The following is a 57671-nucleotide window of genomic DNA, read 5'->3' on the forward strand; positions in this document are numbered from 1 at the left end:
GACCTGGAACGTCGGCTTCCTGGACGACGACCGGCTGGTCTGGCCGCAGGGCCCCAGCCTGCCCGGCGTCACCGAGGCCCTGCTGTCCGGGGCGTACCAGGGCCCGCAGTCCCGCGAACCACTGCCCGCCGACGGGCTCGACCGCTTCACCGCCGCCTTCGCCGTCAACGCGGGCGTCGGCGTCCGGCCGCTGGCAGCCGTCGACGGCACCACCCTCGACCCCGCCCACCCGGCGCTCGCCGAGCTGCGCGCGACCTACCTGGGGATCGCCGCCGAAGCCGTGTAGGGATAACCCCACCCCGGACCCGCCGGTGACCTCCATGGTCCGGCGGGCCCCGCCTCCCTAGCGTTGAGCACGTTGACGACGAGCGACGCAGAACCACAGGAAGGCCCCTCCATGGCACGCCGCCACGACCGCCGCAGGACCGACCAGTTCGGGACCGACGAACGCCGGACTGACCCGTACGCCGCACCGACGGCGCCCCCTGCGATCGAACTGCGCGGAGTGCGCCGCACCTACGGCCGCGGTGAGGGAACGGTTCAGGCGCTGCGCGGGATCGACCTGACGCTCGCCCGCGGCAGCTTCACCGCCGTGATGGGCCCGTCCGGCTCCGGCAAGTCCACGTTCCTGCAGTGCGCGGCGGGCTTGGACCGCCCGGACGCCGGGGAGATCCGGCTCGGCGGCGAGGAGATCACCACGCTGAGCGAGAACCGGCTCACCAAGCTGCGCCGCAGCAGGATCGGCTTCGTCTTCCAGTCCTTCAACCTGCTGCCCTCACTGAGCGTCGAACAGAACGTACTGCTCCCGCAGCGGCTCGCCGGCGAACGCCAGGACCACGGCCGGGCCCGGGACCTGCTGGAGCGGGTCGGCCTCGGGCAGCACGCCCGGCGTCGCCCCGGCCAGCTCTCCGGCGGCCAGCAGCAGCGGGTCGCGATCGCCCGCGCGCTGATCACCCGCCCGGATGTGCTGTTCGCCGACGAACCGACTGGGGCGCTGGACACCCGCACCGCGCACGAGGTGCTGGGCCTGCTGCGCCAGGCCGTGGACTCCCTGGGGGCGACCGTCGTCATGGTGACCCACGACCCGGTGGCCGCCTCCTTCGCCGACCGGGTGCTGTTCCTGGCCGGCGGCGCGATCGTGGACGACCTGCCGCACCCGAGCCCGCAGTCCGTCGCGGACCGGATGGTCGCGCTCACCTCCCGCCCGGTGGGGGCCGCGGCATGACGAACGGACTCGCGCGCTCCTCGGTGCGCTTTCGCCCCGCCTCCTTCGCGGGCACCCTCGTCGCCCTGCTGCTGGGCGCCGCCGTCGTCGTGGCCTGCGGCGTCCTGCTGCAGACCGGCCTGACCGCGAGCCTCAAACCGGCGCGGTACGCCGACGCGCCCGTCGTGGTGGCGGCCGAGCAGACGGTGAAGGTCGACAAGAAGGTCGGAGAGGACACCGAGACCCAGGAGCAGGCCACCCCGGAACGCGCCCGGACGGACGCCGCGCTGGTGGGTCGGCTGGCCGCCCTGCCCGGGGTCGCCGCCGCCCGGCCGGACACCGGCTTCCCGCTGCCCGCCTCAGCGTCGGCCCCGGCACTGACCGGCAGGGGATACGCCGCGCTCGGCATCGCAGGACCGGCCGACAAGCTGGTCGAGGGCCGTGCCCCCGGCACGAACGAGGTGGTGCTCGACGCCGACACCGCGCGTGCAGCCCACCTCGCGCCCGGCGCGAACCTCACCCTCACCGCGCCCGGCGGTACCGCCAACTACCGGGTCTCCGGCCTCGCCGCCGCCCAGTCCGCAGGCCCGACCGCCTGGTTCGCCGACGCCACCGCCGACCGCATCTCCGGCCACCCCGGCCGGGTCGACGCCATCGCCGTCCAACCGCGGGAGGGCGTGAGCACCGCCGAGCTCGCCACCCAGGTCCGCCGGGCCGTCGCCGACGCCGCCACGGCCCAGGGCGGCGACGCAAAAGCCCGGACCGGAGGATCCGAGGCCCGCGCCGGAACCATCGAGGTCTACACCGGTGACGGCCGCGGCACCGTCGAACACCCCGCCCTCGGCGAGGCCCGGACCATGCTGATGGCCATCGGCGGCACCTTCGGCGGCTACGCCACCATGACCGCGATCTTCGTGGTCATGAGCACCGTCGCCCTCGCCACCGGTCAGCGCGCCCGCGAGTTCGCCCTCCTGCGCGCCATCGGGGCCACCCCCCGCCAGATCCGCCGCACCATCGCCGCCGAGGCGATGCTCGTCGCACCCCTCGCCGCCGCGCTCGGCATCCTGCCCGGACTCGCCCTCGCCCGCTGGTGGTTCCACCAACTGGTCACACGCGGCGCCGTCCCCGAGGGCATCCGCCTCGACGTCGGCCCGCTCCCGATGCTCGCGGCCGTCCTCACCTGCACCCTCGCCGCGCTGACCGCCGGCTTCCTGGCCGCCCGCCGGCCGTCCAGGCTCCGCGCCGGCCAGGCACTCGGCGAGGCCGCCGTCGAGGCGCCCCGCCCGGGCAAGGGGCGCACCGTCTTCGGTCTGGTCTTCGCCGCCGGCGGCATCGTGGTCGCCGCCGTAGCCGCCGCCCTGGACGGCGCCAAGGCCGCCCAGACCGCGCTCGGCGTCGTCATGTGCTTCATGATGGCCGTCGCCCTGCTCGGCCCCTGGGTGGCCCGGATCGCCGCCGCCGTGCTCGGCGCCCCGCTGAGGGCCGGCGGCGCACCCGGTTCACTCGCCGCCGACAACACCCGCGCCAACGCCCGTCGCCTCGCCTCCGCGATCACCCCGATCGTCCTGGTCACCGCTTTCTGCGGCACCCTGCTGATCCTCCAGAGCACCCTGAGCCACACCGCCGGCGAGAACGTCCGGGCAGGCGTCACCGCCGACCACGTCATCGGCGCCACCGGCCCCGGCCTGGCCGCCGGGACCGCCGAGCGGGCGGCCAAGGTGCCGGGCGTGGACACCGCCGTCGGCCTGCTGCGCACCGGCCTCGTCTACCGGACCGGCAGCGACCTGGGCTCCGCCCCCGCGCTCGGCGTCGACGGGGACCCGGCCCGGCTGCCCAAGGTGCTGGACCTCGACGTGCGCAGTGGCGCGCTCGCCGACCTCGGCCGCGCCACCGACACCGTCGCACTGAGCACCAGCCTCGCCGACGCCCTGGACGCGAAAGTCGGCCGGCGGGTCTCGCTGCGGCTCGGCGACGGCACCGCCGTCCAGCCCACCGTGGTCGCCGTGTACGACCGTGGACTCGGCGTCGGCCAGGCGCTGCTGCCCCGGGCGGCCGTGGCCGAGCACGTCACCACCGGGTACGACAGCCAGGTGCTGGTCGCCGACGCGCCGGGCGCCGACCGTGCGGCGGTGGCCGCCGGGCTCGGCGCGCTGGGCGGGGCGAGCGTGACCGACCGGGCCGGGTTCGTCGCCGAGTCCGACAAGGCCATGGAGCTCAGCGGCTGGGCCAACACCGTGATGGCCGGCGTGCTCGGCGGGTTCGCCGCCGTCAGCGCCGCCAACACCCTGGTGATGACGGTGCTGGACCGCCGCCGCGAGGTCGCGCTGCTGCGACTGGCCGGCACCACCCGGCGCCAGGTGCGCGGCATGATGCGCTGGGAGGCGCTGCTGGTCGCGGCGACCGGGCTCGGGGTCGGCGCGGTGATCGCCTGGATCACGCTGGTGCCGGTCGCCCGGGGCGTCGCCAACGCCTCACCGTACGTCCCGCCGCTGCTCGCTCTCCCGCTGGCCGCCGGAGCCGTGCTGCTCTGCCTCGGTGCGACCGGGCTCCCGGTCCGCTCGCTGCTGCGCACCCGGCCGGTGGCACTGGGGGCGGCGCGACAGTAGCCGGGCAGGATATGTGAGCGGATCATGACGTGGCCCCCTGAGTGGAACTCACGGGGCCACGTCATGAGTCGGGCTGATGGGATTGCTGTCCGATGAACCGGGCTCATGGTGTTCGGCGCCATGAGCCCGGTTCATGTGTGGCTCGATGAGTGGGGCTCATGGCCCTTCCCATGAGGTGCTCGCATGAGGCGCACCGGGACAGCACCTCATGAGGCCCACCGGAACAGGACCTCCCGAGGCCCACCAGCACAGCACCTCCGGTGGTGCCATGGGGATGCCGGGCGAGAAGCTCATGAGCCGCACTGCGGAGAAGCTCATGAGGGTCGCCCTCGAAGCCCGCTCAAGGGCATCCCTCGTCCGGGTGACAAAGCCGGGCCCAGCAGGCGCAATGGAGGAACGGGTCCACCCAAATGCCTTTACTGGAGCTGATCGTGATGTCCGATCAGCTACGCTCTCGCCCGCCCCCGACCGCCGAAGCAGAGAGTAGCCCGACATGAGCAGTCCCCCTGCCGCCCCTGCGCCCCGCTGGCCGCTGATCCTGCTGCGCACCACCGCCACCGCGCTCGCCCTGCTGGCGATGGTCCAGGTCATGCTGGCCGGCAGCTTCCTCAACGGCACCTACGACTCCCTGAAGGACCACGAGGGCAACGCGATGACGCTGGCCACCGTGGTGGTGCTCCAGCTCGCGGTGGCTGTGGCGGTCCGGCGGCCCGGCCGGGGACCGCTCTGGCCGCTGTGGACCACCGCCCTGCTCACCGTCGCGGTCATCGGCCAGATCGCCGCCGGCTACGCCCGGTCGCTCGGCGTCCACGTCACCCTCGGCGTGCTGCTGGTCAGCGGCATCCTGTACGGCCTGGTCGGCGCCTGGCGGCTGCCGCTGCCCGCCCGCTCGGCGCAGTACGAGGCGGGCCCGGAAGGCAGCGGTCGACTTCCGCGCCCCGGTGGGCCGGTGGAGGTGTCCAAGTGAACCGACGCCGGTTCCTGGGCCTCGGGGCCTCCGTCCTCGGTGCGGGCGCGGTGGTCGCCGTCGCCGCCCCCTCGGCCGCCCGGTTGTTCGCCGAGGGCCGCCCCGGCCGCATGCTGGCCAGCGAACTCGACCTGCCCGAGGCCTTCCGGGTGCCGCTGCCGGTGCCGCCCGTGCTGCAGCCCGTGCGCACCGACGGGGCCACCGACTACTTCGAGATCACCCAGCAGGTCGCCAAGCTGGAGATCCTTCCCGGTGTGAAGACCGAGGCCTGGACGTACGGCGGCAGCTTCCCGGGCCCGACGGTGGTCACCCGGTCCGGGCGGACGGCCGTGGTCAAGCACCGCAACGAACTGCCGGTAGCCTCCGTGACCCACCTCCACGGCGGGCACACCCCGGCGGACAGCGACGGCTACCCGGTCGACCTCCTGCTGCCGGTGGGGGCCTCGGCGGGCGCCGCCCCCGGTGCGGCCGGCACGCAGGGCGCGGCAGGCATGGAGGGAATGCCGGGAATGCAGGGAATGCCGGGGATGCGGCCCGCCGCCGGCCGGGACGTCGTCGGCGAGCGCAGCTACACCTATCCGGGCAAGCAGCGCGCCGCCACCCTCTGGTACCACGACCACCGGATGGGCTTCACCGGCCCCGGTGTCTGGCACGGGCTGGCCGGCTTCCACCTCGTCCAGGACGACGCGGAGGCCGCCCTGCCGCTGCCGCGCGGCGAGCGCGACCTGCCGCTCATGATCGCCGACCGGTCCTTCGCCGCCGACGGCTCCTTCCGGTACCCCGCCGCCGACCCCACGCTCGCCCGGCCCGGCGTCACCGACGCCTACGCCAACGGTGTGCTCGGCGACGTCATCCTGGTCAACGGCGCCCCCTGGCCCCGGCTGGACGTCGACCGGGCCCGCTACCGGCTGCGCCTGCTCAACGCCTCCAACGCCCGCCTCTACCGGCTCGAACTCGACCCGCAGCCCTCCGGCGGCGACGCCCTGGTGCAGATCGGCTCCGACGGCGGACTGCTCGCCGCGCCGGTCGCCCACGACGGGATCGAGATCGCCCCCGCGGAACGCTTCGACGTCGTCGTCGACTTCTCCCGCTACGAGCCCGGCACCCAGGTGCGCCTGGTCAACCGCTTCGGAAGTGGCCGGACGGCGGAGGTGATGCGCTTCGACGTGTCCTCCAAGCAGGTGCAGGACGACACGTCGGTGCCCGACAAGCTCGTCACCGTCGAGGCCCTCGACCCGTCCGCCGTCGTCGCCACCCGCGACTTCTCGTTCCGCCGCAGCCGCAGCGACGGCTGGACCGTCAACGGCAACCCCTACCAGCCCGGCCAGAGCATCGCCACGGCCGCCCTCGGAACCGTCGAGCGCTGGCGCTTCTCGACCGACCTGCACCACCCCGTGCACGTCCACCTGGACCACTTCCAGGTGGCCAGCCGCAACGGCGCGGCCCCGGGCCCGTACGACGCGGGCTGGAAGGACACCGTGGACCTGCGCCCGGCCGAGGCGGTGGAGGTGCTGGTGCGCTTCACCGACTACGCGGGGACGTACATGCTGCACTGCCACAACCTGGAGCACGAGGACATGGCGATGATGGCGGACTTCACCGTGCAGTGACCCCGGTGCTTCCGGGTGGGTTCCACCCGGGGCCGGGTGGTCCCCCGGTGGTTCATCCGAAAGGCCGAATGCCGGAGGGCGCGCGCTGCGCCCTCCGGCACTCGTGTCCTAGCGTCGCGGGAGAGGTACCTGCGCCTCCTGGCGCCGCGGGGAGGGGTACCCGGCCGAGGGACGGAGCCGCCGCATGACCACCCCCGCCGAACGCCGCCGACGCGGCCGCGCCGCCCGGGACCGCGTCTCCCGCGCCGACCACGGCCGGTGGATCCCCGCCGCCGACCGGCCCGAACCGCTCGGCGTGCTGGAACGGCAGGGCGAGGACCGGGTCGCCCGACTGCTGCCGATCCGCTACGGACGGATGGCCGACAGCCCGTTCGCCTACCTGCGCGGCGCCGCCGCCGTGATGGCGGCCGACCTCGGGTCCGCCCCCGACACCGGCCTCATCGTCCAACTCTGCGGCGACGCACACCTGTTGAACTTCGGCGTGTACGCCTCGCCGGAGCGCGCACTGCTCTTCGACGTGAACGACTTCGACGAGACCTACCCCGGCCCGTTCGAGTGGGACGTCAAGCGCCTCGCCGCCAGCGTCGCCGTCGCCGCCCGCGACAACGGCCAGGACGAGCAGCACGCGCGCCGTGCCGCCCGGTCGGCCGTCGAGGGGTACGCCGCGGCGATGCGCCGACTGGCGGGGATGGGCGAACTCGAAGCCTGGTACACCCGGGTGGACACCGCCGACCTGCTGCCACTGCTGCGCAAGCCCCGCCAGCGCAAGCGCGCCGCCGCCGAGTTCGCGCGCGCCCGGCGCCGCACCAGCCTGCAGGCGTTCGGCAAGCTCACCGAGGAACGGGACGGGCGTCGGCGGATCATCAGCGCGCCACCGCTGATCGAGCCGGCCAAGCCGTCCGAACTACGAGCCCTCGGCAAGGTGTTCAGCGACTACCGGGCCACCCTGGCCGAGGACCGCCGGGTGCTGCTCGACCGCTACCGCTTCGTCGACGCCTCGACCAAGGTGGTCGGCGTCGGCAGCGTCGGCACCCGCTGCTACATCCTCCTGCTGGAGGGCCGGGACCCCGGCGACCCGCTGTTCCTCCAACTCAAGGAAGCCGGACGGTCGGTGCTCGAGGACCACCTGCCGCCCCTCCGGGTGGACGCCGAGATCGCCGGCCACCACGGCGGCCGCCGGGTGGTCACCGGCCAGCACCTCATGCAGGCCGCCAGCGACATCTTCCTCGGCTGGACCACCGGCCCCGCCGGGCGCCACTTCTACGGCCGCCAGCTGCGCGACATGAAGGGCTCGGTGGAGATCGCCGAGATGAAGCCCGCCGGCCTGCGCGCCTACGCCGACATCTGCGGCCGCACCCTCGCCCGCGCCCACGCCCGCACCGGCGACCGCCTCGCCATCGCGGGCTACCTCGGGAACGCGGACACCTTCGCCGAGGCGGTCGCGGAGTTCGCCGTCCGGTACGCGGATCGGACGGTCGCGGACCATGCGGAGCTGGTGGCGGCGGTCGCGGACGGGCGGGTGGCGGCGACCCGGGGTGTCTGAGGGCGCGGCGCGGCTCCACCACCGCCCCGCCCGCCCGCCCGGATGCTCGTCGACGAGGCCTTCACGCTCGTCGACTCCCCGGTCTTCCGTTCCGGATGCGCCGGGGACACCGCCGCACCGGCTGCCGCCCCTGGCGCGCAAGCCGGCCGTGCTCGGGCACTTCGCGGTCCACCTCCTGCGCCTGGCCGGGGCGCAGGAGGGGATCGCGGCAGAAGCACATCCAGGGGCCCGGCCGGCCGTGGGCGGGCTCGCGAGCCGGTTCGCGGACCAGCCCACGTCTCGGGTCCGTGGGCCGGTCCCACGGGTCGGATTGGCGGGTCGGTCCACGGGTCAGTTCGCGGGCCGGTTCCTGTGCCGGGTCGCGGCGATCGGCAGGGCGAGCGCGACGAGGAGTCCGCTGGCGTGGAACGGACCCAGGCTCCCGGCCGCCGTGCCGAGCGTGGCCGCGGCGAACAGCGGGCCCGCGGCGGCACCGAGGTTGAGGGCGGTGGTCGCGTAGGCCCCCGCCATGGTGGGCGCTCCGGCCGCCTCATGCAGCACCCGGGTGATCAGAGTGCTGCCGACGGCGAACGACAGCGCGCCCAACAGGAACACCAGGGGGAGCAGGGCGCCCGGTTCGCCCGCGAGGACGGCCAGCACCGGCCAGCCCGCCGCCAACAGCGGGCCGCCGACGGCGAGGACCACGCCGGGCCGCCGGTCCGCCAGCCGCCCCGCGGCGGTCACACCGGCGAACGACCCGGCCCCGAACAGCACCAGGACGACGGGCACCCAGAGCGCGCCGAGCCCGGCGGTACCGGTCACCACGGGCGCGAGGAAGGTGAAGCCGCCGAAGGTCGCCGCGTTCACCAGCGCGGCCAGCAGCACCACCCGGAGCAACGACGGGCGGCGCAGCTGCCGCAGTTCGGCACGCAGGTCCGGGCCGCGCGGCTCGTCCGCCGCCTGGCCGGAGGCGGTGGGGGCGGCAGGGCCGGCCGGGGCGGCGGCAAGGCCACGGGCGAGGCCGACGGCGGCGGCCAGGCAGAGTGCCGCGACGGCCCAGAACGCGGCCCGCCACCCGAACAGCGCGCCGAGGACCGAGCCGCCTGGCACCCCGGCGACCGTCGCCGCCGTCGTCCCGGACAACAGCACGGCGAGCGCCCGTCCCATGCGGTCCGCCGGGACCAGCGCGGCGGCCATGGTCAGCGCCACGGCGAGGAACCCGGCATTGGCGAGCGCGGCGACCACCCGGGTCGCCAGCAGCAGTGGGAAGCTCGCGGACACGGCTCCCACGGCATGCGCCACCGCGAACACCAGGAGGAACCCGAGCAGCGTGCTGCGCCCCGGGCGGCGACGGGCCGAGGCAGCCGTCAGCGGAGCGCCCACGGCCATGCCGATCGCGAAGGCCGAGGTGAGGGCCCCCGCCGTACCGACGGTGACGCCGAGACCGGCGGCGAGGTCCGGCAGGAGGCCGGCGAGCATGAACTCCGAGGCGCCCATGGCGAACACGGCCAGGGCGAGCAGATAGAGCGGAAGGGGCATCGAAAGCTCCGGGAGCGAGGAGAAGCAACGAGGAACGGCGTCTCGTCACCGCATTCAGCCCCCGAGGGCGCACGCGGGAGTGGCGCACGCACGCAGAGCGGCGCACGCACGCGCAGCGGCCGCTCACGCGCGGCGGCGCTCACGCGGCTGTGCGCGCGAGCGCGGACGCGAGCGGAGCTCAGCGCCTCAACGGGTGCAGGGGTGCAGGGGGCTGACGGGGTGACCGAAAGCCCCCACCCTGGATGCCTCAGGGCTCGACATGGTCCGTACGCTACCCGACGGGCGGTCACTGCGGCACCGGGATTTTCCGGCAACGGCATGGTCGGCAACAGGACTTCCGGTTGCCCGCCAGGCCGCGGGTGCCATTGGGCCTGAGCCACGCCTCGGTGGCCCGCTTCGAGACGGCGATCGAGCGGCGCGGGTACGGCCGGCCGGCCGTCGAGGTACGGCAGAGCGGGGAGTTCGTCGGCTTCGTCGGCCTGGCCGACGTCGAGGAGGCGGCCTCGGCCTCCCCGAGACCCTGGCCGTCACCACGGCTGCCGACCTGCGCTCCCAGCCGGTGATGCGCCGCCTCGGCACGACCCGCGATCCCGCGGAGGACTTCGACGACCCCGCCGCCCCGCCGCCCCGTCGGCCCTGCCCCGTCGCAACGTCGTCTTGCGGCTGCACCGGGAGGACCGCCAGCCGTAGCGTTCCCACCCGTTCCGGGGGGTGGCCGGCCATGTCCGCGGCACCACCGGCAGCACCGGCACCACCGACACCACCACCGACACCACCGACACCACCGGTACCACCGGCACCACCGGCGTCGCCCGAGAGCCCGCGCTTCCACGGCAGGACAGCCGAAGCGCCGGTCAGTAGCCGGGCCACGACCGCCGAGGCCCGGCCGGAACCTCTCGGTGTGTCAGTGGCGTGTGCAAGGGTGGCCCCATGCTGGCGATCACGGTGCAGACGAACGACGGGGTGCGGCGATCCCGGCCGGGCGCGGACGAGTTGGCGGGGCTGGTCCGGCGCATCGGCGCGGACGACGACCGCTTCCTCGTGGTGGAGCGGATACCTGACCTGCCGGACGTGTACATCCAGGTGTGGCACGCCGACGGCGGGGACTACACGCTGGAGCACCGCGACGGTTCCGCCGAGCGGCACTTCGAGGTGCGGCTGGGCGGCCCGGAGCCGGTGGCCGAGGCGATGACGGCGTGGGCGCGCGGCGCGTCGGGGTGGGGTGACGGCCTGGACTGGAAGCGCCTCGACATGGGCCAGGCTCCGGAGCCGGTGCCGCCGCTGGAGCTGGACGCGGCCGAGCGGCGGGAGTTGGAGGACCGGCTGCGGCTGACCCTGGCCTGCGGCTACGTCGACCGGGCCGGGCTCGCCGAGCAGGCCGAGGAGTTCCTGGTGTCGGACGGCCGCCGTCCGCTCTCGCGTCCCCAGGCCGAGCAACTCGCCGACCAGCTCTGGCTGGAGCGCGTCGGTGAGCAGACCGGATGGATCGGCGAGACGGACCCGGAGCGCCTCGCCCGGGCCTTCGCAGAACTGGAGGCGAGCGGCATCACGGCCCGGGAGGACTTCACCTGCTGCCGTTCCTGCGGCGAGTCCGAGATCGGGGCCGCCGGCGCCCCGGACGCCCGCGGCTTCGTCTACTTCCACTCCCAGTGCACGGAGTCCGCGGCTGCCGGCCGCGGCCTCTCCCTCCTCTACGGCGGTTTCGACGGCTCCCCGTCGACCACCACCGCCATCGGCCAGGAGGTGGTCACCGCCCTCGCCGCCGCCGGTCTGCCGACGGTCTGGAACGGCGATCCGTCGCACGTGATCGAGATACGTCCCCTGCTCTGGCGTCGTCGTCTGAGCGGGTGAGCGGCGCCCCCGACCGCCTTACAGTGCAGTCCGATGAGGGGCACACGGCGGACGCCGCCCCACGGAACGGGGGAGCAGCATGCTGCAGCGGGGGCAGGTGCCGCGGAGCAACGCACGCGAGTTGTGGGGGGCGTTGCCGAGGACCGTACGGCGGGAGCTGATCGCGGCGGCCCGGCGGGGCCGTGGCTGGGACGACCGCCGGGTGGCGGCGGTGGCGGTCGGCTGGGCCTGGCAGGTGTTGGGCACCCCGGAGGGGCGCCGACGACCGGGCCTCGGCGAGCGGCTGCGCTACGTGCTCGCCGCTGTCCTGAGCACCGGCCCGGGCGCGACCGCGGGCGTCGACGTCCTCGACGGATCTCCGGACCACGACGCCAACCCGCTGGTCCGGCACTGGGCCCGGCAGGTCGAGGCGGCGAACCCGGTACGACGGTGAGGAGGATCGGGCGCGAGGAACAAGCAAGAGATGCCCGGCGGTGGGCGGAGGACGTCCGGGCAGAGCAGGCAGCCGGAGCAGGCAGCCGGAGCCGGTGGCTGGAGCCGATCGTGGGGGTGGGGCGCCGGGCACGGAGCCGGTGGCGGTCGGTGGGTGCGGAGCCGGGTGCGGCGGCGGGTCGAGTGGATGAGCGGTGCTCATCGGACGGCGACGGCGATGAGCGCGGTTCATGCCGACGGTTTCGCCGTCGGCCGCCCCTGGCGTCCGACGGCGGGGGTCCGGAGCCACCGCACGCTTCGGCGGCCCGGACCGTGGCGCCGGTGTTTCAGGGCACCAGGAGGTGGAGGGCGTGCCGTTCCACGGAGACTTCCACCGGCAGGGGGGTGATGAACTCGCCGTCGGCGTAGGCGGTGATGCCCGGGGACTCGATGCGCAGGGACTCGGTGCGCAGGGTGGTGACTTCCGGGCGGGTGGTGTGGGTGCCCTTGAAGAGGGTGGGGAAGAACCGGGCGACGCGCAGCCGGGGCATGGCGTCGACGAGGGTGACGTCGAGCAGGCCGTCGTCCGGGAGCGCGTCCGGGCACATGAGCATGCCGCCGCCGTAGCTGCGGGTGTTGCCGATGGCGGCGAGGGTGAGGTCGCGGTCGATGACGGTGCCGTCGGCGAGGGTGATCCGGAACGGCAGCGGGCGCAGGTTGGCGAACTCGATGAGGATGGCGAGGTTGTAGCGCGTCCGGCCGCGCGGCCAGCGCAGGCGGTTGGTGCGGTCGCTGACCAGGGAGTCGAAGCCGGTGGCGAGGATGGAGCCGTACCGTCGGACGGCGCCGTCCGGGCCGGTGACGCGCCCGAGGTCGACGGTCCGCACCCGGCCGGCGGCGATGACGTCGGCGGCGGCCTCGGGGGCGCCGAGCGGGAGGCCGTACTCGCGGGCGTGGTCGTTGCCGGTGCCGGCCGGTACGACGCCGAGCGGGACGGGGGTGCCGGCGAGGGCCTGCAGGGCGAGGTTGACCATGCCGTCGCCGCCGACCACGGCCACCGCGTCCACGCCGTCCGCCGCCGCCTCCCGGGCGAGGCGGACGGTGTCCTCGGCGGAGCGTCCGGCGTGCGGTCGGGCGTCGACGCCTAGGGAGCGCAGGCGGGCGACGGCCCGCTGCGCGGCGGGGCCGGAGTGGCCGGCGCCGGCCGCCGGGTTGGTGAGAACGGCGACCCGGCGCACCGTTCTCGGACCGGCCGCCCCATGAGCGCGGCTCATGGGATCAGCTTGCCGGGGTTGAGGATCCCCGCCGGATCGAGTTCGGCCTTGACGGCGCGCAGGATCCGGACGCCCAGGTCGCCGACCTCGTCGGTCATCCAGGGGCGGTGGTCGGCTCCGACGGCGTGGTGGTGGGTGATGGTGCCGCCCGCGCCGACGATGGCCTCTCCGGCGGCGTGCTTGGCGGCGCCCCAGCGGGTGAGCGGGTCCTCGCCGAGGGCGGCGACGACGGTGAAGTAGAGCGAGGCGCCGGTCGGGTAGACGTGCGAGATGTGGCAGAGCACGAGCGCGCCGGGCAGGGCGGCGGTCAGCGCCTCGGTGACGGCGGTGCGCAGGGCCGGCAGTCGCTTCCAACTCGCCGCCGTCTCCAGGGTCTCGCACAGCGCGCCGGCGCTGAGCAGCGAGTCGCGCAGGTAGGGGGCGTTGAACCGGCCGTGTTCCCAGGCCCGGGCGGGGGCTTCGCCGAGCGAGGTGGCGCCGGCTGCGAGCAGCACCTCGCGGGTCGCGCGGTGCCGGTCGGCGACCTGTCGGGCGTCGCCCTCGAAGACGGTGACGGCCAGGCACCCGCTGACCGTCGGGGTGCCGCCGATCTGCTCGGTCATGGCGAGGTTGACCATGGTCTCGGCCTCGTCGGAGAGCCGGATGACGGTCGGACCGGTGCCCCGCTGCTCGACGGCGCGCAGCGCCGCCGTCCCGGTGGCGAAGTCGGGGAAGCTCCACGCCTCGTACGCCTTGGCGGCGGGCAGCGGGTGGACGCGCAGCCGGACGGCGGTGATCACGCCGAGGGTGCCCTCGGAGCCGAGGAAGAGCTGGCGCAGGTCGGGGCCGGCGGCGGAGGCGGGGGCGCGGCCGAGGTCGAGCACCCCGGCGGGAGTGACCACCCGCAGGCCGCGCACCATGTCGTCGAAGCGCCCGTATCCGGCGGAGTCCTGGCCGGAGGAGCGGGTGGCCGCGAAGCCGCCGATGGTGGCGTAGCGGAAGCTCTGCGGGTAGTGGCCGAGTTCCCAGCCGCGTTCGGCGAGCAGGCTCTCGGCGGCGGGGCCGGTGAGGCCGGCGCCGAGGACGGCTTCGCCGGAGGTCTCGTCCAGGTCGAGGAGGCCGTCGAGGCGGCGCAGGTCGAGGGAGACGACGGCGTCGAGGCCGCCGCGGTCGGGGTCGAGGCCGCCGACGACGCTGGTGCCGCCGCCGAACGGGACGACGGCGATGCGGCGTTCGGCGCACACCGCGAGGACGGCGGCGATGTCCTGCTCGCTGCCGGGCAGGACGACGGCGTCGGGTGCGTCCTGCGGTTCGCGGCTGCGGCGGCGCAGCAGGTCGGGGGTGGACTTGCCGCCGGCGCGGGGCAGGCGGTCGGCGTCGGCGGCGCTGACGTGGGCGGCGCCGACGGCGTCGGCGAGCGCGTCGAGGTCCTCGGGGGAGAGCCGGGACGGCCGCAGGACGACTTCGTCGGCGGCGGGCCCGGGGGCGGCGTCGCCGGTGACGCCGAGGGCGGCTGCGAGCAGTCCCTTGATGTCGGCGGACAGTTCCTTGGCGAGGGCCGGGTCGCCCCAGGCGTCCCACTTCATCGGGGGGAGCGGAAGCGCGGCGCCGGCCGGTCCCGCTTGCGTCTCAGGTGCCATGCGTTACAGTTTCACACATCATGTCAAGTAGTAACGCCGAGCCGGCGGCAGCAACCGGGCAGCCCCGCAGCACCGACGACGCGATCCTCGACGCCGCCGCCGACCTGATCGTCCATCTCGGCGTGCGCCGCACGCAGCTGGCCGAGATCGCGCGCCGCGCCGGCGTCAGCCGGCCGACCGTCTACCGGCGCTGGCCGGACGTCCGGGCGGTGATCGGCGCGCTGCTCACCCGGGAGATCCTCGCCACCCTGGAGGACGCCTCCCTGCACGGCGACTCCTCGGGCAGCGTCACCCCGCACGGCGCCCCCCTCGGCGTCCAGGACCGGGAGACCTTCGTGGAACGGGTCGTCGAGGTCGCCGTCCGGCTGCGCGACCACCCGGTACTCGGGGCGCTGCTGCACTCCGACGACTCCGACCTGCTGCTGGAGTACGTGGTCGAACGGCTCGGCGCCAGCCAGCGCGGCCTGCTGGAGGCGCTGCGCACCGGCATCGAGCAGGGCCAGGCGCACGGCTCGATCCGGGCCGGGGAGCCGATCGAGCTGGCCGCCATGGTCCTGCTGATCGCCCAGTCCACCGTCCAGTCGCACCGCATGGTGGCCTCCCTGCTGCCCGAGGCGGCCTGGCGGCGCGAACTGGCCAGAGCGCTGAACGGATACCTCGCACCATGACGACGCGCCCCGTCGGCCCCTTCGCCGGAACGAGCCGCCTCAACGCCCTCCGCCGCACGCTGGAACTCGAAGCGCTCGGCGACGACCCGCACGTCGACCTGCTGGTCGTCGGTGGCGGCGTCACCGGCGCCGGGGTGGCCCTGGACGCCGCCTCGCGCGGCCTGCGCACCGTCCTCGTCGAGTCCCGCGACCTGGCCTTCGGCACCAGCCGGTGGAGCTCCAAGCTGGTGCACGGCGGCCTGCGCTACCTCGCCTCCGGCCGGATCAAGGTGGCCCGGGAGAGCGCGATCGAACGCGGCGTGCTGATGACCCGCACCGCCCCGCACCTGATCCGCGCACTGCCGCAACTGGTGCCGTTGCTCCCGGAGTTGCTGCGCCCCGGACAGGGTGCGCTGATCCGGGCGGGCTTCCACGCCGGCGACGCGCTGCGGATCGGCGCCGGGACGCCGGGCGCGCTGCTGCCCCGGATGCGCCGGATCGGCGCCGCCCGCACCCGGCAACTGGTGCCGGGCGTACGGACCGCCGGTCTGCGGGGCGCCCTGGTCGCGCACGACGGCCAACTCGTCGACGACGCCCGGCTGGTGGTCGCCCTGGCCCGCACGGCCGCGCAGTACGGGGCGAGCGTGCTGACCAGGGTCCGGGCCGAGGCCGTGACCGGCACCTCCGCCCGGCTGGTCGACACCCTGACCGGGCAGGAGATGACCGTACGGGCGGGCGCGGTGGTCAACGCCACCGGCGTCTGGGCGGGCGACGTGGACACCTCGATCACGCTGCGACCCAGCCGGGGCACCCACCTCCTGGTGGACGCCGAGTCCCTGGGAAACCCGACAGCCGCCCTCACCGTGCCGGTGCCCGGCTCGACCAGCCGCTTCGTCTTCGCCCTGCCGCAACAGCTCGGCCGGGTCGCGATCGGGCTGACCGACGAGGACGCCCCGGGCCCCATCCCGGACGAGCCGCAGCCCACCGAGGCCGAGCTGACCTTCCTCCTCGACACCGTCAACGCCGCCCTCGACACCGCGCTGACCAGGGCGGACGTCCGCGGCGCCCACGCCGGGCTGCGCCCGCTGCTCGACACCGGCGGCGGCAGCACCGCGGACATCTCGCGCGAGCACGCGGTGCTGGAGTCCCCGTCCGGCGTGGTCACCGTGGTCGGCGGCAAGCTCACCACCTACCGCCGGATGGCCGAGGACGCGGTGGACGCCGCCGTCCGGCTGCGCGGCCTGCCCGCCCGGACCTGCTGGACCGCCCGGCTGCCGCTGGTCGGCGCCCCCGGACACCGCGACAGCCGGCCCCTGCCCGGCGCCGGCGCACCCGCCTCGCTGCTCGCCCGACACGGCGGGGCAGCCCACGAAGTGCTGGCCGCGGGGGAGACGGCGCCGGTGGCCGAGGGCCTGGACGTGACGCGCGCCGAGATCGCCTACGCCGTCACCCACGAGGGCGCGCTGGACGCCGCCGACGTGCTCGACCGGCGCACCCGGATCGGGCTGGTCGCGCAGGACGCGGAGCGCGCCAGGGCGGCGGTCGAGGCGATCCTGGCGGAGTGCCAGGAAGGCTGACGGCCCGCGAAGTCGGGCGCGCCGTCCGCTGCGGGTCGGTGGGGTCGGCAGGGGCGGTGGGATCCGCCCGGTTGGTGGGGTCGGCGACCGGCCGGAACCGGTGAGACCGGCCCGACCGCCCGGCGCCCAACCGGCCTGAATCGGCCCGTGGATCGTCTGGCTGCGCCGTCTACCGGCGGCCGAACCGCCCGCACGGTCGGTTTCAGCGGGCCGTCTTCTCCGGCATGACGTGTTCGGCGCCGGCGAGTTCCAGGACGCAGGAGAGCGGGTGCTCGGCCGTGCCGGTGCGGTCCAGGGTGACCGCGAGGGGCCGGGGCGGCACCTCGGCGAGCTGGGCGGCGAGGGACAGCGGGTAGCTGCCGTGCCCGTGGACGCGGTGGAAGGCCAACTCCTTGCCGTCCACCAGCAGCTCGGTCTCGGTGATCCAGCCGGAGCGGACGTTGACGGTCACGGAGTGCCCGGCCTGGTCGACGTGGAAGCTGTACCGCTGGCGCATGGGAACCTCCCGCGAGGGCGCCGCGCCCGGGGGACCGGGAATCGGGGAAGCCACCGCCAGTCTAGGTCCGCCGTCCCGGCCCGGCTCTCCGGCCGGTACGGTGATCGGCAACCGGCGGCCGGGGCGCCGGGCGATCGCCGCCACGGCCGTGCCGCAGGGCTCGACCGACGGGCCGGTGCGATCGGTTCCCGCCGGGGCCTCGGAACCGACCCGGAGAAATTCCAGGGGTGGAGCCCGCCTGCAGACGGATTCTCGTGATCTCTACAGTGTTGTAGATTCCTGTGCAGGGAGAGATCCGAGGAGGGCATTGTGGGAGTTTCGCTGGCCAAGGGCGGCAACGTCTCGCTGAGCAAGGAGGCGCCCGGTCTGAGCGCCGTGATCGTCGGTCTCGGCTGGGACGTGCGCACCACCACCGGGGCCGACTACGACCTGGACGCCAGTGCGCTGCTGTGCAACGCGCTCGGCAAGGTGATCTCGGACCAGCACTTCGTCTTCTTCAACAACCTTCGCAGCCCGGACGGTTCGGTCGAGCACAGCGGCGACAACCTGACCGGTGGCGGCGACGGCGACGACGAGCAGATCAAGGTCGACCTGGACCGGGTGCCAGCCGACGTGGCCAAGGTCGTGTTCCCGGTGTCGATCTACGACGCCGACGCCCGGCTGCAGAACTTCGGCCAGGTCCGCAACGCGTTCATCCGGATCGTCAACCAGGCCAACGGCCAGGAGATCGCGCGCTACGACCTGACCGAGGACGCCTCGACCGAGACGGCGATGGTCTTCGGCGAGCTGTACCGCAACGGTGCCGAATGGAAGTTCCGCGCCATCGGCCAGGGCTACGCCTCGGGCCTGCGCGGCATCGCGACGGACTACGGCGTCAACGTCTGATCACCGACGGCGGCCACTGACGCCTGCCCGGGCTGAATGCCGACGCCTGTGCGTGCCGTCCGCTGAGCGCGCGCGTCCGAGTGCGGCGTCCGGGCGCGGGCGTTCGACGGGTGGATGCCGGATCGCCGAGAGCGGTCCGGCAGGGGGTCCGGCGGTCACGGGGACGGCTCCGTCCGGCCGAGCGCGTGGCCGCCGAACCCCCCGCTGCCGGTGAGCTGGTGCTGCCACCAGGCGGTCATCGCCGGCCCGTCCATGGCGGACCAGTCCGGCGCGTCGGTCACCTGTGCCCGGCCGAGTGTCCGGCCCAGGTCCACCAACTCCCGCCCGACCGCGCTCCGTTCGCGGTCGTACGAGGCCAGTAGCGCCGGCCAGGACCCGCCTGCGCGCCCCGCCTGCTCGAAGGCGTGGGCGTCCTGCAGGGCCTTCACCGCGCCGCTCGTGTTGTGCGGGCGTACGACCGTGGCCGCGTCGCCGCCGAGGAGGAGCCGTCCGGCGGTGCGGCGCGGGGTCGCCAGGTCGTAGACGGGTTGCAGGAAAGTCCGTTCGCGCGGGGTCAGCGTGACCAGCCCGGCCCAGTACGGCGGCAGGTGCCGATCGGCGAGCTGCCGCAGCCCGTCCAGCTGTCCGGCGGTGAGGGCGCCGGCCGGGATGCCGGTCGGGCCGTCCGGGCGCAGCCAGGCCGGGGTGGGCGCGTAGAAGACCCAGTTCACCTGGGTGCTGCCGGGGGCGAGCCCGGGGATGCGGTAGATCACCACCTGGCCGCCCCGGTAGCAGACGGTGATGCACTCCTCCTCGGGCCAGACCGCCGCCCCGCCCGGCAGGTCCGCCAGCAGCGCGGCGTCGTAGCTGCCGCGCCAGCACACGTACCCGGCGAACTCGGGGGCGGCCTGCGGGCAGACGGCGGCGCGCACCACCGAGCGGTAGCCGTCGGCGCCGATCACCAGGTCGTGCGTGTGGCGGACGCCGTCGGCCTCCTCGACCCAGGCGCCCTCGGCGTCGCCGCCGACCGCGGTGACGGTCGCGCCCAGCCGGAACTCGACCTGTTCGGGCGCCCGCTCGCGCAGCGCCTGCCAGAGCACCGCCCAGTGGTGGGAGTGGAACGGGAAAGGCTGACCCCAGAGCGCCCGCCCGCGCCCGTCCCGGCCGTCGCCCTCGCCGACCGGCCCCCGGGTGACCCAGCGGCGGATGGTCAGGCGGTGGCGGCGGGTGTCCTCGGCGAGGTGCCCGGCGCGGACCAGCTCGTCGAAACGGTCGTTGTGAGTGCAGATCCCCACGCCGCGGTCCTCCAGGCGGCCTGGGCTGCGCTCCAACACCACGACCCGTTCCGCGCCCAGCCGGGCGGCGGCCCCGGCGAACGCGCTCCCGGCGATGCTGCCCCCGACCACGGCCACCGAGCCACCCCGCACAGCCGCCCCCTCTCCCGAGCCTGCGATTGCCGAGCCCGCCGTTCCCGCGCCCGTGACCCGTGCGTCCGTGAGCCGTGCGTCTGTGGCGTGCTGCGTGTCGGTGACGTGCATGCCTGTGACGTGCGTGTCGGTGACGTGCTTGTCGGTGGCGCCCGGGCTTGCGATGTCCGGGACACGACGATACGCGGCTCGCCCCTTGCCCGTGCCCCGTTCGGACAGCCTCGGCCATTGTGCAACTAGTTGCATAGCGTTCGGGCCGTCCCCTACTCTGCGGTAACAACGACATCCAGCCCGCGCCCCAGGAGACGTCGATGAGTGCCACCCCCGGCAACAGCCGCTACCCCCACCTGCTCAGCCCGCTCGACCTCGGCTTCACCACCCTGCCCAACCGCGTGATCATGGGCTCGATGCACGTCGGCCTGGAGGAAGCCCCCGGCGGGTACGAGCGGATGGCCGCGTTCTACGCCGAGCGCGCCCGCGGCGGCGTCGGCCTGATCGTCACCGGCGGCATCGCCCCCAACGAGGCCGGGCGCCCCTGGGAGGGCGGCGCGATGCTGACCACCGAGGAGGAGGCCGACAAGCACCGGGTGGTCACCGACGCGGTGCACACCGCCGGCGGGAAGATCGCCCTGCAGATCCTCCACTTCGGCCGCTACGCCTACCACCGCGACCTGGTCGCCCCCAGCGCCCTCCAGGCCCCGATCAGCCCCTTCGTGCCCAACGAACTCACCGCCGAGCAGGTCGAGCAGACCATCGAGGACTTCGCCCGCTGCGCCGAACTCGCCCGCCACGCCGGGTACGACGGCGTCGAGATCATGGGCTCCGAGGGCTACCTGATCAACGAGTTCATCGTCGCCGCGACCAACCACCGCGAGGACGAGTGGGGCGGCCCGTACGAGCGGCGGATGCGCTTCCCGGTGGAGATCGTCCGCCGGGTCCGCGAACGGGTCGGCGAGGACTTCATCATCGTCTACCGACTCTCCATGCTCGACCTGGTACCCGGCGGCTCCACCCTGGACGAGGTGGTCCGGCTCGCCCAAGCCGTCGAGGCCGCGGGCGCCACCATCATCAACAGCGGCATCGGCTGGCACGAGGCCCGCATCCCGACCATCGCCACCTCGGTGCCACGCGGCGCCTTCGCCTGGGTGACCAAGAAGGTCATGGGCAAGGTCGGCATCCCGCTGGTCACCACCAACCGCATCAACACCCCCGAGATCGCCGAGAGCCTGCTCGCCGAGGGCAACGCGGACCTGGTCTCGATGGCCCGCCCGCTGCTCGCCGACCCCGCCTTCGTCGCCAAGGCACGCGACGACCGCGCCGACGCCATCAACACCTGCATCGGCTGCAACCAGGCCTGCCTGGACCACACCTTCAACCTCCAGATCACCTCCTGCCTGGTCAACCCGCGCGCCTGCCACGAGACCGAACTCGTCCTCGCGCCGACCAAGATGCGCAAGCGCGTCGGCGTCGTCGGAGCCGGGCCGGCCGGCCTCGCCTTCGCGGTCTCCGCCGCCGAATGCGGACACGACGTCACGCTCTACGACGCCGCCGACGCCGTCGGCGGCCAGCTCGACATCGCCCGGCGCATCCCCGGCAAGGAGGAGTTCGACGAGACGCTGCGCTACTACCGCACCCGGCTCGCCGAGACGGGCGTCACGCTGCGCCTCGGGACCACCGCCACCGCCGACCAACTGGCCGGGGAAGGCTACGACCACATCGTCCTCGCCACCGGCGTCCGCCCGCGAACCCCCACGGACATCCCGGGGATCGACCACCCCAGCGTGCTCGGCTACCTCGACGTGCTGCGCCACGGCGCACCCGTCGGCGAGCGGGTCGCCATCCTCGGCGCGGGCGGCATCGGCTTCGACGTGGCCGAGTTCCTCACCGACCAGGGCGACGAGGCCAGCCTCAACCCCCCGGTGTTCCAGGCGAAGTGGGGCATCGACCCGGAGTACCGCGAGCGAGGCGGCCTGCGCGCCCCCGAGCGGCCGAAGCCCCCGCGCAGCGTCCACCTGCTGCAGCGCAAGACCACCAAGGTCGGTGCCGGGCTCGGCAAGACCACCGGCTGGATCCACCGCACCGAACTCAAGCACCGCGGCGTGGTGATGGTCCCCGGCGTGACGTACGACCTGATCGACGACGCCGGCCTGCACATCACCGTGGACGGCGAGCGGCAGCTACTGCCCGTCGACACCGTGGTGCTCTGCACCGGCCAGGAGCCGCGCCGCGACCTGTACGAGGCGCTGAGCGAGCGCGGTCTGACCGTGCACCTGATCGGTGGGGCCGACGTGGCCGCCGAGCTGGACGCCAAGCGCGCCATCAAGCAGGGCACCGAACTGGCCGCTTCCCTCTGACCTGCTCATCGCTTCCACCTGGCCTGCTCATGGGGGCCGCGGGGCGCAGGTATGCGACCTGCTCATGGGCGCACCCATCCGGCCCGCTCATGCGCCCCTAGGATCGTCGGCATGTCGCTGCCGCACGCCATCCTCACCGCCCTGCTGGAGAAGCCGTCCTCGGGGCTGGAGCTGACCAGGCGGTTCGACAAGTCGATCGGCTTCTTCTGGCCGGCCACCCACCAGCAGATCTACCGCGAGCTGAGCCGGCTGGAGGCCTCCGGACACATCCGGGCCCTCCAGCCGGACGGGCCGGTGCGCGGGCAGAAGAAGGAGTACGAGGTCCTGCCGGAGGGCCGTGCCGAACTGGCCCGCTGGACGGCCGAGGGTGCCGCGCCCCGCGCCGTCCGGGAGCCGCTGCTGTTGCGGCTGCGGTCGGCGGCGGTGGTCGGCGCGGACGGCCTGCCGGCCGAGCTGGAACGCCACCTGGCCCTCCACCGTGCGCAGCTGGCCGACTACCTGGAGATCGAGCGGCGGGACTTCCCGGCGGAGAACGCGGGCGGGGAGAACCGGCTCCAGCACGCCGTCCTGCGAGCCGGGATCGGGCTGGAGACCTTCTGGGTGGACTGGCTCGCCGAGACGCTCGACGCGTTGTCGTCCGGTGTCACCGGTGAGACCGGTTCATCGGTTTCGGAATGAGGCCAGCTCACGTACGCCGCGGGGGAACGAACCTGTTCATGACCTCGCCATGAGGCGCGCTCATCTCGCTCCGTCATGAGACCCGCTCATGGTGCGCCCGTATGAGAGTTACTCATGGTGTTTGCCATGAGACCTGCTCATCGCGTTCCGTCATGAGCTTTGCTCATCGCGCGCCGCCATGAGGCCCGCTTATGGTGTGCCCCTGCCCCTGCCCCCGCCCCTGCCCCCGCCCCTGCCCCTGCCCTGGCGCCTGCATGAGGCCTGCTCATGCCCACCGCGTGAGCCCCGCTCGTCCGAGCTACAGGGGGCGTGACCTGCGGAGATTCGGGCCCGCGCGCCTCCACTCGCCCCCGGTGGGACACTGGTGCCTATCCCTGCCCGATCTCTCGACCGGGGGCTTGCATGTCTCTTTCGAGGCCTCTCCACGCCGTTACCGCCGCGGCCGTCGTCGTGGCGGTCGCCCTGGGCCCGGCTCACCTGGCGTCGGCAGCACCCGCCCAGGAGCTGCCCTCCGCCGACCAGCTGAAGTCGGCCCTTCTCACCGCGGCAGACCTCGGCCCGGACTTCACCGAGGCTCCCGCCACCGAGAGCCCGAGCCCGAGCCCGAGTGCCGAACCGACACCGGTCACCGGCTGCGACGCGCTCAGCGCCCTGATCAACATGCACGCCACCCAGCCCGGTCCCGCGAACCCGCGCGCCGAGACCGAACTCGACGGCCCCGACGGCAACCCGATGGTGACCGAGGCCCTCGCCGCCGAGGCACCCGACCGGCTCGCCGCCGACTTCAACACGGCGGCCGACGCCTTCCGGACCTGCCACACCATCACCTTCAACGCGGGCACCGAGGACACGGTGACCTTCACCGTCACCCCCGTCACCCTCGGCGATCGACAGGACGCCCCCGCCGTCCGCCTCGACGGAACCCTGGCCGGCGTCCAGCTCAACGCCTTCATCGGCATCGAGCGCTTCGGCACGGTCGCCATGGCGTTCGGCTACTTCCAGCGCGAGGGCGCCTCGTCCCAGACCGCGTCGATGCAGTACCGCACCGCCGTTGCCAAGGTCGAGCACACCCTGGGCGCCACCGCGGGCAGCACCGCCGCGCCCACCGCCGTCGCCACCCAGGGCATGCAGGCCTGAGTCGACTGCGCCGGTCACCAGGTCCGGCCGGCGCCCGCCGGTGGGACCCGGTGCCCGGCGCAGTCGGCGCTCGGCCGGCGGCGGCCGCACCCCCGTCGCGGCCGCCCGTCCATCGGTCCCACGGCGCATGACGTACGGCGCCCAGGTGCGTGGCCCGAGGTGCAAAAGCCCGAGGTGCGAAGCCCGGGGCGTGCGGCCTACGGGTGGAAGACGACCTCAGGGAAGGCCCGCGACGGTCCGTCCAGCAGGTGGCGGCCCCGGTGGCGCAGGTGGAGGTCGAAGAAGGCGAGCGGATAGGCCTGTTGGATGCGGATGCCGCGGTCGGGATCGAGGGTGCCGACCTGGGACTGGATCTGCTGCTCGGTCATGCCGAGCAGCCTTCCCGCCTGCGGGATCAGCGTCATGTTGTCCCCGTACGAGGAGTGGATGGCGCCCGTGGCCTGGACGTCGAGGCGCCAGCCGCGCAGGTGGGTCCAGAACGTCTCGGCGGCGGGGTTGGCGGCCCGGGCCCAGACGGCGGTCATCATCATGAACGGACGGTCGAGGTCGGTGCTGGGCGCGGGGTTGGCGATCATCGGCCCATCGATGGCGAGCCCCGCGCGGATGCGCTGGTCGGCGGCCATGGCGAGGGCGGTGGCGGTGCCGCCCTTGGACCAGCCGAACGCGCCGACGGTGTCCGGGTCGAGGCCGCCGAGCAGGCCGGCCGGGAGGGCCCGCCGGTCGACGTCGGGGTTGCGGCCGGCTGCGAGGTCGTCGACGCAGTCGAGCAGGAAGCGGAGGTCGGCGGCGTAGTCCCTCGGGTACATCGCGACGTTGTCGGCCGGCGTGGAGACGGTCCCGTCGGGGAATTCGGTGAACGCGTCATGGGTGTGGTCGACGGTGACGACGGCGTAGCCGTGGCTGGCGAGCTCCTGGCAGATGACCGTGTGGTCGGCGCGGTGACTGCCCGAGCCGTGCGAGAAGACGACGACGGGCAGCCGGTGGCCGCTCCGGTGGACGGGCGCGCCCTGGTGGCCGGAGGTGAGCGGGCCGAGGGCAGGGTCGAGGGCGAAGCCGACGTCGGCGAGGAAGGCGCGCAGGGCGCCGTCGGCCATCCACGGCGCGAGCGGGTAGGCGGTGGCATCGGCACTCCGGGCCGGGTACCAGACGGTGGCCATCAGCTCCCGGTACCGGCCGGCTCCGGCGACCGGGTCGGGGCGTGAATCGTCGCGCAGGTGGAGTGGCACCATGCCCACGGGGCAGGGCCCGGTGGGCGCGGGGAGGATCAGCCGGGAGGGGACAGGGGCGGAGCCGGTGGGTGCGGCCGGACTTCCGGAAGGGCCGGGCGCGCCCCAGGCGGTGTCGGAGAGGCCGAGCGGCACGGCGGTGCCCACGGCCAGAGCGGCGCCCAACATGCGGCGGCGCGTCAGTCCGGTGCGGCTTGCGAACGGCGTGGTGTCCATGCCCGGAACGCTGTCACGCGGGGCTGGTGGGCGGCATCGGCCCGCCGACTGATCCTCCGTCACCGGGCATTGGTCCACGGGTTTACATCCCCGGGCTGATGCGCGCGGCAGGCGCGGACCGTACGCCCGGTGGTGGTGCGGTGGTGCGGTGGTGCGGTGGTGCGGCGGTGGGGGCGGCTCGACGGCGCTGCGAGGCGGTGCCTGCGGCGCGTTGCCCACGCGGCCTGACCGGGACGTTGCCGTTGAGCGCCGAGGGAGTGGGCAGTCGGAGGTTTCGACTTCCCACCCCCCGGGGCGATCCGCTGATCGCAGGTCCGCAGGTCAGCTGATCGCAGGTCCGCTGAGGCTCGGCAGCGGCGGGGGCGGCGACAGCGGCGGAGGCCGGCCGGACAGCTCCTAGACGAAGTTCTTGTCGATCAGCATCTGCAGCACGTTGACGTGGAAGTCCGGGAAGTCCATCGGCACGATGCCGAACCTGGCGCGCTGCTGGGTGCGGGCGTTCAGGTACGGGTAGATGGCGTGGTCCATGAGGTCCTGGGAACTGCTCTTCGGCCAGTAGCCGCCGGCGTAGCTGAGGAAGTTGACGAACATCTTCGGGTAGTCCGGATTGAGGAACGCCTTGTCGAACTGGGCGACGATGTACTGCCCCTTCTTGCCCAGCGGGTCGCTGCCGCTGATCTCCCAGGCGTCCTGGGTGTCGAAGTAGGCGTTCTGGCCGCTGGACCAGTCGATCAGGCCCCACGGGTTGGCGAAGTCGGCGATCAGGACGATCTTCCCGCGCGCGGTGCCGAGGGTCGGCCAGCCGTAGAAGTGGAACAGGCTCCGGAAGCCCAGTGCGTCGAAGTAGTAGTTGACCCGCCGCATGAACTCGTCGTCGCCGAGTGACTGGCCGCCGGCCCGCTCGTTCCTGAGGCGCATCAGGACGGTCTCGGTCGGGTGCGCCTGCAGGAAGGACCTGCACTGGTTGAGTACGTCCTGGAGCCGGATGTGCTGGTAGTTGTCGGAGTGGTAGATGCCGAGCTCGTTGGGCGCTCCCTGCAAGCCGTTGCAGCGGATGTCGAGGAAGCGGACCCCCTCCTGCAACTGCTGCGGTATGCCCCAGTTCTGGGTGTGCGACCACTCGGTGCCGTAGGCGGGGTTCTCGCAGCACGAGTCGTGGGTGCCCGGGATCGTGAGGCCGAGCAGCGGGATGCTGTTGCTCAGTCGGCCCATCCAACTGTCGGTCGGCAGCCCGCGCGGGGTGGCCCGCGCGGCGGCCCAGGCGGGGGACGGCAGGGCGAGGCCTCCGAGGGCGGCTGCGCCGCCGACTCCCGCGCCCCACTTGAGAAGATCACGACGTGCGATGCCCATGGCGTGGCTCCTTCGGCCTTCCGATCGGCTGGGACTTGCGCTGTCTCTGGTCCGAACGCGGCCTCGGCGTAGGGGGGGTTCACGGCCGGGGCGCCGGGGGTTTGTCCTCGGTCGCCGTCGCCGAGCCGTTCCTCCCGCGGCCGGGGCGCCGGGGGTTTGTCCTCGGTCGCCGCCGCCGAGCCGTTCCTCCCGCGGCCGGGGCTGACATCCACCACCATCGCAGCTGACCGCCCGCCCGCATAAGGTCGCGGCAGCGGGGGAACTCGGCGCTCTGCTCCGCCTGCGGGTCGGCGAGTCCGTCAGGGCGTCCGTCGGCGAGTACGTCCGCCAGTACGTGCGGCGGGCAATTCCGTCGGCTCGCGGCTGATGAGGAGTGGGAAGTCGGACAGGCCGACTTCCCACTCGTTCCCCCGGGTTGGGGCCGAACTGGTCCTCTCCGGTCAGCGGGTCTCGACGACGACCGACTCGATGACGACGTCCGTCACCGGGCGGTCGTTGCCGGGGTTGGTCTCCACCGAGGCGATGGCGTCGACGACCTTCCGGCTGGGCTCGTCGGCGACCTCGCCGAAGATGGTGTGCTTGCCGGTGAGCCAGGTGGTCGGCGAGACGGTGATGAAGAACTGGGAGCCGTTGGTGCCGGGCCCGGCGTTGGCCATCGCCAGGAGGTACGGTTTGGTGAACGCGAGGTCCGGGTGGAACTCGTCCGCGAACGTGTAGCCGGGCCCGCCGGTCCCGTTGCCCAGGGGATCGCCACCCTGGACCATGAAGCCCTCGATGACCCGGTGGAAGACCGTGCCGTCGTAGAGCTTGTCCGTGGTGGCCTCGCCCGTGTCGGGGTCGATCCACTTCCGCTCGCCCGTGGCGAGTTCCACGAAGTTCTGGACGGTCTCCGGGGCGTGGTCGGGCAGCAGCCGGACCGCGATGTCGCCCTTGTTGGTCTTCAGCGTCGCGTACAGCTCGTTCGCCATCGTGAATCCTCCGGCATGTCCTACTCGTATGTCCTACTGGCGCGGCCAGTCTTGCGGCCGTACCGGACCGCCCTGGGGTGACAGCACGGCAGCTCACCCGCATGAGTGATGCGGCGGCGGAACGGGAAGTCGGCCGGTGGACCGCTCGGAGGCCGGCGCAGGGGACGGGGTTGCCCGGAGCCGATCCACGGGGCCGCCCGACCGCCCCCGGCCCCCGCAGCAGGTGCGTGTGGCACCGGCCGTTTGACTGGAAGCGCGTTGGTTCGCGCGTTCGTTCGCGCATTCATTCGTTCGTTCGCGGTCGTTCGCGTGTCCGCATCGGAGGCTTCGATAACACAGGCCGGGGCCCGGCGGACGGCGCTGTCCGTATCGTCGCTCGTAGGAATGAAGCTGATGCCATGTCAGTTTCCGTCGGCCCCTGGTGGCCAAGACCGCCTTCGGTATCCGTTCGCGAGAAGGTGGTTCCGCATGACCGACCAGACCCCGTCGATCTCTGACGCGACTCTCACCGACATTGCCACCAACGGCATTTGGGGTGACGGCCTCACCATCAATCCGGCAGCCGTAGAGGTCGCGCAGGCGCTGCTGGCGGCCCTGCGGGGTGAGGCGGGCGTCTCGCTTCCGCCGGAGCTGCGGGAGCTGGTGGACGGTGTCCGGCAGGCCGCCACGATCGACCTGCCCCGGATCACCGCACCGGACGGCGTCGGCCTGTCGGCGCTCACGATCAAGCTGAACGACGGCGGCCCGCACCCGGTGGTGATCGTGCCCGCGGGCTGGAACCCGTTCGGCTGGCTTCCGTTCCTCTTCGCCTACCTCACACTCGCGCGGCGCGGCTACCACGTGCTGGCCTACTCTCCGCGCGGCATCGGCATCGCCGGGTGGGCGGCCACCTCCGAGGGCTTCATCGACGTCGCCGGGCCCAAGGACTGGGCCGACGGCTCGGCGGTCATCGACTTCGCGCAGGAACACTTCGGACCGTCGCGCGTCGGCTTCCTGGGTGAGTCGTACGGGTCCGGGATCAGCCAGCTCGTCGCGGCGCACGACCCTGGCGCCCGGGTCTCCGCCGTCGTCGCGCTGAGCACCTGGGGCAACCTGGCCACCAGCCTGTTCCACAACGACACCCGGCACCTGGCGGCCGTCCAGGCGCTGATCGGCTTCACCGGCGGCCCGCTGGAGGAGAAGTTCGACGAGGCCACGCAGCAGCTCCTGAAGGACTTCCTCAGCGGGGAGAGGCTGCATGAGGTAGTCGCATGGGGTACCGAGCGCTCGCCGCAGTCCTACACGGACGCCACCAACGAGCGGGGCATCCCGACCTTCATCTCGAACACCTGGCACGAGACGCTGTTCCCGGTCGGCTCGGTGGTCGACACGTTCAAGCAGCTCACCGTGCCGAAGCGGCTGAACATGTGGATCGGTGACCACGGCGCCCCCGAGGGCCCGGGCCTGGCCGGCCTGGTCGGTGGCGTGCCGTTCCCCGGGTTGGCGGTGCCGATCCGGGAGGCCTTCGACTGGCTGGACCACCACCTGCTCGGTGTGGACAACGACGTGCCGACCTGGCCGGAGGTGAACAACCAGTCCATGTTCACCTACCGGACCCTCCCCATCCCCGGCGGCACCCGGCTGATCACCGTCCCGGCCCGCCGTGAACCGAGCCCGACGTGGGACGACGTCACCGCCGCCGGCGAGCTCTGGCACCTCACCGGCACCGGCGGCAGCGGTGACGGGGCGCTCGTCGAGAAGCCGACCACGGGGTGGTCGCGGGACTTCACCGCCGGCAACCCGACCGAGGCCGTCGCGGTGGACGCCCTCATGAAGACCGGGCAGCAGGAGTGGTTCGGCAACCCGAAGGTGTACGACCTGGCGAAGTTCGACCGCGCACAACTGCTGGTCTGGTCGACCGACCCGCTGACCGGGCAGGACGGCGAAGTGGCCCGCCGGATCCGTGGCGCCGCGACCGTCCGGTTCACCGTGCGCAGCACCGCGGACGCCACCACGCTGGTGGCCTACCTGTTCGACGTCGCCCCGGACGGCGCCACGCGGATCATCACCCACGAGCCGTACACCGCGACCGATCTGACGCCCAACGTCAACAGCACCGTCGGCTGGGAGCTGCAGACCGTCGCCTACGACCTGCCGGCCGGGCACCGCCTCGCCCTGGTCGTGAACAGCAGGGATCCGCTGTACTCCTTCGCGAGCGTGGACGGCAGCACCACGACGATCGGTTCGCAGAACGGCAGCGAGGCGAGCCTGGAGCTGCCGCTGGGCTGACCCCGGGTTCGGCCGCCGGTGTGCGGAACGGCACGTCGCCACGTGGCGTTCCGCACACGGTCGTTGCCACGCGCGGCCGGTTTCGTCAGGCCGCGAGCAGTTCGTGCAGGCGCTCGGCTGGGGTCTCCCAGCCGAGCGTTCTGCGTGGGCGGCCGTGACACCCACCGTCGCCACGTGCGGGAGGCGATCCCGACGATCCGACGCGCTTCCTCGTTCCTCAGGGCTCCTGGGGCCTTGCTGTACGAGTCGGCGGTGCGCACGCCGTTCGTCCCCCGGCGGCCCGTGCCCGACGCCTCGTGTCCGGCGCCCCGTGTCCGGCGCCCTGTGACCGGCGCCCTGTGACCGGCGCCCGGCGCCCCGGTTCACGGAGCGCTCCCGGGCCGCGGAGTCCAACGCTCACTCCTTGGGCTGGGGTGTTGCGGCGCCCGCTCGAACCCGGGCGTTGCGGCGGGCCGTTGGCGCACCGGCGGCCGTGGCCTGCTGACCTGGGCAATCCACGGCAACACGGCCCACACGGGGTGTTAACACACCTGTTTACGTCCACGTGGCCTACGCCACAGTAACCTCAGTGCGAACAGAGGTACGATCACGCTCGCACCTCCGATCGGAGGGGTACCTACATGCAGGAGCCCAAAGGGGGAAGCTCAGTCATGTCCGCAATCCTGGACGGTACTCTCACCTACTCGAACACCGTCCCGCGTGCCACCGTCCACCGGGCCGCCATCTGCGAGGTCTTCCTCACGGACTCGGCCCGCGTGGCCGAGGGCGAGTACCTCATCGCCGCGCAGCTGCCGCGGGTGCACAGCTACTACAGCGACAACGTCACCGCGCCCGCCGCCTACGACCCGCTGCTGCTGGTCGAGGTCTTCCGTCAGGCCTCCATCTACGCCGCGCACACGTTCCTCGAGGCGCCGCTGGACAACAAGTTCATCTTCGTCGGCGGGGAACTCGTCATCACCGACCCGGAGGCGCTGCGGATCGGCCCGCGCCCCGGCCACGCCGTGATCCGGGCCCACCAGGCCGGCCTCAAGCACCGCGACGGCGTCGTCACCGGCAGCACCCTCGACCTGGTCCTCTCGGTGGACGGCAACGAGGCCGCCACCATGCGCACCGTCTGCCAGTGGATGCCGGGCGCGGCCTGGGAGCGGATGCGCGACAGGGGTCGTGCCGCCCTCACGCTGACCCCGGCCCGTCCGCACCACACCGGCCGCCGGGTGCCGGCGATCTCCGTCGGCCGTGCCTCGGGGCAGAACGTCGTGCTGGCGGGCGTCGAGGTGGGGGACCACGAGCTGCGGGCGCAGGTCGTCGTGGACCAGGGCAACCCTGCGCTGTTCGACCACCCGCTGGACCACATCCCGGGGGCGCTGATCTTCGAGGGGTTCCGGCAGTCCGCGATGTACGCCGCGCAGGAGCTGTTCGGGCTCTCGCCGCGCAGCCTCCTCCTCGCCCGGGTGGAGACGGACTTCACCCGCTTCGGCGAGTTCGAGCTGCCGACGGACTGCGTCGTGCGGGTCGTGGAGTCGCCGGCGGCGGACACCGTCGCGTTCGAGATCGCCATGGTGCAGGAGGACGAGCAGATCGCCCGGGCCCGGGTGCACCTGACCCGTACGAGCCCGATCACCGGGGCCCTGGAGAACCGTTTCTCCTATGCCGCGGCGAGCGTCTGAGGCCACTACGGCTGAGCGCCACGGCCAAGAGTGCAAGGGCTCAGAGCCGATGGCTCATGGCTCCTGGCCCATGGCTCATGGCTCATACCTCATGACCCATGGCCCGGAGTCCACGGCCCAGGGCCGGAGTCCAGGGCCCAGCGCCTACGGCCGAGCGCACCACCGAGCGGCGTCACAGCCGAGCGCACCACTGAGCGCACCACCGAGGCCAGCGCAAGGAGCATCACCGAGCGTTCCGCGGAGCGCGTCAGTGAGTGTGTCGCCGGGCGCCCCCACCGAGCACCGCAAGGAGCCGCTGCAATGACCAAGCCCATGATCTGGTTCGACTTCGGCGGCGTGCTCTCGCCGCCGCTGGACGACCTGTTCGACTCGTACCACGCCCGCACCGGCATCACCCCGCGCCAGCTGAAGACCGCCCTCGGCACGGTCGCCGGTGAACTCGGCGTCGAGCCGCTCGCGCCGATCGAACTCGCCATGCTCACCGAAGCCGAGTGGGGTGAGGCCATGGTCCGTGCCCTGCGGGACACGAACCCGGGCATCGACCTGACCCGCGCCCGTTTCGAGCGCTTCGGCGAGCAGTGGTTCGAGGGCGTCAACGCCAACCCGGTGATGACCGCGACCGTACGGCACGCCAAGGAGCACGGCTTCCGGGTCGGCATCCTCAGCAACAACGTCGTGGAATGGGAGCCGTACTGGCAGGCCATCGTGGCCCCCGCCGGCGAGATCGACTGCGTCGTCGACTCGTGCAAGGTCGGGTACCGCAAGCCCGACCCCGAGATCTTCCGGCTCGCCGAGAAGGAGGCGGGGGTGGCGGCGGAGGAATGCGTGCTGATCGACGACCTCCCCGAGAACTGTGTCGCCGCCCGGCGCTGCGGCTGGCGCGCGGTGCACTTCCGCAACAGCGCCCAGGCCGTCCGGGAGCTGACCGGCTTGATCGGGCTGCCCGCGCTCACCTGACCGCTCCTGACCGATCCCGGCCGTAGCCCGCCGTATGGCCGGCCATAACTGCCGTAGCTGACCGCACCCAACCCTCCCGGCCGCACCCGGCTGCACCCGGCCCTCCCGGGCCGCTCTCGGGTGCCGGGCCGACCTGCTCGCCGTCGGTCGCCCCCGACCGTGCGCCGCCGTCCGTCGCCGTGTTCGGCCGCGCTCCCACGCCCCACGTCCAACCGGAGAACGCATGACCACCGTTGTCCCGTCCGCGACCGTCGCCGTCACGGACATTCCGCACCTGGACCCCGTTCCGGCCTTCGTCCCACTGACCGAACCCGGCCCGAACGGCGTGCCACTGATCGAGCTGCCCAGCGGTCACTCCGCCGTCCACCTCACCCGCTACGCCGACGTCCACAAGTTGCTCACCGACCCGGCCTCCGGCCGCACCGAGACCAACGTCGAGGGCGGACCGAGCTTCCTCCCCACGGTGATGCCGAAGGAACTGCTGCTCAACCTGGACGCCCCGCACCACGCCAGAGTGCGTGGCTTCGTCTCCGCCGACTACAGCGCGGCCGGCGTGGAGCGGCTGCGCCCGGTGCTCGACGGAGTCATCGAGGACGGCATCGCGCGGCTGCGCGCGGCCGGCTCCCCGGACCTGTTCGGCGACCTGATCAACCGCGTGCCGATCACCGTCAACTGCCACTTCCTCGGGGTGCCGCTCGACGACGTCGACCACTTCCGGCCGTCCTCCCGGATCGTGCAGATCGCCTCCCACGAGGACGTGCCCGACCTCGTCCAGCACTTCTACCGGGTCTACGGCTACGTGCAGGACCTGGTCACCGGCGCCCGGCCCGTGCTGCCCGGCGGCCTGATCGAGCAGTTCCGGGCCAACCGCGACCGCGTCGAGCCCGCCCTGGACGACGCCGAGTTGACCGGAATCTTCTTCGGGTCGCTGCTCGGCGCGGACCAGAACATCGTGTCAGTGCTCACCAAGTCGCTCTACACCCTGCTCGCCGCCCCGCCGCTGTGGCGTCGGCTCGCCGAGGAACCCGAGATCGCGCCGAGGCTGGCCGAGGAGCTGATCCGCCTGATCCCGCTCGGCACCATCTCCGCCTTCCCGCGCATCGCGGGCCGGGACCTGGAGACCAGCGTCGGCCTGGTACCCGAGGGCAGCGTCGTGTACCCGGACGCCTTCGCCGCCAACCGCGACCCGGAGGTGTTCCCGGACCCGCTGGTCATCGACCCCGACCGGCAACCCGCCAAGCGGCACCTGCAGTTCGGGTACGGGATGCACCACTGCATCGGTGCGGCCCTGGCCCGGATGGAGATCATCTCCGTCCTGACCCGCCTGGCGCAGGAGTTCCCCACGCTGGCGCTGGCCGTCGAGCCCGCGGAGGTGCCGTGGGACACCGGAACGGTGCTTCGGCGGCCGACCTCGCTGCCGGTGCGGTGGTAGTGGTCGCGTAGGGGGCATGCGGGAAGGGCGGGTACGGGGAACCGTACCCGCCCTTCGGGCTTCCTGCTCGGTCGTCCGGTCGTCCGGTCGTCCGGTCGTCCGGTCGTCCGGTCGTCCGGTCGTCCGGTCGTCCGGTCGTCCGGACGCCCGTGGTCGGGTGTCGGGCGTCCGTGGTCGGGGGTCGGGGGTCGGGTGTCCGGGTGTGCCGCGTGGGCTTCCTCCCGGATGGTTTTCCCCGCCCGCGCCGAGGTTCGGTCGTCGTCCGCGCCTACGGTTCTCCGAACCACTCGCGCAGCGTGCCGGCCAGCGGGCCGCCGTCGGAGGCCCAGGCGACGTACCCGTCCGGGCGGACCAGGACGGCGTCCCAAGGGAGCTTGCGCCCGCCGTCTGCCCGGACGATCCGCAGCAGGTGGGACCAGCCCTCGGCCTGCTTGCGGTGCGCCTCCTCGTCGGCGCCCAGCAGGAGCAGCACCGGACGGCCGTCCAACAGCAGGCGGATGACGTCGGTGGGGCCGTCCTCGGTGGTGAGGGGGAGGTTGGGCAGGAAGTGGCCCTCCCACGGGGAACCGTCCGAGGTGCGTGCGGCGTAGACGGTGTCCTGGGCGCTGATCATGTTGCCGAGGTGGGCGTTGGCGCCTTCGACGCCGAGCAGCTCGGAGACCAGGTCGCGCAGTGGGTCCAGGCCCGGATCGGGCCGCATCAGGGCGAGTTGGGCGCGGGTGTTGTCCACCACCCGGCGGGCGGGCGGACGGCGCTCGGTGCCGTAGGTGTCCAGCAGGTCCTTGCCGCCCGTGCCGGCCAGGGTGTGGGCGAGCTTCCAGCTGAGGTTGAGCGCGTCCTGCAGGCCGAGGTTGAGGCCCTGGCCGCCGACCGGGAAGTGCACGTGCGCGGCATCGCCGGCCAGGAAGACCCGGCCCTTGCGGTAGTCGCACACCACGCGCGAGAAGTCGTTGAACTTGGAGAAGAACACCGGGTCGGTCATCGGCACCGGGTGGCCGAGGATGCGCTCGGCCTCGGAGCGGAGTTCGGCGAGCGTGAGCGGGGCGTGGCGGGAAGGGTGGGGGCCGCGGAAGTCGATGGTGAAGAACCGGCTGTGCCCGTACGGGTTGACGCCCGCGATGGTCCAGCCGCGGGGGGTGCGGTTCCAGCCGGAGGGCACCCGGTAGGGGTCGGAGAGCCGGACCAGGCCGAGCAGGGCGGAGACGGTCGCGGGGTGGGTCTCGGAGGCGAAGCCCAGCAGGTCGCGCACGGCGCTGCGGGCGCCGTCCGCACCGACGACGTACTCGGCGGTGAACTGCCGGACCCCGTCCGGGCCCTCGGCCGTGACCTCGACGGCGTCGGGGCCCTGGACGAGGTCGGTGACGGTGTGGCCGCGCAGGACGGTGACGCCGCGGGCCCGGGCCCGGATCTCGAAGTCCCGTTCCAGGTCGGCCTGGGAACGTCCGTAGATGGGGGCGGGCTCGGTGCCCGGGGCGGTGATGACCAGGCCGGGCATGCCGGCGAAGTGGAAGGCGTCGGCGTTCTGGCGGGAGAGGCCGTCGGCGGCGGCCGGGTGGGCGCGCAGGTGGCCGCGGCGGGCCAGGCCTTGGACGGTACGGGCGTGCAGGGTGCCGGCCTTGGGCTGGTCGACGGTCTCCGGGTTGGTCTCCAGGACGACGGTCGCGACGCCGTGGTGGCCCAGTTCGGCGGCGACGAGCATGCCCACGGGGCCGCCCCCGACGATGACGACTTGGGCGCGGGTGGTGCTGGCGGGGGTCATGGTTCGGGGGTCCTTTCAGGGTGGGATGCCGGGGGAGATGAGCGGCGCTCATGAGCTGGCCTCATGCGTGGTGGTCATGGGTGCGTCTCATGCGTGGCCTTCATGGCGGCCGGCATGAGCTCGGTTCATGTGCGGCGCTCATGAGCTGGGTTCATGTGCGCGGGCGACATGAACTGCGCTCATGGGGTGCCGCATGAGCGACGCTCATGGGCACGGCTCGTAAAACAGCGAACGCATGGCCTGTCAGAGGCAGCGTCCGTCAGGCAGTCCATGAGCAGAACTCATGAGGAGCGGGGGAGAGCGCGACATGAGCCACGTTCATGCGCCGCAGCCACGAGCGACCCCCGGTGAGCCGGACCCATGAGCGTTGCTCATGGCCGCGTCCATGCCCCCGCGACCATGCCCCCCGCGACCATGCCCCGCGTCCACGATCCCGTGCGTCCATGAGTCGGGCGCATGTCGGTGTGGAGCACGGCCTGTCCGGCGCATGGGTGAGGGCCCGGCGCCGCTCGGGGGTTGCGGCGCCGGGCCCGGTCTCGGGGGGTGCGGGAGGGCGACCCGGGGGTAGCCGCCCTCCCGCGTCTCGGAACGGCGCTGCGGCCGTTGGCTCTTACGGGCGGTCGGGGCGGTGGATCAGGCTTCGGCCTTCCGGCCGCCGCCGCGCAGCATGGCCGCGATCACGACGATCAGCACCACGCCGACGGCCGCGAGGCCCCACAGGACGGAGTGGAAGGCGGAGTCGTAGGCGTTGGCGAGGAAGTCCACGAAGCCCTTGCGGTCGGTGGCGCCGGACAGGTCGGCCGCTCCGGCGAGGTCACCCCCGGCGGCCTGGTCGGCGACCTTGTCGGCCTGCGAGGCGCCCTCGTGGGCGCCGATGCCGTCGGTGATCCGGGTGCCCAGCACGGTGGCCAGCGCGGAGCCGTACACCGCGACGGCGACGGCCTCGCTGCCCAGGCGCAGCGTGTTGAGGAAGCCGGCCGCCATGCCGGCCTTGGCCGGGTCGACCAGTTCCAGTGCCTGGCCGTCGACCAGGCCGGCCGAGAGGCCCATGCCGGCGCCGGTGATCAGCATCGGCGCTGCGAGGACCAGGACGGTGACGGAGGGCGAGAGCAGGGTGAGGGCGATGTCGCCGACGACCAGGCAGACCAGGCTGACGTAGATCAGGGTGAGCGCCGGCACGCCGCGGGTGACCAGCTTGGCGGCGAGCATCGGGAAGACCAGTACCGGGGCGGTGAGCAGGAGCATCAGCAGGCCTGCGGCGCCGGTGTCGCGTCCGGTGACGGCGGTCAGGTAGCTCGGCAGGTAGGTGAGCATGGTGACGAAGCCGAAGGAGGCGGCGACGGGCACGAGGCAGAGGCCGACGAAGCGGCGGTTGCGCAGCACGCTGAGGTCCAGCATGGGGTGCGCACTGCGGTTCTCGACGGCGGCGAAGACGGCCAGTACGACGACCGCGCCGACGAACAGGCCGATCACGCCCGGGCTGCCCCAGCCCCACTGGGAGCCCTGCACGATGGCGGTGGTGAGCAGCACCATGGCGACGACGAACAGCGCGCTGCCGGGGACGTCGATCCGTCCGCCGCTGCCGGCGTCGGAGGGCATCGCGCGGGAGATCGCGGGCACTGCGAGCAGTACGGCGGCGAGGGCGACGGCGTGCACCGCGAACACCCAGCGCCAGCCGAGGCCCTGTACCAGCACGCCGGCCAGGGACGGGCCGATGGCGACGCCGATGCCGGCGATGGTGCCGAACATGGCGAAGGCCTTGGCGCGGGCCGGGCCGTCGAAGACCGTGGAGACGATGGCCGCGCCGCAGGAGAAGATCGCGGCGCCGCCGATGCCGGTGAGGGCGCGGGCGGCGTCGAGCCAGATGACGTCGGTGGCGACGGCGCTGGCGAGCGAGGCGACGGCGTAGACGGCGACGCCGGCCGCGAAGGCCTTGACCCGGCCTATGACGTCGGCGATCGAGCCCCACACGAGGGTGAAGCAGGCGAAGGCCACGTTGAAGGCGTTGACCACCCACTGGAGCGGGGCGAGGTCGGCGTGGGTGCTGGTGCCGATGTCGGGGAGGGCGACCGCCGTGCCGGAGATGGACATGGGCACGACGAACACCGCGAGGAGGACCGCGGCCAGGGTGAGCGTGCGGCCGGGCTGCTGCCCTTCCGTCACCACCGGCGTGGCAGACGTGGTCTGCGTACTCATGGGGCACAACTCCAGGCTCGGCCCGGCCGCGGAACGGCCAGGTAAGGAATTTTTCGAACCTTAAGGTGCCATGCGGGCGAGGTACGATGCAACCCATACCTGAGGATGCTTTCGGATGGAGGATCCGATGCCCGACCCGGAAGGCCACCCCTCGACCGAGGAAATGGACCTGCGGATGGTCCTGAACGCACTCGCCGACCCGCTGCGCTACGGAGTGATCTCCGCCTTGCTGCGCGAGGCCGAAGGGGCGGCGCGCACCTGCGCCTCCTTCAACCTCCCGGTGTCGAAATCCACGATCACGCACCACTTCCGCGTCCTGCGCGAGGCCGGCCTGGTCCGGCAGGTGGACCGCGGCAACAGTCGCGCGGCCACCCTCCGCCGCGACGACCTCGACCGGCGCTTCCCGGGTCTGCTCGACCTCATCCGCGCCAACCCGTGAGCTCTCCGGGGTGCCAGGGGATGGTCAAGGAACCTTGACCGACCCTTGGCCCTTCGATGTGGTGACGGCATGTCAGGCTGTGCGCCCCCACAGGCTGATGAGGAGACTCCGGTGGACCACGCCCGCCCCCTGATCGAGGACTTCCCCGCGCATCCCGACGGCGACCCCGCCGACACCCTGGCCCGCGCCGTCCGCGCCCGCCGCACCGCCCTCGGTCTGACCATCGCGGACCTCTCCACCCGTTCGGGCCTCCCGGAGGCCCACCTGCGTACCGTCGAGGCCGGCCATGCGATGCCGACCCTCGCCCTGCTCACGGTGCTGTCGCGCGCACTGCGCGTGGACCGGTAGGCGGAAGGCGGGGGAGCGCCGCCCCGCCCCGATCCCCGATCCGGCGCCCCCGTGATCCGGCACCCCCGGCGATCGACCGCCTTTCGATGCGCTGTCCCGCGATGCGCTGCCCCGCGATGCGCCGCCCCCTGATCCTTTGGTCCTTCGGCCTCAGGCCGGTTCGTACGTCGTGCTGCGGACCAGGGTGCGGGCGCGGGGGGAGTCCATGGGGTGGGCGAAGAGGTAGCCCTGGCCGAGGGGGCAGCCCATGGCGGCGAGGAGGTCGCGTTGTTCGGGGTTCTCGATGCCCTCGGCGATGACCTGGACGCCGAGGGTGTCGGCGATGCGGGCGATGCCTTCGACGAGGGCGTACTGCTGGGGTGAGTGGCCGAGGCCGTCGATGAACGACTTGTCGATCTTGAGCAGGGAGATCGGGAACTCCCGCAGGTAGGAGAGCGAGGAGTAGCCGGTGCCGAAGTCGTCGATGGCGATGCCGACGCCGAGGCCGGAGAGGGTGGCCATGTCGGCGTGGATGCGTTCGTCGCGGCGCATCAGGACGGATTCGGTGAGTTCGAGCACGAGGGTGTGCGGGTCGATGCCCGAGGTGGCGAGGGCATGGCGGACGACGTCCACGAAGCCGGCGTCGCGGAACTGGCGGGCGGAGACGTTGACGTTGACCCGCAGCGGTGGCCGGCCGGCCGCGGCGCGGGCGGTCGAGCTGGCGGCGTGCCAGGCGGCGGCTTCCTGGGCGGCGCGTTCCAGGACCCAGGCGCCGAGCGGGACGATCTGGCCGCTCTCCTCGGCGAGGGCGATGAACTCGTCGGGCAGGACCATGCCGCGCCGGTCGTGCGGCCAACGGACCAGGGCCTCGAAGGCGACCAGGTCGCCGGTGCGCAGGTCGACGATCGGCTGGTAGTACAGCTGGAACGCCGATTCCGCGATCGCCGAGTCGAGGTGCTCGTTCAGCTCGTGCCGTTCCACCAGCCCGGCCTGCAGCGCCGGCCGGTAGTGGCACCACTGGCGGCGGCCGGCCGCCTTGGCGGAGTAGAGCGCGAGGTCGGCGTGGGTGAGCAGTTCGGCGGCGTCCACGCTGTCCTCGGTGGTCGCCACCCCGATGCTGGCGCTCACCCGGACCGCGCCCGCCTTGAGCTTGAACGGCTCGGTGAAGACCGCCAGCACGCTCGCCGCGATGGTGTCCACGTCGGCGGGCCGGGCCGCGTCCTCGACCAGCACCGCGAACTCGTCGCCACCGAGCCGGGCGGCGGTGTCGGAGGCGCGCAACGCGGTGGAGATCCGCAGCGAGACGGCGACCAGCAGCTCGTCGCCGATCGCGTGGCCCTGGGTGTCGTTGACCACCTTGAAGTCGTCCAGGTCGATGAAGAGCACGCCGGTGACGGATCCGCTGCGCTGGCCGCGGGAGAGCGCGTGCCCGACCCGGTCCTGGAACAGCACCCGGTTGGCCAGGCCGGTCAGCGAGTCGTGGAAGGCCCGGTGGGTCAGTTCGCGCTCCATCTGGCGCTGCTCGGTGACGTCGCGCAGGGTGAGCACCAGGGCGCCGACGGTCGGGTCGGCGCGCAGGTCGTTGAAGCGGACCTCGGCCTCGATGGGGGTGCGGTCCTGGCGCAGCAGCCGCCAGTGCTCCCGCGGCTGTTCGCGAGGCTGTTCCCGGTTCTCCTCCCGGGTCCGTCCCGGGGTCTGCTCCCGGGTCCGTCCCGGGTTCCCTTCCCGGGGCTGCCGGCCGGGCGGCGGGTCGGCCGGGCCGCGCATCCGGGCCAGTGCCGCACCGACCTCCCGGCTGTCCTCGGGCGGGACGAGATCGGTGAGCAGCGTGCCCTCCAGGTGCGGGTGGCCGAGCACCGACTCGGCGGAGGGGGAGGCGTAGCGGACGGTGTCGTCGGCGTCGAGGATCAGGATGACGTCGCTGGCGTTCTGCACGAGGGTGCGGAAGTACAGCTCGCTGTTGCGGCGGGTGACCTCCCGGCTCAGCACGACCCGTTCGACGGCGAGGGCCGCCTGCCCGGCGAGGATCTCCAGGGAGCTCCAGAGACTGGTCAGCTCCTGCTCGGTGCCCGTGACGATGAGCGCGCCGATCAGCGGGTCGCCGGAGGGCCGTTCGGCGAGGGTGAGCGGGCAGATCAGGGCGAACGGCATGCCGTCGCGGTGCCCGGCCGGTCCGTGGGCGGGCAGGTCGACGGCTTCGGCGGGCAGCAGCCTGGTCTCGCGGAACGCGGCGAGGGCCAGCACCTGGTCGGAGTCGGAGGCGGTGCCCACCCGGTGCTGCCGCGCGGCGCCGTGCTCGGCGTGCCGGACGTGCAGGACGCCCGCTTCGGCGACGGCGAGCAGGGCGACGTGCCCGGGCTCGGCGGGCATCAGGGTGGAGGCGGCGGACTGGACGGCGTCCGCGACCTCCTCCACGGTGACGGCCGCGGTCAGCCGGGCGCCCGCCTCGCGCAGCGCCCGTTCGCGGGCGATGGCCTGTCTGCGGGCGGAGACGACCACCGCCAGCCGGGCGAGGACGAGCAGGTAGAGCAGCGCCGAGAAGGCGCCGATCACGCCCGAGTTGCCGGTGTTGCCGGCCAGCGACTCGATGATCAGGATCGCCGGGGCGATCAGCGAGGCGAGGGTGAGCAGGACGAGCCGGGCGGCGCTGAGGTCCGGCTGCTGGGTGGGGACGGGTCTGGTCAGCTCGACCATCGACGGGTGCAGCGCGGCCGCGCCCCACGCGGTGTAGAAGGCGGCCCAGCCGAGCTCGACGGGCGTGCCGATGCGCCAGGTGCCGTGCAGCTGGATCAGCGCGTACAGCACGTCGGAGACGAGCAGGCCGACGGTGCCGACGGCGAGCAGCTGCAGTGCGCGGGAGTTGCCGCCCCGCGGGGTCAGCAGGCGCAGCAGCAGGGCGAGGACGACGACGTCGCCGAGCGGATAGGCGATCGAGACGGCCTTCTGGAACCAGGTGAGGTCGGGGCTGCGGGTGTACGGGAGGATCAGGTAGATCCAGGCGAGCAGGGCCAGGCCGATGGTGGGGATGAGGGCGTCGAGCAGGCCGGCGCGGTCCTGACGGGCCGTGCGCCAGCGGATGAACCCGAGCACCCCGGCCGCGTACAGCACGTACTCGGCGAGGTAGAAACCGTCCGCGACGGAGGGGAACGGGTTGGCCAGGTGCAGGATGTCCAGTTGGACGGCCTGCACCACCTCGCCCGCGGTGAAGCTCAGATTGGCGAGTGCCAGGAGGTACCAGAAGCGCGCGTGCGCGGGGCGGTTCAGGCGGACGCCGAGCACGATGGCGGCGACGCCGCCGAGGCCGATGCCCGTCCACCAGACGATCCGCTGGCCCGGGTTGGCGTAGTAGATGCCGGTGAACAGCACCATCCAGACGAGGTAACAGGCCATCAGGCGTTGTCGCCGGCGTGTCAACGAGGCTACCTCCTCCGCGACATCACCCCGCCGGTCGGACGGGGGAGTTCGGGCGAGGGCGGGGGCCGGGGGCTCGGGTCTCACCGGGCGGCTCCGGCGGGGGACGAGGCGCGTGGTCGCGCGCGGTGCCCGACGCGGGTCCGCTCCCGGTGGCCCGGGTACGTCTTCGCGCGGGTGTGCGGCGTCCGGTCGGGTAGCGACCGGACGTTCTCGATGTGTCGTGAGTGCGTATAGTCGGAAATGTCGCACTCCCAAGCATTCTGCCGCCACAGCACGAGGTCAAGCCGGTGGACGACGCAGCAGACAGCGCACAGGGCGTACCAACGGATGCGAGGTCCGGGCGTCACGCCGTGGTCCGCAACGGCAACGGTCAGTACGCGCTCTGGCCCGGCGACTTGACCGTGCCCGCCGGATGGCAGCGGGCGTACGGCCCGGCGGAGCGGGACGCCTGCCGGGCGTGGGTGGAACGGGAGTGGCGGCCCACAGGCCTGGGCTTCGCCGGCTCCGAACGCCCCGGGCGGGCGGCGGCCGGGTTCGCGGACACGGTGCACGGACTGTTCCGCACGCGGGCGGCGCACGACCCCGACGCGGTCGCCGTCGTCGCCGAGGATGCCACCCTGAGTTACCGCGAACTCGATCTGCGCAGCGACCGGTTGGCCGCCGCCCTGCGGGCGCACGGGACCGGGCCGGAACGGGTGGTGCCGGTCTGCCTGGAGCGCGGAGCCGCCCTGGTGACGGCCTGGCTTGGTGTGCTCAAGGCGGGCGGGGCCTTCCTGCCGCTGGACCCGGCGCATCCGCAGCGACGGCTGGCCCGGCTGGTCGAGGACTGCGGGGCGCGAGTGGCGGTCACTGACAGTCACGAGTTTCCGGGCGTGACAGCGCTGCGGATGGCCGGTGCGCCGGGGGACGCCCCCTCCGCCGCCGAGTCCGGCGCCGAGTCCGCCGCCGAGTCCGCCGCCGAGTCCGACACCGGCACCGACGCCGACGCCGTGGCTGGTACTGGTCCGGGCACTGGCGCCGACGCGGACGCCGGCCCTGATACCCACGCCGACATCGCCGCCGACGCGGGCCTCGATGCCGGTGCCCACGCGGGCGTCGGGAGAATCCGACTCGATGACGGTGCCGCCCCGGACGATCTCGCGTACCTGATCTACACCTCCGGCACGACCGGCCGTCCCAAGGGCGTCCCGGTCACCCACCGTGCGCTCGTGTTCACCCTCGACCGGATCGTCCACGCGTACCGCCTCGCGCCCGGCGAGCGCGTCCTGCAACTGGCCGCGCTCGGCTCCGACACCGCGCTGGAGCAGGTCTTCGGCGCCCTGCTCGCGGGTGCCACGGTCGTCCTGGGCGGCGGCGGGAGCGCAGGCGGCACTTGGGCCCCCACCGAGCTGGTGCGCCGCCTGCCCGGGCTGGGCCTGGCCGTCGCCGACTTCACCCCCGCCTACGGGCACCACGTCTTCGACCTGCTCCCGCCGGGCGGCCCCGGCCCGGCGGGACTGCGGCTGGTGGTGGTCGGCGGGGACGCCGTGCACGCCGACGACTGCCGCGCCTGCCTGGAGCGGCTGCCCGGCGCTCGGCTGCTCAACGCGTACGGCGTGACGGAAGCGGCCGTCACCTCCCTGCTCTGCGAGGTCACGGCGGAGCTGCTGGAGGACGGCGGCGCGGCCGCCCCGGTGCCGATCGGGCGCCCCCTCCCCGGCGTGCGCGTGCACGTGCTGGACGCGTCGCTGCGGCCGGTCCGGCCCGGCGAGAAGGGGCAGATCCACCTCGGCGGGCCCGGCCTCGCCCGGGGTTACTGGCGCAGCCCCGGCCTGACCGCCGAATCCTTCCTGCCCGATCCGTACGCGCCGCTGCCCGGCGAGCGGATGTACCGCACCGGCGACGCCGGGCGGTGGCGGGACGACGGGCAGCTGGAACTCCTCGGCCGCTTCGACGACCAGGTCAAGGTCCGCGGCCACCGGGTCGACCCGGCGGAGATCGAGGCCGTGCTGGCCGCACACCCGGACGTGCGGCAGGCGCGGGTCGCGGCGGACGCGGAGGCGGCGGACGGCAGTCGGGCGCTCACCGCCTACTACACCCCGGCCGCCGGGGCGCTCGGCGGCGCCGAGGGGATCCGGGCGTTCCTGGCCGAGCGGCTGCCGGACTACCTGGTGCCGGCCGAGTTCGTGGCGCTGGAGGCGATGCCGCTCACGGCGGCGGGCAAGATCGACCGACGGCGGCTGCCGCACGCCCCCGTGCGGGCGGCGGCCCGGGCACCGGAGGAGGGCGCGGCCGGTACCGGAGCCGACGCCGTTCCAGAGGCAGACCAGGCAGAGGCGGCCAGGGCCGGGGCGGCCAGGGCCGGGGCGGCCAGGGCCGGGGGAGCTGCTGCGGCTGGGGCGAGTGCGGTCGCGGGAGACGCGGTCGAATCAGCGGTCGGACAGCTCTGGGCGGAACTCCTGGGCGCCGAGGCCGTGGGCCCGGACGACGACTTCTTCGCACTCGGTGGTACGTCGCTGCTGGCCATGGAGATGCTGGCGCGGGCCAGGATCATGTTCGGCATCGACGTCGGCCGGGTGCGGGCGCTCACCCGGGCGCTGCTGCGCGAGCCCGCGCTGCGGGCCTTCGCCGGGGTGCTGCAGGAGGCCCGCGCGGGCGGCGCGGCGGGCGACGGGCTCGGTGCCGGCTCCGGCTCCGGCTCCCGCTCTGGCTCCGGCTCCGCCGCCGGTCCTGGTGTTGGCTCCAGGGCCGATGCCCATGCCGGGCCCGATGCCGGAGCCGGCACGGGCATCGGCGCGGGCGGCAGGGAGACGGCCGTCGACTGGCTCGCGGAGGCCCGCCTGTCCGAACCCGTCGGACAGTCCTGGAGCCCCGCGCCCTCCCGGGCCGAACCCGCCGAGATCCTGCTCACCGGCGCCACCGGCTTCTGCGGCGCGCACCTGCTGCACACCCTGCTCGCCACCACCCGGGCCCGGATCCACTGCCTGGTGCGGGCGCCCGACGACGAACACGCGCTGGAACGGCTGCGCGCCGCCCAGCAGCGCTTCCTGCGGCACGACCTCGCCGACCGCAGGGTGGTGCCGCTGACGGGTGACCTCACCCGGCCCCGGCTGGGACTCACTGAGCGCCAGTTCGACTGGCTGGCACGGAAACTGGACGCGGTGCACCACCTCGGCGGGCAGGTCAACTTCCTCTACCCGTACCACCAGCTGCGCGACGCCAACGTCGGCGGCACCCGGGAGATCGTCCGGCTCGCCGGGCACAGCCGGGGCGTGCCGGTGCACTACCTCTCCACCCTCGCCGTGCTGGCCGGCTTCGGGGCGGCGGGAATCGACCGAGTCACCGAGCGGACCCGGCTCGCCCACCCCGAACGGATCGGCGTCGGCTACGTCGAGAGCAAGTGGGTGGCCGAGCAACTGCTGCACAACGCGGCCGCCGCCGGACTTCCGGTCACCGTCCTGCGCACCAACGACGTCACCGGGGACCTGTCGAGCGGCGTGATGAACACCGGTACCGAACTGTGCGCACTGATCAAGTACCTGGCGGACAGCGGGACCTGCCCCGACGTCCGGCTGCTGCTGGACTTCGTCCCGGCCGACCGCTTCGCCCGCGCCATCGCGCACATCGCCGCCCACGCGCCCGCCGACGGCGAGGTCTACCACCTCACCTCCCCGCAGCCCGGGGTCCTCGCGGACCTGGCGGACCGGCTGCGGGCGCGCGGCCACCGGATCGACCTCATGCCGTACGGGCCATGGGTGCAGGGCCTGGTCCGGTTCGCCGCGCGGCACCCGACGCACCCGATCGCGCCGTTCGTCCCGCTGTTCGTGGACCGCGCGCCGGGCTCGGAGCTGTCGATCAGCGAGATGTACTTCCGGCCGGCCTTCCCGCTGTTCGACCGGGCCAATGCGGACGCCGCGCTGGCCGGGAGCGGGGTCGAACTGCCGGCGGTCGACGCGGGGCTGATCGACCACTACCTGGCGGGCCTGGAGAGGGAAGGGTTCCTGGAGTCAGCGCGATGACGGCGACGCGCGATGAGCAGGGCTCATGGGCCGCTGCGGCGATGAGCAGGGCTCACGGACCGGTGTGATGAGCGCGGTTCATGGGGACCGGTGGATGAGCAGGTCTCATGAGGAGGCGTGATGAGCAAGTCTCATGGGAGGGGCGCGATGAGGAAGTCTCATGGGGACGTCGCGATGAGCGGCGCTCATGCGGCGACGGCATGAGCGGCGCTTATCGCGCGGGCGGCGCGTTCGACGCGCTGGACGTCCTGCGCGCCCCCGGAGACGGCCCCGTGGCGTTCGGCGGCGAGCTCGGTGCGCAGGACTTGTTGGCGGCGTACCGACGCGGGCTGTTCCCGCTGCCGACGGCGGACCTCTACGCGGGCGCGTACAACGAGGCGGTGTACGGGGAGGCCGTCGAGGCGGGGGAGGTGGCTCTGCTGGCGGGCGGGGAGGACCCGTACGCGCTGGCATGGTGGTCGCCCGACCCTCGGCCGGTGATGGCGCCCGGCGGAGTGCGCCTCGGAACCCGACTGGCCCGGTGGCTGCGCAACCGGTCGACGTGGTGGACGACTGCGGACCGGGCCTTCGGCCGGGTCCTCGCGGCCTGCGCCGAAGGGCGCCAACCGGTCTGGCTCACCGATGAGTTGCGCGAGGCGCTGACGCAGCTGCACGCGCTCGGGGCGGCGCACAGCGTGGAGGTGTGGGAGGGGGAGGAACTGGTCGGCGGGGTGTTCGGGATCGCGGTCGGCCGGGTGATCAGCCTCGACTCGATGTTCCACCACCGCCCGGACGCCGCCCGCGTCGCCGTCGCGGACCTCGGTGCGCGGTTCGGCGCCGCGGGCGGCCGGCTGCTCGACGCGCAGTGGGACGGACCGCACGTGCGCAGCCTGGGGGCCGAGCCGATGGCACGCTCCCGGTACCTCGCGGAGCTTGCCACCGGGGGCGTCGCGGCCGGTCCGCCCACGGGTGAGCCACTGCCGGCATCCCGGTTGGGATGACCATGGGGTGACCGGCGGTCGACCTGCGTGGATGCCTGGTTGGCCTGTCTTCGACAAACTTATTCCCCGTCAGTAACATGACGCCGCGTGTTCAAGAGTTCGATAGGCAGGGCCACCGGCCCCGCCGTCCTCACCCTCATCCTCGCCGGGGCCGCCGCGTGCGGGCCGACCAGCCCCGGCACCACCCGAACCGGCGCCGCCCCGGTCGCCGCCACCGTCGCCGACGCGACCACGACCGCCACCGGGAGCAGCCCGGCCGCCGCCGCACCCGCCGGGAGCGCCCCGCGCGCCAAGGCGGCCCCGGCCGCCTCCGGCCGTCCGACCGCAGGCACGGCGCCCGTCACCGCCGCGCCCGCCGGAGACCGGCAGGCCGCGATCGGCAGCCCCGGCAAGGACGGCGGCCCGGTCACAACGGCGACGAAGAGCCTGCAGCTGACCGCGTACGACCCGGCGGCCGGCACGGCCGTCCTGGCGGCGGCCGGTGGGCAGGCCCCGACGACCCCGGCCTCACCGACGACCCCGACGGCCCCGGCGACCCCGACGGCCCCGGCCTCACCGGCGACCCCGGCCTCCCCGGGCTCCAAGTCGAGCGTCGCCACCCCGCCGTCCGCACCGCCGTCGGCCGCCACCCCGCCGCCCGTACCGCCGTCGGCCGCCACCCCGCCGTCCGCACCGCCGTCGGCCGCCACCCCGCCGCCCGTCACCCTGCCGACCGCCGGGCCGTCGGCAGCAGCTGCCGTCCAGCCCGGCCAGTTGATCGCCAGCCCGCCCACCGCCGCCGCACCGCAGGGCGCGCTGGTCGCCATCACCGGGGTCCACCCCGGCGCGGGTGGCACGCTCGACCTGACCACCCGCCCCGCGACCCTTGCCGAACTCCTCGGCGGCACCGAGGCGGACGGCAGCGTGCCCGTCGACCCGCACGGCATCACCGTGACGCCGCTGGTCAAGGACCTCAAAGCATCCGTGGGCGTGGACGGCAACGGCGTGAAGGCCGACGCTTCCGGCACCCTGGAGGTGGACCTCAAGGCCCCCGTCCCGCTGCCCGAGGGCACCAGCCTGGACGCCTCCGGCTCGCTCCAGCTGCATCCGGCCGTGCACTTCGCCTACCACGGAGCCGCCGCGGGAAGCCCCCGCACCGCCTCCATCGGCTTCGACCTGGGCGCCCACGCCCAGTGGAAGGTCACCGGCGACGCCACCCGCAGCGCCGGCGCGGCGCCCGTCCGGGTGCCCTTCGCCAAGCTGCAGGCCAGTCCGGTGCTGACCGTCGCGGGCCTGCCCGTGGTCGTCAACCTCGGCCTGACCTGCTACCTGGAGATCAGCGCCGACGGACAGGTGCACCTGGAGGCGGAACAGGACGCCGCCGGCACCTGGGCGGTGCGTGCCGACTACACCGGCGGCAAGGGCTGGACGCCGGTCACCAGCGCCGAGACCAAGGTCACCCCGGTCCACGTGCGACTGAACGGCAGGGCCGCCGTACGGACCGCGTTGGGTGCCGAGATCAGCCTCGGCCTGTACGACACCGTCGGTGTCGAGACCACCGTCGCCCCCTACCTGAAGGCCCAGGCCGAGGGCTCGCTGGTCGCCGACTCGTCCGGTAACCCGCCGCAGGTGCAGGGCAGTTGGTCGCTCGTCGGCGGCGTCGACCTGAACGGCTCGCTGCTCGCCCACCTGAAGGTCTTCGGCACCCCGATCATCGAGGGCAAGCTGCCGCTGCCCCCGTTCCACCGCGAGTGGCCGCTGGTCTCGGGCTCGGCGGCCCTGCCGTCGCCGCGCCCCAGCAGCAGCTGATCGGACGTCATCTGGCTCGGGCCCCTTGGCCGGTTCTCCGGACAAGGGGCCTTGTCGTGTCGTGGTGCGGGGGGATTCCTCGAAGCCTTCGGCTGCACCTTCACGGAGTCGACGAGGATCAAGAAGATCGGCGGGGCGGGGCGGGGGCGGGGGCGAGGCGGAGGCGCGAGCGCTGTGGCGGAGGGAGCCGGCGGACCCCGCACCGGATGCGGGGTCCGCCGGCTCCCGCCTGAACATCGCCGGCGAGTTCGGCGAGCGCCACCCTGACCTGTTCGGGCGAACGAAGGTTGACGCGCAGTCGCGAACGCCGGGGTCTGGTGGAGTGGGAAGTCGGCCCAGCCGACTTCCCACTCCACCCGTTACCCGGGGTGGCAGTCGAGGTCAGGGTGCAGCCGGCGGCGGTGCTCGGCAGTGGGCCGTGGTGAGGGGACGGATCCGGGCGTGTTCGTGGTGTTCGCCGCCAATGCCCGGGTGTGACCGGGTTTCCCCTACCCTGCCTCCATGCTCTCTGTGGTGGTGGCCCCCTGGGCGGGCGAGGCGGAGCCGGTGTTCGTGCGCAATCCGGACGTGCTGCACGACGCTGCGAGCACGATGAAGGTGGCGGTGCTCGCCGCGTTGAGCCGGGGCGGGGCGAACCTCGATGCCGAGGTCCCGGTGGTGAACCGCTTCACGTCCGTCGTGGGCGGGGACTTCGGCAACGACCCGGACTGGGACAGCGATCCGCTTCCGTGGGAGCTGCTGGGCACGCACGTGCCGCTGCGCCTCCTCGCGGAGCGGATGATCACGCACTCCTCCAACCTCGCCACCAACCTCTGCCTGGCCCGCCTCGCCCCGCAGTCGGTTTCCGAGGTCTGGCGCCGTGCCGGGGCCACGCGCAGCGCCACCCCGCGCGGGATCGAGGACCACGCGGCGCGCGCCGCGGGCGTCGACAACCTGGTCAGCGCCCGCGATCTGGTGCGGCTGCTGCGCTCGCTCGCGGAGGAGCCCGAACTCCTCGCGCTCCTGGGGGACAACGACTTCCGGGTGGACCTCGCGGCCGGCCTTCCGCCGTACACCCGGGTCGCGTTCAAGAACGGCTGGATTCCGGGGGCGCGCCACTGCGTGGGCCTGGTCCACCCACCGGACTGCCCGCCGTACCTCCTCGCGGTGTGCTACACCGGCCCGCTCGCCACCGGCGCCGACCGCACCGACCCCGCCGCCCGTCTGCTGGCCCGGATCTCGGCGGCGGTGTGGGCGCGGCGTCATGGGATTCACACCGCTTCATGAGCATGACGATCAGTCAATTGCGGTACAGATCATAGGCATTGCACTCACGCTGTCGGGGGAGAGCTGGGGGTGAGCCGAAGTGTCATCGTGTCTGCGAAGCGTCGCCCGACTGGTCACCGTGCTCATGGCGACGGCCGCCTACGTCGCCCTGCACCTGGTGATCAGCCTGGGAGACGGCCAGGCGACCGACAGCGACCGGTCGGAGGTCGCGGCGGCGGCGCTGTGGTTGGGTCTGCTCGCCGTGGTGCTGGTCGGGCCGGTCCTGTGGCTGCGGCACCGCCGCCGGTCGGGGGCCAGGGAACTCGTGGGCCTGGTCAGCCGGTTCGTCCCGGCCCAACCGCGGTGGCGCAAGGCGGTCCGGGCGGCGAACAGTCTCGGTCTGGTGCTGTTCGGCGGCGGCGCCTACACCGTCGACCTGTCGGAGCGGCGGGGCCACACCATGAGCCTGGAGCGGCAGTTCCTGCTGCTGGCGGGCGGTTTGGCGGCCGTGGGGGCGGGGCTGCTGATCCTGCGCCGCACCCGGCTGCACGCCGCCCGCCCGGCCGCCCGGGCCCTGCTGCTGGACGGTCGCAGACCGGTACTGTACCTGCGCAGTTTCGACGACGACGGGATCGCCGCCGAGATCGACGACGGGGCGGACTTCAACCTCCACTCGCGGGAGGAGCAGCTCGCGAGGGCGCTGGGCGCGATCGGCCCGGTGATCGCCGTCGGACGGCCCGGGGAGCCCCTGCCGCACCTCGGCGCGGCCCGGTTCTACCTGCCGCTCGACGACTGGAAGTCCACCGTCCTGCGTCTGATGGACCTGTCCCAGCTGATCGTCCTGCGGCTGGGGCAGGGGGACGGGCTCTGGTGGGAGGTCGAGCAGGCGCGTGCCACCCAGCCTGCGGCGAAGCTGCTGCTGCTGGCGCCGGCCGGGCCGTCCGACGTGGTCGCCCGGCTGAACGGGTACCTGCCCGTCCCGGTGCCGCCGGACGGGCTCGGTGGCGGCGAGCACTGGATCTCCGCCGTCATCGTCTTCGACGACCGCTGGACGCCCCGCGTCACTCCCGTGGGGCTCACGAGCACGGGGTGGTGGCGGGGCCTGGGTTCGAACGCGGCCGTCGGCGCGCTGGAGACGCCGACGGTGTCCGTGGCCCGGGCGTTGCGGACGGCGCTCGCGTCCGTGGGGCGGCGTCGGCGGACGATGATCTGGCGAGCCCGGTTCGCGACGCAACTGGCCGCGGCGACGGGCTTCGGGATGGCTGTCACGGTGGCCCTGGCGGGCTGGCTCGGCTACCGGGCGGTGCAGGTGACCGGACTGTGGTGAACACCGACTTCGGGGGAGACATGGAACATCCAAAAGAGGGCATCGCGTCCGTGGGCGCGGACGGCGGCGCGGCGGAGCGGCTCAGGACGGTGAGGGGCGTCGGTGTCGCCGCGTCGGTCCTGGTCCTGCTGGTGGTGGCGTACGACGTGTTGCACACGGTGTCGGACTGGCGCGTCTACCTGGTGGTCGAGGACATCCTCGCGGGGAACGCGACGGTCGCGGACGTCCAGTCGGTCGACGACTTCGCCGGCTACTTCGACGGGTTGCAGGGCCTGGCGGTGCTGGTTCCGGCCGGGGTGGTCTTCCTGATCTGGCTGTGGCGGGCGCGGCTCAACGCCGAGGCGCTGGGCGGTCCGGGCAGTCAGCGGCGGGCACGGGGCTGGGTGGTGGGCTCCTGGATGACCCCGGTGGCGAACCTGTGGATCCCGTACCGCGTCGTGGCGGACGTCTGGGAGGCGAGTGCGCCCCGGCGGACGGCCCCCGGTCCGCTGCTGACCGTCTGGTGGGTCGCGTGGGTGGTCGGCGGCATGGTGAACCGGGCCTACACGTACCAGGTCATGAAGGACGCAGCCTCGGAGGACGACCTGCGGCGCGTCGTGTACCTGGGCACCGTCGGCGTCGCCCTCGACGTGCTGGCCGGTGTGCTGATCGTCCACACCGTCCACCGGATCAGCGTCTGGCAGACCCAGCGGCTCGCCGGAGCGGGCCGCTGAGTCCGCCGACCGGCGCGACCGTCAGTACGGCTTGACGAGGACGTGCGCCGCACCCGGGATGCCGACCTCGAGGAGCTCGTCCTCCTCCGGGGTGGTCGGGGTGCCGGTCTCCTGCTTGAGGACCGCGCGGGACAGGCCCTGCACCCACATGGCGCGCGGGCGGCGGCGCTCCTCCCAGGCGGTGAGCGCGGCCGGGACGGTGCCGGCCGCGTCGAGGCTGTGGGCGAGCACGAGCGCGTCCTCGACGGCCATCGCGGCGCCCTGGGCCAGGTGCGGGGTGGAGGCGTGGGCGGCGTCGCCGGCGAGGACGATCCGGCCGACGTGCCAGGGCTCGTCGACGGTGACCTGGGAGATCCGCGAGTAGACCACGGCGGCCGGGTCGGTGACCTGCGCCAGCGCCTCGGCGATCGGGCCGCCGAAGCCGGCCAGGCGCTCGCGGAGCTGCTCGTGGGCGCGCTCCGGATCCGGGCGGAAGTCCTCGGCCTCGGCGAACACCGAGCCCAGGTACATGAGGTCGGTGCTGATCGGGGTGAGCAGCGCCTTCGCCGCGAGGTTGCCGGAGGACATCACCACGCCCTGCACCTCGGGCGAACGCGGCAGGGTGACGCGCCAGTTGGCGAAGCCGGTGTACTCCGGCGCGTACCTCTCGCCGTACAGGCGCCGGCGCAGCGGCGAGCCGATGCCGTCGAAGCCGACGACCAGGTCGTAGCGGCCGGCGTGCCCGTCGGTCAGGGCGACGTCCACGCCGTCGGCGTCCTCGGCCAGTTCGGCGATGGTGGTGCCGAAGCGCACCGTGGCACCCGCCTTCACGGCCGCGTCGGCGAGGATGCGGGCGAGTGCGGGGCGCGGGATGCCGTTGGCGGAGGGGGTGTCGCCCATCCGGGGCTGCGGGATCCTGGCGAGGGTGGCGCCGGCCGGGTCGCAGACGGTGAGGACCTCCCATTCGAAGCCGGCGGCCAGGCAGTCGTCCAGGACGCCGATCTCGCGCATCACGTGCAGGGCGTTGGACGGCTGGACGATGCCGACGCCGAGTGCCTCCAACCGCTCGCGCAGTTCGGCGACGTCGACGTGGTGGCCCCGCCCGGCGAGGGCGGTGGCGAGGGTGAGCCCGCCGATGCCGCCGCCGTGGACGAGGACGCGAAGGGGTGTGGTCATGGTGGTGCTCCCAGTGAAGTGCGGATCAGCCGGGGGACGGGTGCGGCTCGGGGAAACCCGGGGGAAGGGCGGGGGCGGGTTCAGCCGACGGGTGCCGGGGGGCCGACGGCGGCGAGCTCCATCAGGTGGTCGACCAGGGCGAGCAGCAGGTCCCGCCCGAAGTCGCGCTCGCGGACGTCGCCGAGCAGCATCGGCACCTGCGGGTCGAGGTCGAGCGCCGCCCGGATCTCCTCGGGGGTGCGGGTGTTGGTGTTGTGGAAGCAGTTGATGGCGACCACGAACGGGATGCCCCGGCTCTCGAAGAAGTCGATCGAGGCGAAGCTGGTGTCCAGTCGGCGGGTGTCGGCGATGACGATCCCGCCGAGGGCGCCGTTGACCAGGTCGTTCCACATGAACCAGAAGCGCTCCTGCCCGGGCGTGCCGAACAGGTAGACGACCAGCTCCGGGCTGACGGTGATCCGGCCGAAGTCGAGGGCGACGGTGGTGGTGTCCTTCTGGTCGACGCCGGACAGGTCGTCGACGCCGACGCTGGCCCGGGTCAGGTACTCCTCGGTGCGCAGCGGGGCGACCTCGCTGACCGAGCCGACCAGGGTGGTCTTGCCGACACCGAAACCGCCCGCGATCAGGATCTTGACGGCGGCCGGGGCGGGGGTGGGGCCGCCGGTGGCGGCGTGGGGTGTTGCCATGTCAGAGTCTCCGGAGTCCTTCGCGTACGGCCGTGAGCAGGCCGAGGTCCACGCCCCCGGCGGCGCGCGCCACCGAGAGCGGCGCCCGGGCCTTCAGCAGGCCCTGGGCGACCAGGTCGCCCAGCAGGATCTTGGTGACCGAGACCGGGAGGTCCAGGCCGGCCGACACCTCGGCGACGGCGGCCGGGCGCCGGCAGCGGTCGAGGATCAGGCGGTGCTCGGGCTGCAGGCCGCGGGCACCGGCGCGGCTGCCCCGCGCCAGGGCCGCGTCGGCCTCCTCCCCGACCGTGGTGAGCACGGTGATGAGGGTGAGGTCGTCGCGCTCGGGCACGGTCCGGCCGCGGGTGATCGTGTACGGGCGGACCATGTTGCCCGACTCGTCGTCCGTGTCCTCCTCCAGCTCGCTCCAGTGCGGCACCGAACCGCGTCCCAGGCCGTCGCCGCGGGCCTTGTCCTGGCTGACGAACCAGCCGTCGTCCCGGCCGTCGTCGTGACCGTCGTCGCGGCCGTCGCCGAGGCGGTGGCCGAGGCCGTCCTCCCAGGAGGCGTCGTCATCGTTCGGGCCCACCCGCGTCAGCCCCGGTTCCGGGCGCCGAAGGCGTCGAACGATGCGGGGGCACCGGCGGCACCGGGGGAGCCCTCGCCGCGGGTCGGAGTGGTGAGCTTCTGGCCGACCTGCTGCACCAGGGTGTGCATCGCGACGGACATCACCTCGGCGTCCACCTCCTGCGAGGCCACCACGGCCAGGTGGGTGCCCTGGGCGGCGGCGATCACGAACAGCCAGCACTCGGCGAGTTCGACGATCACCTGGTGCACCGGGCCGCCGTCGAAGAGCGCCCCGACCCCGCGGGCCAGGCTCTGCTGGCCGGTGGCGACGGCGGCCAGGCGCTCGGCGTCGGCCCGCTCGATGCTGCGGGAGTGGCTGACCACGAGACCGTCGTCGGAGAGCAGGACGGCGTTCCTGGTCCCGGGCACCGAGTCGACGAGTCCGTCCAGCAGCCAGTCCAGGTCCTGGTGGGTGGCGATCGTGCGGTTCATGACTGGTCATCCGTTCGTGTGGTTCGGGCGTCCGCGGCGGGCAGGGCCCAGGGGGAGGGGCCGGGCGCGGGGGCAGGGGGACCGGTGGGGGCGGGAGGAGTCGTCGGGGCGGAGGCCCCGGGCAGCCGGTGTTCGCCGCTGTCCTGGGCCCGGGCGGCACGGGACTGGCGCTGGAAGGCGCCGATCGCCGCGCCCGAGCGCCGCACCGGACGGTCGGGGCGCTGGAAGGGGCCCGCGGCGGACGGTGCGGTACTCCCGGCGAAGCCCTCGGGGACGTTCTCGGGGACGTCCGCGGCGAGGCGCCGGGCCGGGCGCTCGTCCGACTGCTGCCGGGTCGGCGGCACCCGCAGCTCCGCGGCCAGGCTGGCCTGCCGCACGCGCTGCGGCAGCGGTGGCTGCCCGCCCTCGGCGGGGCTGTACGGCACCGAGGTGGGGTACTCGCGGCTGCCGCGCCGCTCGGCCAGCCGGTAGTGGTCGGCCGGGCGGTACTGCTCGTCGGCGTACGGGGCCTCCGCCTCGGTGACCCGGGCGTAGGCGATGTCCGGGTAGACCGGGGTCTCCGGCGCGGGCGTCGGGTCGGCCGGGGAGCTGTGCTCGATCGGCTGTTCCGGCTGGAACGCCTCCTGCGCCGGCGCCTGCGGCACCCGGGGGAAGGCCTCCGGCGCGGGAGCCGACGGGGCCGACGGGGTCGGTGGAGCCGGTGGGACCGGAGCGGCCTGCACGGGAGCCTCAGCACCGCCGCCCGGAGCCTGCGGTGCGGCCTGCGGCAGGGGCACCGGCGCGGCCTGCGGCAGGAAGTCGCCCTGCCGGAACGACTCCACCGGTGCGACCGGTGGCCCGGCCGGTGCCTGGGCGGGTGCCTCGTCGGAGGCCGAGCGCAGTGCCCGGCGCGAGCGGCGCACCAGCGGGATCGGTTCGGGGGCGGCGGCGGGGGTGCCGTCCGGCAGCCCGGTGTCGCCGTCGATGACCAGTTCGTCCGGGACGAGCACGACCACCCGGGTGCCGCCGAAGGCGGACGGGCGGAACTCGACCTTCAGGCCGTTCAGCGTGGCGAGGCGGGCGACGACGTAGAAGCCGAGGCGGACGTCGTCGGCCCGGGCCAGCACGTCGGTGCGTGGCGGGCGGCTCATCAGCTCGTTGGCGGCGTCGTACTGCTCCGGGTCCATGCCGAGGCCGCGGTCCTCGATCTCGATCGCGAGTCCGCGGCCGACGGTGGCGGCCCGGACCTCGACCGGCGTGGGCGGCTTGGAGAACGTGGTGGCGTTCTCCATCAGCTCGGCGAGCACGTGCGCGACCGGTCCGACGGCCCGCTCGGACAGCCACGGGTGGCCCTCGACGTCGAGCATGATCCGGCGGTAGTCCTGCACCTCGCCCTGGGCGGCGCGCAGCACGTCCAGCAGCGGGACGGGCTTGCGCCAGCGCCGCTGCGGCTGGCCGCCGGCCATGATGACCAGGTTCTCCTCGTAGCGGCGCAGGCGGGCCGTGAGGTGGTCGAGGTCGAACAGGCCCTCCAGGACCTCCGGGTCCTCGTGCTTGCGCTCCAGTTCGTCCAGCTTGCGCAGCTGGCGGCCGATCAGCAGCTGGGTGCGGCGGGCGATGCGCTGCAGCAGGCGCTCGAAGCCGCGGTGCTGCTCGGCCTGGCCGACGGCGGCCGCCAGGGCGGAGGAGCGGGCCAGGTTGAGCGCCTGTCCGAGGCGGGCCAGTTCGTCGGTGCCGTTGCCGTGCGGGCCGGCGGTGATGGTGCTGCTCTCGGCCTCGACGTCCACCTGTTCGCCGCGCCCGAGGCGTTCGACCACTTCGGGCAGGGTGCGCTGCATCTCCTCCGCCTGGGTGTGCAGTTCCTCGATCCGGCGGCGAAGCGAGCGGCTGAGGCGCCAGGAGGCGATGACCACCGCGACGACCGTGATCAGGCCGATGACGGTGGTCAGCACGACCCGGGTCAGCAGGTCCAGGATGGTGCCCTTGCCGACCTCGACGATGCCGCTGGTGCGGGTCTCGATCGCCTTGACCAGTCGGGGGTTGAGCTGGTCCAGGGCCTGGCGCCACTGGTCCTGGGCGGCCGGCAGCCTGACCGTGCCGCCCGGGTCGGCGGCGGTGGGCTTGGTGAGTTGCTGCTCGACGGCGGCCTTGGCCTGCCACGCGGGGCTGTTCATCAGGTCGTGCCAGGCGGTGGCCTCGCCGTCCGGGACGTACGGGACGACCTGGACGGTGAGCAGGTGGTCCTGTGCGCCGATGGCCTGTTGGACGGCTTGGTAGTCGGCCGCGCCGAGCCGGCCGGTGGGCCAGCCGCGGGCCAGGATGGCGTCTTCGCGGGCCAGCATCTCCTTGGCCCAGAAGGCGTTGACGAGGGTCTTGGAGATCCAGGTGACCTCGCCGGTGTCCACGTGGCTGAGCGCGGTGAACAGTCGCAGGTCCACGGCGATCAGGTCGGTGTAGTAGGTGAAGACCGTCTGCTGGTCGACGGCGCCGCGGTCCACGGCGGCGCGCTGCTCGGCGAGCCTGCCCATGGCCTGGCGCGCCTCGGTGACCGCGGTGCGGACCTCGTCGGGCGCGTTGTCGGCGGTCTCGCCGGACAGGGTCTGGAACTGGCGCACCGCGTCGTCGGTCGACTGGCGCTGGCGGCGCAGCTGGTCGGTGTTGGTGCCGGGCCGGGCGAGCGCCTCGGCGCTGAGCCGGCGCTCCTCCTGGAGGTTGTAGTAGACGATGTTCGACGGCTGGCCGGCCTTCTGGGCCAGTAGG

At 73.6% G+C, this 57671-nt stretch carries 44 protein-coding genes (2 of these 44 cut by a window edge); 28 read left to right on the forward strand and 16 right to left on the reverse strand.

Features of this window, described 5'->3' with window-relative positions; all coding sequences use genetic code 11:
* From IF30_RS0116260 to IF30_RS0116285, 6 genes are all read left to right on the forward strand, one after another.
* Positions 1 to 286 carry the 3' end of an aminotransferase class IV gene (locus tag IF30_RS0116260; protein WP_037900142.1) on the forward strand. The gene continues 503 nt to the left of window position 1, outside the view, so the window shows 286 of its 789 coding nt (coding positions 504–789); its start codon lies beyond the left edge, outside the window; its stop codon occupies positions 284 to 286.
* A 111-nt stretch (positions 287 to 397) separates the two neighbouring features.
* Positions 398 to 1225, forward strand: coding sequence for an ABC transporter ATP-binding protein (locus tag IF30_RS0116265; protein ID WP_030238163.1), 828 nt, complete (start codon positions 398 to 400; stop codon positions 1223 to 1225).
* Positions 1222 to 3810: an ABC transporter permease gene (locus IF30_RS0116270; RefSeq protein WP_037900143.1), complete on the forward strand. Its 2589-nt coding sequence runs from the start codon at positions 1222 to 1224 to the stop codon at positions 3808 to 3810. Before IF30_RS0116265 ends, IF30_RS0116270 begins: the two co-directional genes overlap by 4 nt.
* Positions 3811 to 4303: 493 nt before the next feature.
* Positions 4304 to 4777, forward strand: coding sequence for a hypothetical protein (locus tag IF30_RS41565; protein WP_051710398.1), 474 nt, complete (start codon positions 4304 to 4306; stop codon positions 4775 to 4777).
* Positions 4774 to 6387 (forward strand): multicopper oxidase family protein, encoded by a 1614-nt coding sequence (locus tag IF30_RS0116280; protein ID WP_030238172.1) that lies wholly within the window; start codon positions 4774 to 4776, stop codon positions 6385 to 6387. The genes IF30_RS41565 and IF30_RS0116280 overlap by 4 nt, the downstream gene beginning before the upstream one ends.
* A gap of 184 nt (positions 6388 to 6571) precedes the next feature.
* Positions 6572 to 7930 (forward strand): DUF2252 domain-containing protein, encoded by a 1359-nt coding sequence (locus IF30_RS0116285; RefSeq protein WP_030238175.1) that lies wholly within the window; start codon positions 6572 to 6574, stop codon positions 7928 to 7930.
* Between the two features lie 330 nt (positions 7931 to 8260).
* On the opposite strand, the gene IF30_RS0116290 is transcribed toward IF30_RS0116285, so the two are convergent.
* On the reverse strand, positions 8261 to 9448 hold the full coding sequence (locus IF30_RS0116290) for a Cmx/CmrA family chloramphenicol efflux MFS transporter (protein WP_030238178.1): 1188 nt from the start codon (positions 9446 to 9448) through the stop codon (positions 8261 to 8263).
* A gap of 341 nt (positions 9449 to 9789) precedes the next feature.
* On the opposite strand from IF30_RS0116290, the gene IF30_RS41570 reads away from it, so the two are divergent.
* The 4 genes from IF30_RS41570 (at position 9790) to IF30_RS0116310 (ending at position 11732) form a co-directional block, all read left to right on the forward strand.
* A complete protein-coding gene (locus tag IF30_RS41570) occupies positions 9790 to 10011 on the forward strand; it encodes a hypothetical protein (RefSeq protein WP_199807873.1) in 222 nt (73 codons plus the stop codon).
* 148 nt (positions 10012 to 10159) lie between these two features.
* Positions 10160 to 10309 (forward strand): hypothetical protein, encoded by a 150-nt coding sequence (locus IF30_RS48670; RefSeq protein WP_199807874.1) that lies wholly within the window; start codon positions 10160 to 10162, stop codon positions 10307 to 10309.
* Positions 10310 to 10378: 69 nt separating this feature from the next.
* Complete coding sequence (locus IF30_RS0116305) at positions 10379 to 11299, forward strand: DUF6891 domain-containing protein (protein WP_030238180.1); 921 nt, start codon at positions 10379 to 10381, stop codon at positions 11297 to 11299.
* A gap of 79 nt (positions 11300 to 11378) precedes the next feature.
* The gene (locus tag IF30_RS0116310; RefSeq protein ID WP_030238182.1) at positions 11379 to 11732 is read left to right on the forward strand and encodes a hypothetical protein; all 354 of its coding nucleotides are present in this window, start codon (positions 11379 to 11381) and stop codon (positions 11730 to 11732) included.
* Between the two features lie 325 nt (positions 11733 to 12057).
* Here the strand turns inward: IF30_RS0116310 and IF30_RS0116315 are convergent, their stop codons facing one another.
* Together IF30_RS0116315 and IF30_RS0116320 are read right to left on the reverse strand one after the other, a co-directional pair.
* Complete coding sequence (locus tag IF30_RS0116315; protein WP_051710401.1) at positions 12058 to 12984, reverse strand: diacylglycerol kinase; 927 nt, start codon at positions 12982 to 12984, stop codon at positions 12058 to 12060.
* Positions 12981 to 14549 carry an FAD-binding oxidoreductase gene (locus IF30_RS0116320; RefSeq protein WP_030238185.1) on the reverse strand — a complete coding sequence of 523 codons (1569 nt, stop codon included), beginning with the start codon at positions 14547 to 14549 and terminating at the stop codon, positions 12981 to 12983. The genes IF30_RS0116315 and IF30_RS0116320 overlap by 4 nt, the downstream gene beginning before the upstream one ends.
* A 74-nt stretch (positions 14550 to 14623) precedes the next feature.
* Between IF30_RS0116320 and IF30_RS0116325 the strand changes: the two genes are divergently transcribed.
* Positions 14624 to 15271 carry a TetR/AcrR family transcriptional regulator gene (locus IF30_RS0116325; protein WP_030238187.1) on the forward strand — a complete coding sequence of 216 codons (648 nt, stop codon included), beginning with the start codon at positions 14624 to 14626 and terminating at the stop codon, positions 15269 to 15271.
* Positions 15268 to 16827, forward strand: a complete 1560-nt coding sequence (locus IF30_RS0116330) for a glycerol-3-phosphate dehydrogenase/oxidase (RefSeq protein WP_030238190.1) — start codon at positions 15268 to 15270, stop codon at positions 16825 to 16827. The genes IF30_RS0116325 and IF30_RS0116330 overlap by 4 nt, the downstream gene beginning before the upstream one ends.
* Positions 16828 to 17029: 202 nt before the next feature.
* Here the strand turns inward: IF30_RS0116330 and IF30_RS41575 are convergent, their stop codons facing one another.
* A complete protein-coding gene (locus tag IF30_RS41575) occupies positions 17030 to 17323 on the reverse strand; it encodes a hypothetical protein (RefSeq protein WP_037900146.1) in 294 nt (97 codons plus the stop codon).
* Between the two features lie 309 nt (positions 17324 to 17632).
* Here IF30_RS41575 and IF30_RS0116340 point away from each other — a divergent pair, with 309 nt between their 5' ends.
* On the forward strand, positions 17633 to 18208 hold the full coding sequence (locus tag IF30_RS0116340) for a TerD family protein (protein ID WP_030238195.1): 576 nt from the start codon (positions 17633 to 17635) through the stop codon (positions 18206 to 18208).
* Between the two features lie 155 nt (positions 18209 to 18363).
* On the opposite strand, the gene IF30_RS0116345 is transcribed toward IF30_RS0116340, so the two are convergent.
* Entirely contained in the window at positions 18364 to 19599 is a 1236-nt protein-coding gene (locus IF30_RS0116345) for an FAD-dependent monooxygenase (protein WP_234322718.1), read from the reverse strand.
* Between the two features lie 326 nt (positions 19600 to 19925).
* Here IF30_RS0116345 and IF30_RS0116350 point away from each other — a divergent pair, with 326 nt between their 5' ends.
* The 3 genes from IF30_RS0116350 (at position 19926) to IF30_RS0116360 (ending at position 23783) form a co-directional block, all read left to right on the forward strand.
* Entirely contained in the window at positions 19926 to 21968 is a 2043-nt protein-coding gene (locus IF30_RS0116350) for an NADPH-dependent 2,4-dienoyl-CoA reductase (protein WP_030238200.1), read from the forward strand.
* A gap of 111 nt (positions 21969 to 22079) precedes the next feature.
* Positions 22080 to 22646, forward strand: a complete 567-nt coding sequence (locus IF30_RS0116355; RefSeq protein ID WP_030238203.1) for a PadR family transcriptional regulator — start codon at positions 22080 to 22082, stop codon at positions 22644 to 22646.
* A 402-nt stretch (positions 22647 to 23048) separates the two neighbouring features.
* Positions 23049 to 23783: a hypothetical protein gene (locus IF30_RS0116360; protein WP_158835195.1), complete on the forward strand. Its 735-nt coding sequence runs from the start codon at positions 23049 to 23051 to the stop codon at positions 23781 to 23783.
* Positions 23784 to 23980: 197 nt separating this feature from the next.
* Here the strand turns inward: IF30_RS0116360 and IF30_RS0116365 are convergent, their stop codons facing one another.
* From IF30_RS0116365 to IF30_RS0116375, 3 genes are all read right to left on the reverse strand, one after another.
* A complete protein-coding gene (locus tag IF30_RS0116365; protein ID WP_030238207.1) occupies positions 23981 to 25225 on the reverse strand; it encodes an alpha/beta hydrolase family protein in 1245 nt (414 codons plus the stop codon).
* 396 nt (positions 25226 to 25621) lie between these two features.
* Positions 25622 to 26575, reverse strand: a complete 954-nt coding sequence (locus IF30_RS0116370) for a phosphatidylinositol-specific phospholipase C (protein ID WP_030238209.1) — start codon at positions 26573 to 26575, stop codon at positions 25622 to 25624.
* A 440-nt stretch (positions 26576 to 27015) separates the two neighbouring features.
* Positions 27016 to 27543, reverse strand: a complete 528-nt coding sequence (locus tag IF30_RS0116375; protein WP_030238212.1) for a peptidylprolyl isomerase — start codon at positions 27541 to 27543, stop codon at positions 27016 to 27018.
* Positions 27544 to 28011: 468 nt separating this feature from the next.
* On the opposite strand from IF30_RS0116375, the gene IF30_RS0116380 reads away from it, so the two are divergent.
* From IF30_RS0116380 to IF30_RS0116395, 4 genes are all read left to right on the forward strand, one after another.
* Positions 28012 to 29811 carry an alpha/beta fold hydrolase gene (locus tag IF30_RS0116380; RefSeq protein ID WP_030238215.1) on the forward strand — a complete coding sequence of 600 codons (1800 nt, stop codon included), beginning with the start codon at positions 28012 to 28014 and terminating at the stop codon, positions 29809 to 29811.
* A 650-nt stretch (positions 29812 to 30461) separates the two neighbouring features.
* Positions 30462 to 31478 carry a ScbA/BarX family gamma-butyrolactone biosynthesis protein gene (locus IF30_RS0116385; RefSeq protein ID WP_030238218.1) on the forward strand — a complete coding sequence of 339 codons (1017 nt, stop codon included), beginning with the start codon at positions 30462 to 30464 and terminating at the stop codon, positions 31476 to 31478.
* Positions 31479 to 31778: 300 nt separating this feature from the next.
* On the forward strand, positions 31779 to 32435 hold the full coding sequence (locus tag IF30_RS0116390; RefSeq protein WP_037900148.1) for an HAD family hydrolase: 657 nt from the start codon (positions 31779 to 31781) through the stop codon (positions 32433 to 32435).
* Between the two features lie 223 nt (positions 32436 to 32658).
* Positions 32659 to 33867 carry a cytochrome P450 gene (locus tag IF30_RS0116395; RefSeq protein ID WP_030238225.1) on the forward strand — a complete coding sequence of 403 codons (1209 nt, stop codon included), beginning with the start codon at positions 32659 to 32661 and terminating at the stop codon, positions 33865 to 33867.
* Positions 33868 to 34135: 268 nt separating this feature from the next.
* On the opposite strand, the gene IF30_RS0116400 is transcribed toward IF30_RS0116395, so the two are convergent.
* Positions 34136 to 35626: an FAD-dependent monooxygenase gene (locus tag IF30_RS0116400; RefSeq protein ID WP_030238228.1), complete on the reverse strand. Its 1491-nt coding sequence runs from the start codon at positions 35624 to 35626 to the stop codon at positions 34136 to 34138.
* A 633-nt stretch (positions 35627 to 36259) separates the two neighbouring features.
* A complete protein-coding gene (locus IF30_RS0116405) occupies positions 36260 to 37822 on the reverse strand; it encodes an MFS transporter (RefSeq protein ID WP_051710404.1) in 1563 nt (520 codons plus the stop codon).
* Positions 37823 to 37949: 127 nt separating this feature from the next.
* Here IF30_RS0116405 and IF30_RS0116410 point away from each other — a divergent pair, with 127 nt between their 5' ends.
* Positions 37950 to 38261 carry an ArsR/SmtB family transcription factor gene (locus IF30_RS0116410; RefSeq protein ID WP_030238233.1) on the forward strand — a complete coding sequence of 104 codons (312 nt, stop codon included), beginning with the start codon at positions 37950 to 37952 and terminating at the stop codon, positions 38259 to 38261.
* Between the two features lie 111 nt (positions 38262 to 38372).
* Positions 38373 to 38609: a helix-turn-helix domain-containing protein gene (locus IF30_RS0116415; protein WP_051710406.1), complete on the forward strand. Its 237-nt coding sequence runs from the start codon at positions 38373 to 38375 to the stop codon at positions 38607 to 38609.
* A gap of 150 nt (positions 38610 to 38759) precedes the next feature.
* Here the strand turns inward: IF30_RS0116415 and IF30_RS49350 are convergent, their stop codons facing one another.
* On the reverse strand, positions 38760 to 42002 hold the full coding sequence (locus tag IF30_RS49350) for a putative bifunctional diguanylate cyclase/phosphodiesterase (RefSeq protein WP_063752651.1): 3243 nt from the start codon (positions 42000 to 42002) through the stop codon (positions 38760 to 38762).
* Between the two features lie 287 nt (positions 42003 to 42289).
* On the opposite strand from IF30_RS49350, the gene IF30_RS0116425 reads away from it, so the two are divergent.
* The 6 genes from IF30_RS0116425 to IF30_RS0116450 all read left to right on the forward strand — a co-directional run bounded on the left by IF30_RS0116425 (position 42290) and on the right by IF30_RS0116450 (position 52053).
* Positions 42290 to 46000, forward strand: a complete 3711-nt coding sequence (locus tag IF30_RS0116425) for an amino acid adenylation domain-containing protein (protein ID WP_267884540.1) — start codon at positions 42290 to 42292, stop codon at positions 45998 to 46000.
* Between the two features lie 200 nt (positions 46001 to 46200).
* Positions 46201 to 46980: a leucyl/phenylalanyl-tRNA--protein transferase gene (locus IF30_RS0116430; protein WP_051710414.1), complete on the forward strand. Its 780-nt coding sequence runs from the start codon at positions 46201 to 46203 to the stop codon at positions 46978 to 46980.
* Between the two features lie 87 nt (positions 46981 to 47067).
* Positions 47068 to 48768, forward strand: coding sequence for a hypothetical protein (locus IF30_RS43670; protein ID WP_051710416.1), 1701 nt, complete (start codon positions 47068 to 47070; stop codon positions 48766 to 48768).
* Between the two features lie 501 nt (positions 48769 to 49269).
* Positions 49270 to 50034, forward strand: a complete 765-nt coding sequence (locus IF30_RS0116440; protein ID WP_030238252.1) for a serine hydrolase — start codon at positions 49270 to 49272, stop codon at positions 50032 to 50034.
* A 124-nt stretch (positions 50035 to 50158) separates the two neighbouring features.
* Complete coding sequence (locus tag IF30_RS0116445; protein WP_051710418.1) at positions 50159 to 51340, forward strand: hypothetical protein; 1182 nt, start codon at positions 50159 to 50161, stop codon at positions 51338 to 51340.
* A 20-nt stretch (positions 51341 to 51360) separates the two neighbouring features.
* Complete coding sequence (locus tag IF30_RS0116450; protein WP_030238258.1) at positions 51361 to 52053, forward strand: DUF4328 domain-containing protein; 693 nt, start codon at positions 51361 to 51363, stop codon at positions 52051 to 52053.
* Between the two features lie 21 nt (positions 52054 to 52074).
* Here the strand turns inward: IF30_RS0116450 and IF30_RS0116455 are convergent, their stop codons facing one another.
* The 5 genes from IF30_RS0116455 to IF30_RS0116475 form a co-directional block, all read right to left on the reverse strand.
* A complete protein-coding gene (locus tag IF30_RS0116455; RefSeq protein ID WP_030238262.1) occupies positions 52075 to 53208 on the reverse strand; it encodes an FAD-dependent monooxygenase in 1134 nt (377 codons plus the stop codon).
* Between the two features lie 80 nt (positions 53209 to 53288).
* Positions 53289 to 53894: a GTP-binding protein gene (locus IF30_RS0116460; RefSeq protein ID WP_037900155.1), complete on the reverse strand. Its 606-nt coding sequence runs from the start codon at positions 53892 to 53894 to the stop codon at positions 53289 to 53291.
* A gap of 1 nt (position 53895) precedes the next feature.
* The gene (locus IF30_RS50790; RefSeq protein WP_420791143.1) at positions 53896 to 54462 is read right to left on the reverse strand and encodes a DUF742 domain-containing protein; all 567 of its coding nucleotides are present in this window, start codon (positions 54460 to 54462) and stop codon (positions 53896 to 53898) included.
* 5 nt (positions 54463 to 54467) lie between these two features.
* Positions 54468 to 54932: a roadblock/LC7 domain-containing protein gene (locus IF30_RS0116470; RefSeq protein ID WP_030238270.1), complete on the reverse strand. Its 465-nt coding sequence runs from the start codon at positions 54930 to 54932 to the stop codon at positions 54468 to 54470.
* Positions 54929 to 57671 carry the 3' portion of a nitrate- and nitrite sensing domain-containing protein gene (locus IF30_RS0116475; RefSeq protein WP_324605634.1) on the reverse strand. It continues 179 nt past the right edge of the window, so only the last 2743 of its 2922 coding nucleotides appear in the window; the start codon falls outside the window, past its right edge; its stop codon occupies positions 54929 to 54931. The genes IF30_RS0116470 and IF30_RS0116475 overlap by 4 nt, the downstream gene beginning before the upstream one ends.

This window comes from Streptomyces sp. NRRL S-350, from assembly GCF_000719705.1.
Classification (GTDB): domain Bacteria; phylum Actinomycetota; class Actinomycetes; order Streptomycetales; family Streptomycetaceae; genus Kitasatospora.

Coding starts and splice junctions, on each gene's coding strand:
- IF30_RS0116265 (WP_030238163.1), top strand. CDS start 398: ATGGCACGCCGCCACGACCGCCGCAGGACCGACCAGTTCGGGACCGAC.
- IF30_RS0116270 (WP_037900143.1), top strand. CDS start 1,222: ATGACGAACGGACTCGCGCGCTCCTCGGTGCGCTTTCGCCCCGCCTCC.
- IF30_RS41565 (WP_051710398.1), top strand. CDS start 4,304: ATGAGCAGTCCCCCTGCCGCCCCTGCGCCCCGCTGGCCGCTGATCCTG.
- IF30_RS0116285 (WP_030238175.1), top strand. CDS start 6,572: ATGACCACCCCCGCCGAACGCCGCCGACGCGGCCGCGCCGCCCGGGAC.
- IF30_RS0116290 (WP_030238178.1), bottom strand. CDS start 9,448: ATGCCCCTTCCGCTCTATCTGCTCGCCCTGGCCGTGTTCGCCATGGGC.
- IF30_RS0116305 (WP_030238180.1), top strand. CDS start 10,379: ATGCTGGCGATCACGGTGCAGACGAACGACGGGGTGCGGCGATCCCGG.
- IF30_RS0116310 (WP_030238182.1), top strand. CDS start 11,379: ATGCTGCAGCGGGGGCAGGTGCCGCGGAGCAACGCACGCGAGTTGTGG.
- IF30_RS0116315 (WP_051710401.1), bottom strand. CDS start 12,984: ATGAGCCGCGCTCATGGGGCGGCCGGTCCGAGAACGGTGCGCCGGGTC.
- IF30_RS0116320 (WP_030238185.1), bottom strand. CDS start 14,549: ATGAAGTGGGACGCCTGGGGCGACCCGGCCCTCGCCAAGGAACTGTCC.
- IF30_RS0116325 (WP_030238187.1), top strand. CDS start 14,624: ATGTCAAGTAGTAACGCCGAGCCGGCGGCAGCAACCGGGCAGCCCCGC.
- IF30_RS0116330 (WP_030238190.1), top strand. CDS start 15,268: ATGACGACGCGCCCCGTCGGCCCCTTCGCCGGAACGAGCCGCCTCAAC.
- IF30_RS41575 (WP_037900146.1), bottom strand. CDS start 17,323: ATGCGCCAGCGGTACAGCTTCCACGTCGACCAGGCCGGGCACTCCGTG.
- IF30_RS0116350 (WP_030238200.1), top strand. CDS start 19,926: ATGAGTGCCACCCCCGGCAACAGCCGCTACCCCCACCTGCTCAGCCCG.
- IF30_RS0116355 (WP_030238203.1), top strand. CDS start 22,080: ATGTCGCTGCCGCACGCCATCCTCACCGCCCTGCTGGAGAAGCCGTCC.
- IF30_RS0116360 (WP_158835195.1), top strand. CDS start 23,049: ATGTCTCTTTCGAGGCCTCTCCACGCCGTTACCGCCGCGGCCGTCGTC.
- IF30_RS0116365 (WP_030238207.1), bottom strand. CDS start 25,225: ATGGACACCACGCCGTTCGCAAGCCGCACCGGACTGACGCGCCGCCGC.
- IF30_RS0116370 (WP_030238209.1), bottom strand. CDS start 26,575: ATGGGCATCGCACGTCGTGATCTTCTCAAGTGGGGCGCGGGAGTCGGC.
- IF30_RS0116375 (WP_030238212.1), bottom strand. CDS start 27,543: ATGGCGAACGAGCTGTACGCGACGCTGAAGACCAACAAGGGCGACATC.
- IF30_RS0116380 (WP_030238215.1), top strand. CDS start 28,012: ATGACCGACCAGACCCCGTCGATCTCTGACGCGACTCTCACCGACATT.
- IF30_RS0116385 (WP_030238218.1), top strand. CDS start 30,462: ATGTCCGCAATCCTGGACGGTACTCTCACCTACTCGAACACCGTCCCG.
- IF30_RS0116390 (WP_037900148.1), top strand. CDS start 31,779: ATGACCAAGCCCATGATCTGGTTCGACTTCGGCGGCGTGCTCTCGCCG.
- IF30_RS0116395 (WP_030238225.1), top strand. CDS start 32,659: ATGACCACCGTTGTCCCGTCCGCGACCGTCGCCGTCACGGACATTCCG.
- IF30_RS0116400 (WP_030238228.1), bottom strand. CDS start 35,626: ATGACCCCCGCCAGCACCACCCGCGCCCAAGTCGTCATCGTCGGGGGC.
- IF30_RS0116405 (WP_051710404.1), bottom strand. CDS start 37,822: ATGAGTACGCAGACCACGTCTGCCACGCCGGTGGTGACGGAAGGGCAG.
- IF30_RS0116410 (WP_030238233.1), top strand. CDS start 37,950: ATGCCCGACCCGGAAGGCCACCCCTCGACCGAGGAAATGGACCTGCGG.
- IF30_RS0116430 (WP_051710414.1), top strand. CDS start 46,201: ATGAGCGGCGCTTATCGCGCGGGCGGCGCGTTCGACGCGCTGGACGTC.
- IF30_RS0116440 (WP_030238252.1), top strand. CDS start 49,270: ATGCTCTCTGTGGTGGTGGCCCCCTGGGCGGGCGAGGCGGAGCCGGTG.
- IF30_RS0116445 (WP_051710418.1), top strand. CDS start 50,159: ATGGCGACGGCCGCCTACGTCGCCCTGCACCTGGTGATCAGCCTGGGA.
- IF30_RS0116450 (WP_030238258.1), top strand. CDS start 51,361: ATGGAACATCCAAAAGAGGGCATCGCGTCCGTGGGCGCGGACGGCGGC.
- IF30_RS0116455 (WP_030238262.1), bottom strand. CDS start 53,208: ATGACCACACCCCTTCGCGTCCTCGTCCACGGCGGCGGCATCGGCGGG.
- IF30_RS0116460 (WP_037900155.1), bottom strand. CDS start 53,894: ATGGCAACACCCCACGCCGCCACCGGCGGCCCCACCCCCGCCCCGGCC.
- IF30_RS0116470 (WP_030238270.1), bottom strand. CDS start 54,932: ATGAACCGCACGATCGCCACCCACCAGGACCTGGACTGGCTGCTGGAC.